41 protein-coding genes, 1 tRNA gene and 1 other annotated feature (1 of these 43 running past the window's edge) are annotated in these 57671 nt (G+C 44.7%); of the genes, 7 read left to right on the top strand and 35 right to left on the bottom strand.

All coding sequences use genetic code 11. The annotated features are described in order from the left end of the window. Window positions 1–891 carry the 5' portion of an AEC family transporter gene (locus AABI20_RS05485; protein WP_338347034.1) on the bottom strand. 66 nt of this gene lie to the left of the window's left edge, so only the first 891 of its 957 coding nucleotides appear in the window; its start codon is at window positions 889–891; its stop codon lies beyond the left edge, outside the window. Between the two features lie 176 nt (window positions 892–1067). Continuing rightward, window positions 1068–2690 carry a malolactic enzyme gene (locus tag AABI20_RS05480; RefSeq protein ID WP_047974937.1) on the bottom strand — a complete coding sequence of 541 codons (1623 nt, stop codon included), beginning with the start codon at window positions 2688–2690 and terminating at the stop codon, window positions 1068–1070. 202 nt (window positions 2691–2892) lie between these two features. Here AABI20_RS05480 and AABI20_RS05475 point away from each other — a divergent pair, with 202 nt between their 5' ends. Both AABI20_RS05475 and AABI20_RS05470 read left to right on the top strand, forming a co-directional pair. Continuing rightward, on the top strand, window positions 2893–3810 hold the full coding sequence (locus AABI20_RS05475) for a LysR substrate-binding domain-containing protein (RefSeq protein ID WP_338347031.1): 918 nt from the start codon (window positions 2893–2895) through the stop codon (window positions 3808–3810). Window positions 3811–3812: 2 nt separating this feature from the next. Further along, window positions 3813–4718: a metal ABC transporter solute-binding protein, Zn/Mn family gene (locus AABI20_RS05470; RefSeq protein WP_047974939.1), complete on the top strand. Its 906-nt coding sequence runs from the start codon at window positions 3813–3815 to the stop codon at window positions 4716–4718. A 137-nt stretch (window positions 4719–4855) separates the two neighbouring features. Here AABI20_RS05470 and argH read toward each other — a convergent pair whose 3' ends face one another. From argH to AABI20_RS05390, 16 genes are all read right to left on the bottom strand, one after another. Continuing rightward, entirely contained in the window at window positions 4856–6238 is a 1383-nt protein-coding gene (gene argH / locus AABI20_RS05465; RefSeq protein ID WP_338347027.1) for an argininosuccinate lyase, read from the bottom strand. Window positions 6239–6249: 11 nt separating this feature from the next. Continuing rightward, a complete protein-coding gene (locus tag AABI20_RS05460; RefSeq protein ID WP_338347024.1) occupies window positions 6250–7464 on the bottom strand; it encodes an argininosuccinate synthase in 1215 nt (404 codons plus the stop codon). A gap of 115 nt (window positions 7465–7579) precedes the next feature. Then, the gene (locus AABI20_RS05455; RefSeq protein WP_047974942.1) at window positions 7580–8323 is read right to left on the bottom strand and encodes an amino acid ABC transporter ATP-binding protein; all 744 of its coding nucleotides are present in this window, start codon (window positions 8321–8323) and stop codon (window positions 7580–7582) included. Next, window positions 8316–9779 carry an ABC transporter substrate-binding protein/permease gene (locus tag AABI20_RS05450; RefSeq protein ID WP_047974943.1) on the bottom strand — a complete coding sequence of 488 codons (1464 nt, stop codon included), beginning with the start codon at window positions 9777–9779 and terminating at the stop codon, window positions 8316–8318. Before AABI20_RS05450 ends, AABI20_RS05455 begins: the two co-directional genes overlap by 8 nt. Before the next feature lie 58 nt (window positions 9780–9837). Beyond that, window positions 9838–10066: a binding site (T-box leader), on the bottom strand. Between the two features lie 351 nt (window positions 10067–10417). Beyond that, window positions 10418–15904 (bottom strand): hypothetical protein, encoded by a 5487-nt coding sequence (locus tag AABI20_RS05445; protein ID WP_338347021.1) that lies wholly within the window; start codon window positions 15902–15904, stop codon window positions 10418–10420. Next, a complete protein-coding gene (locus tag AABI20_RS05440) occupies window positions 15840–19301 on the bottom strand; it encodes a beta strand repeat-containing protein (RefSeq protein WP_338347018.1) in 3462 nt (1153 codons plus the stop codon). The genes AABI20_RS05445 and AABI20_RS05440 overlap by 65 nt, the downstream gene beginning before the upstream one ends. A 991-nt stretch (window positions 19302–20292) precedes the next feature. Further along, window positions 20293–20904, bottom strand: a complete 612-nt coding sequence (locus AABI20_RS05435) for a hypothetical protein (RefSeq protein WP_047975653.1) — start codon at window positions 20902–20904, stop codon at window positions 20293–20295. Between the two features lie 118 nt (window positions 20905–21022). Next, window positions 21023–21697 (bottom strand): ABC transporter ATP-binding protein, encoded by a 675-nt coding sequence (locus AABI20_RS05430; RefSeq protein ID WP_338347014.1) that lies wholly within the window; start codon window positions 21695–21697, stop codon window positions 21023–21025. 4 nt (window positions 21698–21701) lie between these two features. Beyond that, window positions 21702–22754 (bottom strand): ABC transporter permease, encoded by a 1053-nt coding sequence (locus AABI20_RS05425; RefSeq protein WP_338347011.1) that lies wholly within the window; start codon window positions 22752–22754, stop codon window positions 21702–21704. 1 nt (window position 22755) lies between these two features. Then, window positions 22756–23271, bottom strand: a complete 516-nt coding sequence (locus tag AABI20_RS05420) for a TetR/AcrR family transcriptional regulator (protein ID WP_338347008.1) — start codon at window positions 23269–23271, stop codon at window positions 22756–22758. 118 nt (window positions 23272–23389) lie between these two features. Further along, window positions 23390–24550, bottom strand: a complete 1161-nt coding sequence (locus AABI20_RS05415; protein ID WP_053068993.1) for a PTS sugar transporter subunit IIC — start codon at window positions 24548–24550, stop codon at window positions 23390–23392. 295 nt (window positions 24551–24845) lie between these two features. Next, entirely contained in the window at window positions 24846–25898 is a 1053-nt protein-coding gene (locus AABI20_RS05410) for a PTS sugar transporter subunit IIC (protein WP_288846847.1), read from the bottom strand. Window positions 25899–26399: 501 nt separating this feature from the next. Beyond that, window positions 26400–26636 (bottom strand): IS3 family transposase, encoded by a 237-nt coding sequence (locus AABI20_RS05405; protein WP_288846791.1) that lies wholly within the window; start codon window positions 26634–26636, stop codon window positions 26400–26402. An 86-nt stretch (window positions 26637–26722) separates the two neighbouring features. Next, window positions 26723–27217 carry an IS3 family transposase gene (locus AABI20_RS05400; RefSeq protein WP_338347094.1) on the bottom strand — a complete coding sequence of 165 codons (495 nt, stop codon included), beginning with the start codon at window positions 27215–27217 and terminating at the stop codon, window positions 26723–26725. Beyond that, window positions 27211–27405 carry a hypothetical protein gene (locus AABI20_RS05395; RefSeq protein WP_288846790.1) on the bottom strand — a complete coding sequence of 65 codons (195 nt, stop codon included), beginning with the start codon at window positions 27403–27405 and terminating at the stop codon, window positions 27211–27213. The genes AABI20_RS05400 and AABI20_RS05395 overlap by 7 nt, the downstream gene beginning before the upstream one ends. A 452-nt stretch (window positions 27406–27857) precedes the next feature. Next, complete coding sequence (locus AABI20_RS05390) at window positions 27858–29960, bottom strand: mucin-binding protein (RefSeq protein ID WP_338347006.1); 2103 nt, start codon at window positions 29958–29960, stop codon at window positions 27858–27860. 1636 nt (window positions 29961–31596) lie between these two features. On the opposite strand from AABI20_RS05390, the gene AABI20_RS05385 reads away from it, so the two are divergent. Together AABI20_RS05385 and AABI20_RS05380 are read left to right on the top strand one after the other, a co-directional pair. Continuing rightward, window positions 31597–32367 (top strand): hypothetical protein, encoded by a 771-nt coding sequence (locus tag AABI20_RS05385; RefSeq protein WP_288846780.1) that lies wholly within the window; start codon window positions 31597–31599, stop codon window positions 32365–32367. Between the two features lie 178 nt (window positions 32368–32545). Beyond that, on the top strand, window positions 32546–33043 hold the full coding sequence (locus AABI20_RS05380; protein WP_053068959.1) for a helix-turn-helix domain-containing protein: 498 nt from the start codon (window positions 32546–32548) through the stop codon (window positions 33041–33043). 532 nt (window positions 33044–33575) lie between these two features. Here AABI20_RS05380 and AABI20_RS05375 read toward each other — a convergent pair. From AABI20_RS05375 to AABI20_RS05315, 13 genes are all read right to left on the bottom strand, one after another. Continuing rightward, window positions 33576–35243 carry a formate--tetrahydrofolate ligase gene (locus AABI20_RS05375; protein WP_047975405.1) on the bottom strand — a complete coding sequence of 556 codons (1668 nt, stop codon included), beginning with the start codon at window positions 35241–35243 and terminating at the stop codon, window positions 33576–33578. 10 nt (window positions 35244–35253) lie between these two features. Then, window positions 35254–36516 (bottom strand): phosphoribosylamine--glycine ligase, encoded by a 1263-nt coding sequence (purD, locus tag AABI20_RS05370; RefSeq protein WP_338347003.1) that lies wholly within the window; start codon window positions 36514–36516, stop codon window positions 35254–35256. A gap of 18 nt (window positions 36517–36534) precedes the next feature. Further along, window positions 36535–38061 (bottom strand): bifunctional phosphoribosylaminoimidazolecarboxamide formyltransferase/IMP cyclohydrolase, encoded by a 1527-nt coding sequence (purH, locus tag AABI20_RS05365; RefSeq protein WP_338346127.1) that lies wholly within the window; start codon window positions 38059–38061, stop codon window positions 36535–36537. After that, complete coding sequence (gene purN / locus AABI20_RS05360) at window positions 38058–38663, bottom strand: phosphoribosylglycinamide formyltransferase (RefSeq protein WP_047975402.1); 606 nt, start codon at window positions 38661–38663, stop codon at window positions 38058–38060. Before purN ends, purH begins: the two co-directional genes overlap by 4 nt. Further along, window positions 38648–39706 carry a phosphoribosylformylglycinamidine cyclo-ligase gene (gene purM / locus AABI20_RS05355; RefSeq protein WP_047975401.1) on the bottom strand — a complete coding sequence of 353 codons (1059 nt, stop codon included), beginning with the start codon at window positions 39704–39706 and terminating at the stop codon, window positions 38648–38650. Before purM ends, purN begins: the two co-directional genes overlap by 16 nt. Continuing rightward, a complete protein-coding gene (purF, locus tag AABI20_RS05350; RefSeq protein ID WP_338347000.1) occupies window positions 39707–41248 on the bottom strand; it encodes an amidophosphoribosyltransferase in 1542 nt (513 codons plus the stop codon). 11 nt (window positions 41249–41259) lie between these two features. Then, on the bottom strand, window positions 41260–43503 hold the full coding sequence (gene purL / locus AABI20_RS05345; RefSeq protein ID WP_338346123.1) for a phosphoribosylformylglycinamidine synthase subunit PurL: 2244 nt from the start codon (window positions 43501–43503) through the stop codon (window positions 41260–41262). Between the two features lie 30 nt (window positions 43504–43533). Further along, complete coding sequence (purQ, locus tag AABI20_RS05340) at window positions 43534–44208, bottom strand: phosphoribosylformylglycinamidine synthase subunit PurQ (RefSeq protein WP_047975399.1); 675 nt, start codon at window positions 44206–44208, stop codon at window positions 43534–43536. 14 nt (window positions 44209–44222) lie between these two features. Next, entirely contained in the window at window positions 44223–44471 is a 249-nt protein-coding gene (gene purS, locus AABI20_RS05335) for a phosphoribosylformylglycinamidine synthase subunit PurS (RefSeq protein WP_047975398.1), read from the bottom strand. A gap of 16 nt (window positions 44472–44487) precedes the next feature. Next, window positions 44488–45240 carry a phosphoribosylaminoimidazolesuccinocarboxamide synthase gene (locus AABI20_RS05330; protein ID WP_288846773.1) on the bottom strand — a complete coding sequence of 251 codons (753 nt, stop codon included), beginning with the start codon at window positions 45238–45240 and terminating at the stop codon, window positions 44488–44490. 18 nt (window positions 45241–45258) lie between these two features. Continuing rightward, entirely contained in the window at window positions 45259–46383 is a 1125-nt protein-coding gene (purK, locus tag AABI20_RS05325) for a 5-(carboxyamino)imidazole ribonucleotide synthase (RefSeq protein ID WP_047975396.1), read from the bottom strand. Further along, window positions 46380–46868, bottom strand: a complete 489-nt coding sequence (gene purE, locus AABI20_RS05320) for a 5-(carboxyamino)imidazole ribonucleotide mutase (RefSeq protein ID WP_047975395.1) — start codon at window positions 46866–46868, stop codon at window positions 46380–46382. The genes purK and purE overlap by 4 nt, the downstream gene beginning before the upstream one ends. Window positions 46869–47116: 248 nt before the next feature. After that, on the bottom strand, window positions 47117–48436 hold the full coding sequence (locus AABI20_RS05315) for a chloride channel protein (protein WP_338346997.1): 1320 nt from the start codon (window positions 48434–48436) through the stop codon (window positions 47117–47119). Window positions 48437–49137: 701 nt separating this feature from the next. Between AABI20_RS05315 and AABI20_RS05310 the strand changes: the two genes are divergently transcribed. Both AABI20_RS05310 and AABI20_RS05305 read left to right on the top strand, forming a co-directional pair. Further along, the gene (locus tag AABI20_RS05310) at window positions 49138–51174 is read left to right on the top strand and encodes a copper-translocating P-type ATPase (RefSeq protein WP_421825118.1); all 2037 of its coding nucleotides are present in this window, start codon (window positions 49138–49140) and stop codon (window positions 51172–51174) included. A gap of 86 nt (window positions 51175–51260) precedes the next feature. After that, complete coding sequence (locus AABI20_RS05305; protein ID WP_047975393.1) at window positions 51261–51998, top strand: MIP/aquaporin family protein; 738 nt, start codon at window positions 51261–51263, stop codon at window positions 51996–51998. 65 nt (window positions 51999–52063) lie between these two features. On the opposite strand, the gene AABI20_RS05300 is transcribed toward AABI20_RS05305, so the two are convergent. Next, window positions 52064–52960 carry an RluA family pseudouridine synthase gene (locus AABI20_RS05300; protein ID WP_338346121.1) on the bottom strand — a complete coding sequence of 299 codons (897 nt, stop codon included), beginning with the start codon at window positions 52958–52960 and terminating at the stop codon, window positions 52064–52066. A gap of 44 nt (window positions 52961–53004) precedes the next feature. Then, window positions 53005–55224 carry an LTA synthase family protein gene (locus AABI20_RS05295; RefSeq protein ID WP_288846768.1) on the bottom strand — a complete coding sequence of 740 codons (2220 nt, stop codon included), beginning with the start codon at window positions 55222–55224 and terminating at the stop codon, window positions 53005–53007. Between the two features lie 158 nt (window positions 55225–55382). On the opposite strand from AABI20_RS05295, the gene AABI20_RS05290 reads away from it, so the two are divergent. Further along, entirely contained in the window at window positions 55383–56156 is a 774-nt protein-coding gene (locus AABI20_RS05290) for a TIGR01457 family HAD-type hydrolase (RefSeq protein ID WP_047975391.1), read from the top strand. Window positions 56157–56228: 72 nt separating this feature from the next. Here AABI20_RS05290 and AABI20_RS05285 read toward each other — a convergent pair whose 3' ends face one another. Together AABI20_RS05285 and AABI20_RS05280 are read right to left on the bottom strand one after the other, a co-directional pair. After that, window positions 56229–57443 carry a DUF2075 domain-containing protein gene (locus AABI20_RS05285; protein ID WP_338346118.1) on the bottom strand — a complete coding sequence of 405 codons (1215 nt, stop codon included), beginning with the start codon at window positions 57441–57443 and terminating at the stop codon, window positions 56229–56231. Window positions 57444–57595: 152 nt separating this feature from the next. Continuing rightward, window positions 57596–57669: transfer RNA gene (locus AABI20_RS05280), tRNA-Ile, on the bottom strand. Window positions 57670–57671 lie beyond the last annotated feature (2 nt).

Raw genomic sequence — 57671 nt, 5'->3', positions numbered from 1 at the left:
TGTGGTGACGACGTTCGTGGCGTACTTCACGTCGCCATTAGCCTCATTGGCCAAAATTGGCAGAACAGCCAAAGCCGGCGTGGCAGCTTGCACTGCCAAAGTCTGAGCTTCAAGGTGTGGTAAATGGCCCAAGAAGCCGCCGGCAAAGACCAACAGTGTCAACATAACTGTCGGTGCAAAGATAAAGCGCCCAACTAAGGCAACAACCGTGTCCTTGTCAAAGTGAATGCTTTTTAAGCCAGCATCCGCTAGGACAATCCCAATGTAAATCAGGGACAATGGCGTGACCAAGTTACCAACGTAAGTCAGTGTTGACGTTGCAAAATCAGGAACTGGAATGGCCAGGAGTAAGAAGGCCAAGGCCACCAGGAACCCAATCAATGGAGCGGGCAAAAGTTTCTTCCAATTGAAAGCCCTTTGTCCTTTATCTGGGTTATCATTGGCAATAATCAAAGCACCAATGGCCCAGGTCGAAACCGTATTCATTACATAATAAACCAGGAAGTAAGATAAGACCTGGTTACCAAAGAGGGCCACATTTAAGGGCAAGCCAATAAAGATGGTATTGGCATTAACGACAACGTTAATAAAGGTCCCTTTGCGGCCAGGACGGACCTTGAAGACATAAGCCAAAATGTAGGCAACTAAGTAGCTAATGGCAAATGAGAGGAAGGCGTAAACCAACCCTCCAGACAAGGACACTAATTTATCACGTGTCAAAAACTTTAAGACCGACACAAAAATCGATGCCGGTAAGGCGATATTGGTAATCAAGCGGGAAATATTCCCGGAAAAACCGTCAGCAAACCAACCCCACTGGCGCAAAATAAAACCAAGGGCAATCATCAAGATGATTGTCACAACACTTTCAATCGAATTCAAAAATGCCATAAAAACTCCCTTCTACGGGTGGCGCCTGATTATCACAGCCCCATCCACTTCTCAGCGCTGATGTGGTCACTGATTTTCCATGAACTTCACTATTTTTAAAAAATTGTACATAAAAAAGGACTTTACGCCCTTTTCCATGTGTTGTTGCTTTGCTTTGTTTTTTTGTAAGTTAAATCTTAGTACTTAGGTTCCCACTTCAAGTCTTCGATGGCCTTCTTCACGTCGGCGATCTCTTCCTTCGTGATCTTCTGGTCAACAGCTGACTGAGCAGTGGCGATAGCAACTGTCTCTGAGAAGACAGTCAACTTTGAAACTGGTGGCAAAACGGCTGCCCCTGGCTTTGATGCATCAACAATACCACCCAATGAGTGAGCAGCGGCTGAAATCATTTCATCATTCAAAACCTTTGCAGTTGAGGCGATTGTTCCAAGACCAAGTCCTGGGTAAACCAAGGCGTTGTTAGCTTGACCGATTTCGTAAGTAACACCCTTGTATTCGATTGGGTCAACTGGAATTCCAGTCGCAATCAAGGCCTTACCATCAGTCCATTCAAGCAAGTCTTCAGCCTTTGCTTCAGCCAATTTCGTTGGGTTTGACAATGGGAAGATAACTGGACGCTCAGTGTGAGCAGCCATTTCTTGTACAATTTCCTTGGTAAAGGCACCTGGTTGAGTTGAAGTTCCAACCATGATTGTTGGGTGAATTTCCTTCACAACAGCTGCCAAGTTTGTCAAATCAGCAGCGTTTGCGAATTCTGAACGTGAGCGGGCGAATGGCTTTTGTTCAGGAGTCAAATCATCCATGTCGTCGAAGAGCAAACCTTGCTTGTCTACCATGTAGATGTGCTTGCGAGCTTCTTCTTCAGACAAACCTTCTTGCAACATTTCTTCGAACATCCGGTTGGCGATACCTGCACCGGCTGAACCTGCACCGAATGTCAAGTAAGTCTGGTCAGACAACTTTTCACCAGTGATAGTCATGGCACCCAAAGCAGCTGCCAAAGTGATGATTCCAGTTCCTTGGATGTCATCGTTAAATGTTGTAATCTTGTCCTTATACTTGTCCAAGATAACAGCGGCGTTTGAACGGCCAAAGTCTTCCCAGTGCAAGTACAAGTTAGGGAACAAGTTTTCAGCAGCTTCAACAAAGCTGTCAACAAATTCCGTATACTTTTCGCCGCGAACACGTTCGTGACGGTTACCCAAGTACATGTCGTTGTCCAACAATGATTGGTTGTTTGTTCCGTTATCCAAGACAACAGGCAAAACGTTTTCAGGGTTAACACCGGCAGCCGCCGTATAAACCATCAACTTACCAACGGCGATATCAACACCGTTCGTTCCCCAATCACCGATACCCAAGATTCCTTCGGCATCTGTGACAACAATCAACTTGATGTCACGACCATTGGCACCAGCCTTCAAGGCTGATTCCATAACGTCTGGTTCGTCGATTGACAAGTAAACAGCGTTTTGTGGATCAACAAACAATTCTGAGTAGTTTTCAATCGTGTCAGCAATCACTGGATCATAAACGATCGGCATAAACTCAACCACGTGTTGTCCGAACAAGTAGTAAAACAATGTGTGGTTTGTGTTGAAGATTTCCATCAAGAACAAGCGCTTTTCCAAATCAGAAGGCTTTGATTGGTATTGTGCGTATGCTTGTGCTGATTGTTCTTCCAAAGTTTGCACGCGGGGAGGCAAAAGACCGGCAACGCCGAGTTCCTTACGTTCTTCCATCGTGAACCCTGTTCCCTTGTTCAAGAAGGGATTATTTAAAATCTCAATTGGTGTCATGAGATAGGCTCCTTTTTTCTTTGTTTTCTAACCCGAATCAAAGTTCGAATTACTTAACGCTGTTATTCTATAACCCCAGGAAAATTATAGTCAAACAGGTGGCATACCCACACTTTTCCCTATAGTTCATGAAGGGGGGTTGACAGATTTTGCTATAATAGGAGGTAGGCTTGAATGTTAAGAACTGAATTTGGAGAAAACCTTGCGCATAACTGATTTACAATACTATTTAGCCCTCGCAACCTACCGAAACTTTTCTCAGGTTTCTGAAAAATTCGAGATTTCCCAGCCAACGGTGTCGCTTGCGATGCAGCGGTTGGAAAAAGAGCTTGGCGCCAAGCTCATTTTGCGACAGGCAGCGCATAAAAACGTGACACTGACCCACGCCGGCGAAGTTTTGCGACAACATGCTACCTTGATTGTGGAACAGTACCAGGTTGCCCAAACGGAGATCAAACGCGACAGTGAAGAATCACTTTTGATTGGTTTGCCACCCATTATTCAAGTTGCTTACTTTCCAGCCATTGCAACGGTCTTATCTGACGATTCACTCGCCCATTTGAAAACAGTTGAAGTCGGGGCCCAAGAGGCCATCGACCAGTTAAAAAATGGTGAGCTCGACGCTTCCTTTGTCGGCTATCTCGATGACATCGATCAAAGCGAATTCAATTTAATCGCCTTTGACGAGCAGCCCTTTGCTATTTTGGCTGCCGACGACTACCCCTTGGTTCAAACAGGGTCCGTGTCATTTGAAGACATCAAAGACGAAAGATTCATCCTATTGAAAGGTAACTTCGTTCATACCCAGGCTTTCGACCAGTTGGCCCGAGCCGCCCATTTTCATGCCAACGTTTTGTTTAATTCCTCGGAACCCTACGGAATTCTAAGCCTGATTCGACAAAATCGTGGGATTGGCTTTATGGTCCACCACCCAGCGTTAACTTTCCCGGGTGTGACCGCATTGCCAATCACAGATGACGACCAGCCCATGTTTAAGGTCGGCTTTGCTTACCGAAAAGACATTGTCTTAACGGATGCGCAACAGCAGATTTTTGATGAGCTCTTGGCCGCCACCAAAATTGGACGGCCGGATCACAGAACACCCCCACTGGAGGAATGATGATGCAAAAGAAGAAAACAACCATCGTGGTCACAATCTTAGTACTGATTTTGGCTGTCGTTGGTGGATTAGTTGCTTGGCAAAGCAACAGTCAAAAAGATGACAAAAAATCTGACAAGTTAACCATTGTCGCTTCAACAAACGTCTATGCCGAATTGGCCAAGACGGTTGCAGGCGACCATGCTGATGTTTCAGCGATTATTACCAAGCAGTCCGTTTCACCGGAAGATTATGAACCAACCAACGCAGTTGCTAAAAAGGTTGCCAAGGCGGACATCGCCTTTGGAAATGGTTTAGGCTACGATGCTTGGTTACAGAAATTAGCTAAGACATCGAAGTCAACGCAAGTGCTCTATGTTGGTAACGATATTTTGAACAAAAAGTCTGGTTCAAATCCCCACTTGTGGAATGATCCAGAAAACATGATTAAGGCCGCTCAAGGTTTGGCTGATACACTCAGCAAGAAAGATCCAAAGCACAAGGCTGATTATCAAGCCAATGCACAGGACTACGCCACAAAGCTTAAGCCAGTGACCGACAAGATTGCCGAATTGAAATCAGCAGTTGCCGGTAAGGAAGTCATGGAAACCGAGCCAGTTTACGAATACATGTTGGACGCCTTGGGTGCCAACGTGGTCGGCACTGATTTTGCCGAAGCGATTGAAGAAGGAAATGACCCTTCACCAGCCGTCTTGACGGATATCCAAAACAAGATCAAGAGCCACGAACTCGCCTTCTTGGTTTACAACACGCAAACCACAGGCGGCACTGTTGATAAGATCGTCAAGTTGGCCAAGGACAACAACATCCCAATCGTTAAGGTGACGGAAACTTCACCAGAAAAGACTTCTTACGTTGACTGGAAGCTCAGTGAATTGAAGCAAGTCCAAGAAATTGTTGCTAAGTAAAAATCAGCAAATAAAAAGAGCGAAGGACGAAATCCTTCACTCTGATGAACACCGAACAAAGCTGTTCGGTGTTTTTTATTTGCCTAAATGAGCGCAGACCCTGTAGCTAGCGGTTATTCTGAAATCATTGGCAACACTTACCGTGTTACCAGTAGCTCTTGTCCCCGGCTGATTTCCTTGAGGACGTTGGCAACGGCCGTGCCACCAAGCGACGTCCGACGATTAACGGCGGCCTTGGAAGTCAACTCTTCATAGACATCTTCTTCGATATGGCTGTCGGCGGCCTGGAGATCTACCAACGACATTTCATTGAGTGTTTGCCCCGTTTGGATGCCCTTCAAAACTAACTCACCGACAACCGCATGCGCTTGACGGAAAGGCACACCCTTCGTGGCCAAGTAGTCAGCCAATTCGGTGGCGTTCGAGAAGTCATCCTTCGTGGCAGCTTCCATCCGGTCAGCGTGGACCGTCATCGTTGATAACATCCCCGTAAAGACCTTCACGGAGGCCAAAATGGTGTCCATTACCTCGAATGTGGCTGCCTTATCTTCCTGCATATCCTTGTTGTAAGCCAATGGCAAGCCCTTCATAACCGTCAACAATCCCATCAAGCTCCCAAAGACGTGGCCGGTCTTGCCTCGCACGAGTTCGGCAAAGTCCGCATTCTTCTTTTGGGGCATAATCGATGATCCGGTTGAGAAGTTGTCTGAAAGTTCAATGTAATTGAACTCGTAGGTCCCCCATAAAATCAGTTCCTCCGCCATCCGGGACAAATGCACCATCAAAATCGAGGCATTCGAGAGAAACTCGAGGGCAAAATCCCGATCCGAAACGGCATCCAAACTATTGTGATAGATGGCATCGAAGTCCAATTCGTCAGCGACCAGTTGACGGTCAATTGGGAAGGTCGTGCCCGCCAAGGCAGCAGCGCCCAATGGCAGCATATTCGTATGCTTTTCGTTAAATTCGAATCGTTCAAAGTCACGCTGGAACATTTCGAAGTAGGCCAAAAGGTAGTGACCATAGCTAATGGGCTGGGCGTGTTGCATGTGTGTATAGCCCGGCATAATCACATCAGCGTGCTTCTTGGCTAAGTCAAGGAGAGTCTGCTGTAATTCCGTGATAGCTTCCTTGACTGCTGGTAAGCGGTGCTTCACCCACAAATGAAAGTCCGTCGCCACCTGGTCATTCCGTGATCGACCCGTATGCAGTTTGCCCGCCACTGGACCAATTTTTTTCGTCAACAAGGACTCAATATTCAAGTGGATATCCTCATTTGCAACCGAAAATTCCACCTTGCCAGTGCCCAAATCAGCCTGAATGTCGTGCAGGCCGGCACTGATTTGCTCAGCTTCTTCAACTGAAATAATGCCTTGCTGGCCTAACATTTTCACGTGGGCCAATGAGCCCTCCAGGTCTTCTTCTGCCAACCGGTAATCAAAGCCGATTGAGGCGCCAAATTCATCGACCCATTCTGCTGCTTTGCCGGTAAACCGGCCACCCCATAATTTATCGGACATTTGATTCTCTCCTATTTCTTTTGTTCTGAATGGACGTGGTTGACTTGCTCAAAGACCATGCTTGGCAATGACCACAACTTAATGAATCCACCAGCAGCGACTTGATCAAAGCTATCAGCCGCTGTATATGTGGCTAAGTTTTTGTTGTACAGTGAGTTTTCCTCAGACTTCCGTGCAACGGCAACGGCTTGTCCCTTGTACAACTTCATCTTGACTGTCCCGTTCACAACCTGTTGTGTCTGGTCCATGAAGGCCTGTAAGGCATCAAAGAGTGGCGTAATCCACAAAGCATTGTAAATCAGGTCCGTCACCTTCTGTTCCAACAAAGGCTTGTAGTGCGCAACGTCACGCTCCAACGTCAAGTCTTCCAAGTCCTTGTGAGCAGCCATAATCACAGCTGCGGCTGGTGCTTCATAAACTTCACGAGACTTAATGCCAACCAAACGATTTTCAATCTTATCAATCCGGCCAATGCCATTGGCACCGGCAATCTGATTTAGCTTGACAATCAACTGAGCCAAGGTCATCTTTTCACCATCAAGTGCAACTGGCAAGCCTTCTTCAAAGGTCAAGTCCAAGAATGTTGCTTCCTCCGGTGCATCTTCTGGTGCAACCGTCATGCCCCAAGCATCATCGGGTGCCATGTTCCAAGGATCTTCGAGAATGCCGGCTTCATTAGCACGGCCCCACAAGTTGGCATCAATTGAGTATGGTGATTGCTTACCAATTGGCACTGGAACGTTGTGGTCCTTAGCGTAATCGATTTCTTCTTCACGCGACCAGTGGAAGTCACGAATTGGGGCCTCGATAGCCAAATCAGGATCCAAGGCGTGGATGGCAGCTTCGAAACGAACCTGATCGTTTCCCTTACCAGTGGAACCGTGGGCAATAGCATCTGCCCCGTTTTCATGAGCAATCTCAACTAATTTCTTAATAATCAATGGCCGTGAAAGAGCTGAAACCAAAGGATAAGCGCCTTCATACAAGGCGTTGGCCTTGATCACTGGTGCCACGTATTCGCTGGCGAATTCTTCCTTACCATCAACAACGATTGACTGGACTGCACCAACTTGGAGGCCCTTCTTTTGGATTTCATCCAAATCCTTACCACCTTGACCAACGTCCAAGACAACGGCGATCACTTCATAACCCTTATCAATCAGCCATGGAATGGCCACAGATGTATCTAATCCACCTGAATATGCCAATACGATTTTCTTTGTCATGTTATTTCTCCTCTATTGTTCAATCAATTTCACTTGTTTATTGGGATAACAGCTTGGGCTGCGTATGAGCCGCTAAACTACTAACCCCACTTTCTCAACGGCTCAGCCAACTGATTTAATCCACCAAAACCTTACTAATAAAGTCCTGAGTCTTTGGATTTTGTGGGTGGTCAAACAGTTCATCCGGTGTATTCTTTTCCTGGATAATGCCATCGGCCATAAACCAAATTTCATCGGCGACCTGCTTAGCGAAGTGCATTTCGTGGGTTACGACCACCATGGTCATATTACCGTCGGCCAATGACTTCATGACCTTGAGAACTTCACCGACATTTTCTGGATCCAAAGCTGAGGTTGGTTCATCAAAGAACAAAACCTTAGGCTGCATTGCCAAAGCACGGGCGATGGCCACACGTTGCTTCTGCCCACCAGACAAGCTGTTTGGGAAGGCATCGGCCTTATCGGCCAAACCAACGCTTGTCAGATATTTCATGGCCACAGCAGTCGCCTCTTCGTCGGACATGCCCTTTACTCGCATTGGTGCTAATTTCAAATTGGCCAAAACCGACATATTAGGGAAGAGGTTAAAGCTTTGGAAAACCATGCCGATTTGTTCACCCAACTTGGCCAATTCCTGGTCAGACTGTTGAGCTAAATCAACACCGTTGAAATCAACAACACCGCTGGTTGGACGTTCCAGCTGGTTAATGCAGCGGAGCAAGGTACTCTTACCTGATCCAGAAGGGCCGATGATGCAGACCACCTGGCCGGCATCAATGTCGCCGTTAATGTCTTTTAAAACTTCATTGCCACCGAAGTCTTTTTTGAGATGTTTTACAGAAATTAATGGATTAGTCATGGTTCATCTTCCCTTCTAAGTAGTTCAATCCCCGTGTCAAGATAAAGGTCATCAAGAAGTAAATCACCATGACAACCACGATTGGTGCGATACCACGATAAGTGTCAGCACGGACGATGTTCAATTCGTAGACCAAATCAGTCACACCGATAATCGAAACAATGGAACTTTCCTTGATAACTGAGATAAATTCGTTGCCCAATGCTGGCCAAATGTTCTTAAAGGCCTGTGGCAAAATCACAAAACGCATCGTGTCTTTTTGGTTCAAGCCAAGACTCTTGGCAGCTTCCTTTTGTCCCTTATCCAATGACGTAATTCCACCACGGATAATTTCAGCAACATAGGCACCTGAGTTCAAGGAAACGGCAATGATACCGGCCGTCAAGGCTGGGATGTTAATCAAAGCACCAAGACCAAAGTAAACCAAGAGGATTTGAACCATCATTGGTGTTCCCCGGACAATTTCGATGTAAGAAATTGCTGGCCAACTCAAGATTTTAAACTTTGACATCTTCATCAAGGCCAAGATAATTCCTAGGATAATTCCAAAGACAACTGAAACGAAAGCAATTAAGGTGGTGTTTAAGAAACCACTGTAGAAGTAGTGCCAGTAGCGAAGCATTGACGTGTCCACCGTGTTTTCGGACATGTTCTTACCGGCGTTCTTCAAGTAAGTCTTAATCCAGCCATGGTTCTCAATCTTATCGATTGACTTGTTGACTGCTGCTACCAATTCAGGATTTCCTTTAGCAAAGGCAATCGCTGCACCGGTTTGGTTGATATCCAACTGGTAGCCGGAATCAATCATCTTCAAATTTTTGTCGTTGGCAACATAAGCCTGGGCAACTGGCTTTTCAACTCCAACGGCTGCCACCTTGTTCGTCTTCAAGGCGAAAATCAGGTTTGGCGTCTTGTCCATTCCAACAACTGTAGCTCCTGAAATCTTTTGTTGAGCCAAGTTATATTGCAAGGTTCCGGTTTGGGCACCAATCTTGGTTCCCTGCAAGTCGCTAGCATTCTTATACTTTGAAGCGTTGGTCTTACTGATCAAGAAGCTTTGACCACCGTTGTAGTAAACCTTTGAAAAATCAACGCTTTGACGACGTTCGTCGGTTGGGTTGATTCCCCCGATAGCCATGTCAACCTTGCCAGTTTGAACGGCAACCAAGACGGAACTAAAGTCCATGTTCTTGATTTCTAATTTCACGCCCAAGTCCTTAGCAATCTGCTTAACGATGTCAACGTCCATTCCAACATCCGTTGAAGTGCCGTTTTTATTCATCTGGAATTCGTATGGTGGGTAATCCGGCGAAATCGCCACCTTCATCACACCTGCTTTTTTAATTTTTTGCAAGCCGTCATCAGCGTGGGCCACTTGGGTCATGCCTAATCCGGCGACAACCAAAACAGTGATCGTGATGAATGCTTGTTGCAACCACTTTGTTATCTTCTTCATCTTCTCGTCCTCTTCCCTTTTTTCCTAACCAATAAAAAAACGCCCTTTAGTCTTTCGACTAAAGGACGTTCTGCACGCGGTACCACCTTACTTATACCCAAATAGGGTATCTCTCATTATTCGATCTAAAATTCAAATCGTCAGCTCTGTAATGGGAGCACCCAGTATGGTTTTCATCGCATACAACTATTAGGTGACGTTCATCTTCGTTTGTACGTGTTTCACACCAACCAACACTTCACTGAGCTACAAAACAGAGATTACTACTTCCTAATTAACGTTTTATTATTAGTTTTTAATAATTATAGCACTGACACCTAATCTTGCAAGTGGTTTTGCACATTTTTTTCGTTTTATTCGGACTTTTTTACTTAAAAAGGCTGATTTTAAGGGAAATGATCATCTAAAAGTTATTGGTTATTTTAATTTAAAAGAACTTTATTAGAATCCGCTACCTCAAAAATTTCTTTTTCCGACCATCCTTTTACTTTATTTGTTGCTCTCCTGATTTTTTAGCAAAGTAAAAACCTCAGAATTTGTAGAGTTCAAATTCTGAGGTTCATACCACTATGGCGTTAGCCACAGTTATTGTTTGCCTCCTTGCCAAACATTACGAAACAAGTTTGCTTTGGAAAGGATTACTTCTCATCACGCTTGTTGCGCTTTGCAGCTGCAAACAATCCGAGGAATGAAGCAGCAAGTCCAAGAATAAGTCCACTGTTGTTAGCAGCAGTCTTTTCTTCACCAGTTGCTGGCAAGACGGATGACTTCGTTGTAGGAGTAACATTATCTGTCGCAGTTGGTTCAGCTGAAGTTACTGTTCCTTGTGCTTCCTTTTCCTTCAAGAGTTGATCATAAGCAAGGTCATAAGCCAAAACATAAACAGGGTTTTGGTTGTTAGGAGCCTTTGCCCGACCATTCTTAACGTCATCTTGTGCTTGCAAGTAACCTTGGTTTGCCAAGCCATAGCTTGCTTGATCATCAACAGCCGTCTTAGTATTGTTTTGCTTGTCAGCAAGCAATGCCTTCACAGCTTGACCAGCGGCATAACCCTTCAAATAATTAGCATCATCTGGGTATGCCTTGGCTGCGCCATTAGCACCATCGTTCAAACCAGCAATTGTCCGTGCATAAGCTTGGTCATAAGCGGTCTTATCTGCATCATCAAGGTTGGCGTCTTGACGACCCTTGCCAAACAAAGCATCATCTTGCGCTGTGTTGTTTGTCGTTGTGTAGCGCTTCAAACCAGAGTTGTATCCGGCCATGTAAGCTGCATCATTTGCTTGAGCTGGCTTACCGGCATTGGCATCGTCAAATCCTGCCTTAGCACGGTCGTAACCGTACTGGCTAGCAGCAGTTGCAGTCGTCGGTGCGCTCTTGCCTTGGGCAAAGTCGGCAGCACCAGCGGTAGCTTCGGCATCGGCCTTAGCCTTCGCTGCGGCATAAGCTTGCTTGTAGATGGCACTCTTGTTCGTCAAATCAGTTGGTGTACCGCTTTGAGAACCGTCTTGGTAACCAGCCTTGGCACCAGCGGCGGCATCAGCATATGCCTTGTTGTAGGCATCTTGATAAACCTGTGACTTTGTTGAAAGGTCGCTTTCCTTTGGTGCACCAGCAGCGCCATCCTTAGCACCAGCAACACCACCATTGTAGGCATCTTGTGCTGCTTGAGGGGCATCGGCAGCTGGCTTCGTGTCAGTTCCAGCACCAGTATAACCAGTTTGGCTATCCTTATATGCTTGGTAACCCTTCATGTAAGCTGGGTCAGCCTTTTCGGCATCCGTCGGTTCGTTACCTGATTGAGCATCAGCGGCGGCACCATTGTAACCGTTCTTAGCTGCATCATAAGCTGTAGCAGCAGCCTTACCTGCGGGTGTTGAATCATCTGGTCGAGCTTGACCGTTAAGGAATGCTTGAGAGCCACTATCTGCGGCATTCTTAGCAGCGTTATAACCAGTCATGTAGTTTGGATCAGCCTTCTGGGCATCCGTAGGTGTCGTACTTGCGGTTGCATCAGCCATTCCTGCTTGTGCCTGAGTATAAGCCTTATTGTAAGCAACCTGATATGCAGGTGACTTTGCTGCCAAATCAGTTGGCTTTGCCTTACCGGCAACGGCATCGGTCGCACCTGAAGTTGCACCACTATAGGCATCCTTTGTTTGCTGTGAAGCGTCAGCCGCTGGAGTGGTCGTGCCGTTGTAACCAGTTTGACCGTCTGTGTAAGCCTTCTTACCAGCAAGATATGCCGGATCATTCTGGTCGGCATCAGTTGTCTTACCGGCAGCGGCATCAGCATAACCTTGCTTTGCCCTGTCGTAAGCAGCAGCGGCAGCCTTTCCGGCTGGTGTTGAGTCGTCTGGACGAGTTTGACCACTCAGGTATGCCTTTTCACCATTGGCAGCGCTGTTTTGAGCATCAGTCAATGCCCTCTGGTAAGCAGCCTTTGAAATAGGATTTAATGCGTTGATTGCATCGGTTGACTTTGGTGTTCCAGCAGCAACATCCTCATAAGCTTGAGCGGCAGCGACATTCGCAGCCTTTTGGACTGGGTCAGTTGCCTGGCTGTCATCAGTACCCTTTTGGGCATCCTCATAACCTTTGTTAAAGCCATTCGCAGCATCCATTCCGGCCTTTTGACCAGCAGTTGGGTTAGCAATAGTTGCACCATTACCACCGTTGAAGCCAGCGTTAAAGTCGGTAGCACCTTGCTTCTCAGCAGCACTTGCTGTGTCAGCTGGTGTCTTACCATTTGTTGCTTCATCAACACCCTTCTGGTAATCAGCCTTATTAGCAGCATCTGTCAAAGCTTGATCATAAGCTTGCTTGTAAACTGGGTCCGTATTGGTTGTTTCAGCAGGCTTAGTATTTGTCTTGGCAGCGTCTGCAGCAGCCTGTTCACCATCTTGGTAAGCTCCTTGAGCCTTCTTATAGGAATCAGGATCTGTCGACTTAGTTGAGTTATCAACGTTGTTAGCAGCATCTGCGGCACCTTGCTTTCCAGCTTGTGCAGCATCATAACCCTTCTTATAGTTAGGGTCACTGGCCTTTGTTGTATCTGCAGCTGTACCGGCTGCGGCGTTGCCACCATCAGTCAATCCTTGCTTTGCAGCATTGTAGGCATTGTTGTAAGCATCTTGGTAAGCTTGTGGCTTAGATGCCAAAGCAGCTTCCTCATCCTTACCAGCAAGGGCATCTGCAGCACCTTGTTTGTTACCATCGTAACCTTGCTTTGCAGGTCCCTCTGTTGTTGGTTCTATTGAAGTCGTTGCCCCTTGCTTTCCAGCAGCATAGGCAGCTTGACCTGCCTTGTATGCAGGATTATCGGCATCGGCTGCAGTTGGGGTATTATTCTTAGCGTCTTCATAACCCTTCTGGGCCTTGTCATAAGCAGCTTGAGCAACCTTGTCAGCTGGCGTATCACCAGTAGGACGACCAGTACCATTCGTAAAGGCATCTTGTCCATTTTGTGCTTGTGCCTTGGCTTCAGCCAATGCTGTTTGGTAAGCAAACTTTGAAACTGGATCCAAAGCGTTGATTGCATCATCTGATTTTGGTGTTCCAGCAGCTTCATCCTTATAGGCTTGAGCAGCAGCAATATAAGATGCCTTCTTGACTGGGTCAGCATCCTGACTATCATCAGAGGTACCACTCTTGGCATCATTTACAGCATTGTTGAGGGTAGCAGCGGCAGTCTTGCCTGCTTGCTCACCAGCATTTGCTGGCGTTGATGATGGGTTATTAACCGCATCAGTCAAGCCCTTGTTAAAGTCGCTAGCACCTTGCTTCTCAGCAGCACTTGCTGTGTCAGCTGGTGTCTTGCCATTTGTTGCTTCATCAACACCCTTCTGATAGTCGGCCAAAGCTTGGTTGTAAGCTTGTTGCTTAACTGGATCACTGTCTGTTGATTGTGCGGTCTGACCAGCCTTGGCATCGGTGATACCAGCAGCATAGGCCGTTTGAGCCTTCGTATAAGAAGCGGCATCTGGAGACCCGGCTGGATTATCCGTATTATTAGCCGTATCTGCTTCAGCCTTCTTTGCGGCTTGGGCAGCATTGTAACCCGTCATGTAGTTAGAGTCGCTAGACTTTGTTGAATCAGCTGTGGAACCTGCGGCAGCGTTGGCAGCGTTGGCACCATCTGCAAAACCACTCTTAGCGGCATCATAACCAGTAGCTTCTTTAGCACCGGTAACTGTCGTTGTATCTGGACGAGTCTTACCAGCCAAATACTCTTGGGCACCGTTAGCAGCAGCATTCTTAAGCGCATCTTCGGCCTTTTCATAAGCAGCCTTTGAAATTGGATCCATCGTGCTGGTATCCGCGAAGTTTGGACTATCAGCAAAGGCCTTCTTAGCAGCCGCATTAGCAAGTTTTTGAACAGGGTCATCACTAGAACTGTCATCGGTATTCTTTTCAGCATCTTCATAACCCTTGGTCAATGAATCAGCAGCTTTGTTTCCTGCCTGTTCACCAGAATTAGAGTTTGCCGCAGTTGAACCATTGCCACCGTTGAAGCCCTTCGTAAAGTCTGTAGCACCTTGCTTTTCAGCATCACTCGCTGAATTATCAGGTGTCTTACCATTTTTGGCTTCATCGACACCCTTTTGGTAATCCTTCTGGGCTTGATCAACAGCTTGTTGATAAGCATATGTTGCCAATGGATCGTTTGCTACTGAACTATCAGCAGGCGTTTGGCTCACTGACTGTGGATCCTTTCCAGCGGAAGCGGAAGCAGCAACTGCAGCCTTAGCGGCGGCAATACCTGAATCAACCGTATTCTTCTTTGCGTCTGAAGGTGCTGTTGGTGATCCACCAGCAACTACTGCATCAACATAAGCCTTATCAACAGTACCAGTAGTTGCCCCTTGCTTTTCAGCATCAGTTGCTGAAGTACCTGGTGTCTTGCCATTCAAAGCATTTGTGTAACCAGTTTGCGCGTCAGAATAAGCCTTTGTTACCAAAGTCTGAACATCTGGGTTTGCAGAGTATGTCCTTGCTGGTGCAGGGGCCTTACCGTCGTTATCCTTTGCATCCTGGATAGCTTGAGCTTGAGATGCGGCAGCATCATCCAAAGCCTTGTTGTATGCTTGTTGCTTGACTGGGTTAGCATCTGTTGAACGAGTAGTGTTTCCACCAGCGGCAGCCTTAGCACCAGCTTCATATTCTTGCTTTGCAGTATCATAAGAAGCCGTATCAGTCACAGAACTACGATGATCCGTACCGCTCTGTTCATCAGCCGCTGCCTGTTGAGCCGCCTTGGCAGCATTTTGACCAGCTTGATATCCCTTGTCATTTGCTAAAGTAGGGTCAGTTACGGCCGGAGTTTTGTTGTCATCATCAAATCCCTTTTGAGCGTTAGTCTGAGCCGTATTTGAGCTTGATGTAGCAGCATCATCTGGATCTGATGAAGTTGCTGCTGCCGTTCCATTCAAGAAGCGCTTGATTCCATCAGCTGTACCAGTTTGGGCATCATTGTAACCCTTGGTAAAGGCATTTTGAGCAGCCTTTGAACTTGTATCTGCTGTTGCCGTTGGCGTTGAACCAGCACCACTTTGATAAGCAGCTGCCCCATCCTTATAAGCTTGGGCACTAACGAGTGGATAGTAACCAACTTCTGCATACTGGTCCAAGGTACTATCTGACTGCTTATTCTGAGCAGCATAGTTACCAAACTTAACCGAACGATAGAAGGTCAAATCAGTACCTGCTTGACCATCAGTACTTGCCTTTTGGCCATCAGTACTCAACTTAGTTGGGTCAGTAGCCTTTGCTTCTGCACTACTTGTACCATTCGTTTGCGCTTGTGTAATCGCAGCCTGAGCCGTGTTATAACCGAGAATAGCAGCGGACAAATACTTAATATTGCTTGATATGGCTGTCGGAGCAGTCTTTGACAAGCCACCATTAATCAATGATTGACCGTAGTCAAATCCTTGTTGCTCAATCGTAGTAGCATTCGTATCAGGGTTAGTAGCAGTTGGTGAAACCTTTCCAGCTTGGATATAACCAGCATAAGCTTGGTTATAAGTAGTTTGCTGTGCAGGAGTTAGAGCAGCGTAGCTAGTACCTTGAATTGTGTGTGCCAGCTTCTTCGTCCTTAAAGAAAGCAGCAGCACCTTGTGCATCTGTATAAGCTTGTGCTGTAGCCTGTGATGAACCTTTTGGAGCAGCTGGTGCTGATTGACCAGGAGTAAAGTTAATTGCTTTCTTGGCATTATTGTAATCAGTTCTTGCTTGTTGGTACTGAGTATTAGTAGAACCGCTGTCCTTACCTGACTGAGCATCCTTGATACCAGCTTGGGTAGCCGCATCGTTGTAACCCTGCAAATAAGCAGATGGACTATCGGCATTTTGGTAAGCGGCAGTCTGTGTCACATCCTGATTAGCGGGTGCTTTGGCAAAGTCACTATAACCACTCTTATAACTGTTATAGTTGTTTGTATAACCCTGGTCGTTCTTAGTGTTAAAGTCTTCGCTATCCTTCTGGGCAGTATTGTTGTTTTGGGCATCAGTTTTGGCATCGGTAATCGCCTTAGCACTTGGTGATGTCGCACCCGCAGCGCCGCTATCAGTCACGATACTTCCAGTTGGGTCAGCAACGACACCACCCTTACCATCTGGCTTGTAGGCTTCCATCGTTGTTGTGTAGTTTGTTGGTGTCAAAACAGAATTAACAGAGTTAACACCATAGTGGAAGCGCATACCAACGTTAGTGGCATCAGTTCCCTTTGGAATGGTATAGCTAACTGCTAACAACCCACCATTGTAGTCTTTGGTAGACTGAGTTTCAGTATAGGTGTTTGGATCAGCAGTAGACGTTGTGTCTTTCACTGGGCTACCAATCTGTGTCAACGTATCGTAACTCGTACCAGTTCCGGAAGCAACACCAATGTATAGTGGCGTATCCTTTTGACTCAAATCACTATAATTAGTCAACTTAACATAACCAGTAACCGTTGTTGAACCATCTTGGTTAGGAGTCTTCACCAATGGACCAATCAACTGCACAGCAGGTACATTGGCGATATCCAAAGTGTTCCCAGCAACGGTACCAGTAACTGATTGACCATTCATATCAGTTCCGGTATATGTGCTAGAACCCGATGGCAACTGGAATTGATACAGGTAGGTCTTTTGACCATTGTGCGTAACCGCAACAGAATAGGCAGTGATATTGCCATTACCAGCAGTTTGGAAATACTGAGTACCATCCGGCTTGATAAAGACAACGTGGTTTTGACTAACCGAGTTAATGTTGATTGGTCCATAGTAAGGAATAATTGAACTAGAAGGAGAGTTGGTAACACCAACCTTCAAACTTCCATTAGAACCAACGTTAAATGAACCATTACCCGTATTAGCAATCAAACCGGCATTAGAACTTGAGTTTCCTGGAACATTATCCATCAAGACTTGAAGCATACCACCGTTGATAACGTTAATTTTTGTTGATCCACCAGATAGATAGATTGGCTTATTGGTAGAACCGCCTGAACCCATCGAACCATTATTTCCTTCATAGTTCAATGTACCACCATTAATGGTGATTGAAGCGCCACTGGCATAAACACCACCACCTAATGTGGTTGTTGATCCTGAATAAAAATCAGGAATAATATTAACTGTTGCATCTTTGTTAATATTCAAAGAAGCATTTGAGCCCGTCAAGTTAATAGCGTAATCCCCACTATTAGTAGAAGACTCAGCACCAGTTCCACGAGAGACCAAAGTCATCTTAGCACCTTGGGCAACAGTGAAATTACCACCGGCAACAATGTTAACACCACCAACCTTGGGAGATGATGTTCCATAGTAGTGTGATCCGGCCTGCAAAACGAAGTTTTTCACTTCCAAGTTTTGCTGGTTTCCACCACCTTCAAGTGGCACGGCTGACTGGAATGGAGAATTGTACGTAGCCGTCGAATTATTAGGAATAATAACGTTAACGTTACCAGAGAAGTAAGCATCATTACTATTTGAACTCAATAGTTGTGGGCCAACATAATTTAAGTTACTGAAATAAATACCCGCACCACTTTCAGCACGGAATGGCCCAAAGTAGTTCGCCCCATAAAGAGTTTGGAAGTTTTGAATATACAAATTTAAACTACCGGATGGATTATTAACTGTATAGTTAAGCCCATGATAATCCATGATGTGGTTCTGACCATCGATAGTGAATGTATTTGACTTAACATAAGCTGTTACATCATCTTCACCATTAGTTGCACCAGTCAAATCAACATCATTAGCAAGGCGAATTGTATTAATGTTAGTAGCAGCTGTTCCTCCACCACCAGTATATGTTGATCCCGTCAAAACAGACGCAAACTGATTTCCATTTTGGACGTAGGCGATTCCTTGGGCAGCCTGGCTAACGACGTCGTTAAATCCTTGATCGTAATAAGTATTACCAGTTGAAGAAGCTGTGACAGAGGTATTTCCTCGGTAGGCATTATTATTGAAGTAAGCCGCCATAGCAGCGACTGCACCACGATAAGCTTGGTCATAGGGGTTAGTCGTGTCAGAATTTGGATTTGTTGTTAAATACCAATCTTTAGTATTGCCAGTAGCTCCCTTTGAATCAACATAGGTTCCTTGCCACTTACCTGTTTCGGCATCTTGTTGACCGTACTTACTCAAGGCATAGGCAACAGCATTGTCAAAGCTTGTTCCCAAGTTAGCATCCTGTTGATAAGCTGCACGAGCGTCCAAAATTGATTGGGTTTGACTCGTTGGAATGCTGATTTGCTTAGTTGTGTCCCCTTTAACAGAAGTATTCGTTGCAACGTTCAACTTATTATTTAATTGGTTTTCATAATTAGTTGAACTCTTATACGCCTCAGCTGGTGTGTTAGCACCACCCTGGTTAGCATCATCCGCGCTTCCATATTGCTGTGGCGTACCGTCTGTTGGGTTTGTTGTGGTATGCGTTGTACCATCCGAATTCAACTTTGAGGCAGTATTACCATAATAGGTATAGTCTTGTGTTCCAGCACCCTTACTTTGCGTTGCAGCTGCATAAGCCGCCATAGCAGCCTTAGCACCATTATAAGCAGCAGTATAGTAATCTGCGGCACGGCCCGACAAAGAAGAAGCTGCGCTCGCATTTCCTGCATAAGCGTCTTGTTCACCTTGGCTGATCTGTGCTTGGTAATTTGCAGGAGTATCAGGCACTGTCGGCGTTGTGCTGCTAGTAGATGAATTGTTAGCTGCGTTTGCAGCACTAGTTGAAGTACTTGCTGAGGCGCTCACCGATGTACTAAGTGAAGCGCTTGCTGAAGCACTCGCACTGGCTGAAGAACTCGCTGAGGCGCTATCACCTGATGGAGTCTGGCTACCACTTTGATTATCTGAAGTAGTTTGTTGAACACTGTCGGCAGAAACCGAAACGTGTTGAACAACGCCAATTCCAGCAATCAAACCGAAACTAGCCAATGAGACGACAACCCATTGGCTTTTTACCTTCCGTAATACTTTCTTATCTTCAACTTTCCGAAGATTTTTCTTATTGTATATCATAAATACTCACCTTTCCTTCAGCCATAGTTGATAGCCTAAATTGACAGACTCGACATTAGCGAGCATTAGTACTGGCTCGGCAACCAGTATTTGATTTATAAAATAAAAGCAATTAGCTTTTTTAGAAGTGTTGGATAATCACTCGCCACTTTAGAAAAGATGAACTTTTTGCTTTATTTTGCGACCGAGCTGGTTCTACACTAGATTTGACTTCCTAAACCTAACAAGCACTCATGTTCACAAAAAACACAATCGACCTTCACAACACACTATCAATAGTATTTTTCCATTACCGTAACACAATATATCTAAAAATATCAAATATTTATATCCATTCTTTTTTAGATATTTTTTGCCATCATTTTCCATCTATCCATGTTTTTTTATTGATCATAACTACACAATTCAACTCGGTTTTCAAGCCTATTCACACCTTTTCATTAATAACATAAGTATCACAAACAAAAAGTATTCAAAAAATCAGTTTTTCTATCAATTAATATTTCAAAATGTTTCTGATTTATTGTAAAAATCTATCAATATATATCGGTATTTTTTCTAAAAAAATCCAAAACCATTAGCAAAAGCAAAGAAGTCTTGCAATCGTTTACTTCTATTTTTCTAAGTTGACAAAAAAGTTTCACTCTAAACTCCGACAAATTAACCGTTATGCTTTCACGTATCTCAAAATTTTGGCAAAAAGAAAAAGCCCAAGAAAATTATTTCTTGGACTTCCTTTTGAGTTTAAACACTAAGGCCTAAAAGCAATAGTCCCTAAAATAATTTACCAATGAAACTTACTTATCGTTGCGCTTGCGCTTTGCCATTGCAACCAATCCAAGGATTGATGAAAGCAACAAAGCAACGAGGACACTATTTTCAGTAACATTTTGCTATTCGCCTGTTTGTGGTGGTACAGGTGCTGGAGTTGGTGCACTCTCAACAGGTGCTAATGGTTCTGGCTGCGGTGTCTTCTTCTGGTTCTTTTCATTCAACAAGAAGTCGTAGCCACGGTCATAAACCAAAACATAAACAGAACTTTGATTCTTAGGACTCTTTGGACGGCCATTGGCACCGGCACTATAACCAGTCGTGTAGCTTGGGTCCGTTGATGTAGCTTCTTACCGCTTTGGCCATCAGTGTAACCTGCCTTAGCAGTGTCGGCTTCAGCCTCTTGTTCTGCCTTTTGGTAAGCGACCTGAGCCACTGGGTTCATCGTCTTAATTTCATCAGGAGTCTTGATAGTACTATTTGTGACACCCTTGAAGGTTTGACTAGCTACTTCCTGGGTTGCCTTTTGGACTGGATCCGTAGAAGTGCTGTCATCTTTGCCATCCACGGCATCTTGATAACCCTTTTTGAAGGAACCAGCTGCCGCTTCACCAGCCTTATTACCACTCGTTGGAATGGTAATGGTCTTGCCATTGACGGCTACATTCGATCCGTTCGTGTAGTCATTAGCACCTTGCTTTTCAGCATCACTGGCCGTAGTTGCTGGGCTTGTTCCTGCAGCTACGTCTTGGATTCCCGCCTTGTACTTAGTCTTCAAAGAATCCATTTCTGCCTTGTAAGCGTAGTTGGCTAATGGGTCAGCACCATTCAAACTGTCAGAAGCATCTGGGTTAGCCGTTCGACTTTTTCTATTTTCCCTTTTACTTCCTTCACAAAATCAGAACAAAGAATTCATTTTCTAAATAACACTATTTTTAACGAGACTATTTCTAATTTAACTTCTTTATTTGACCATCGACTAATTCATAAATCCGATCAGCATCTTCTTTTAACCGTACATCGTGCGTCACAACGACCACGGCCTTATTTTCATACTGGGCAATTTCTTGAAAAAGTTGGCCAACTTCCGCCACTCGCTCACTATCCAAAGCGGCTGTTGGTTCATCAGCCAAGATAAAATCAGGATTCGTGTACAAGGCCCGAGCAATCGCCACCCGCTGGGTTTGCCCACCGGACAGCTCTCCCGGATATTTGCCTAACAGTTGCGTAATTCCCAATCGTTTTAAATAATCATCCATAACTGCTGGCATCAAATTTTGTGTTTTCTTTACCTTATCCACTAAAGCGAATTGTTCTTTCACCGTCAAATAAGGTACTAAATTATAGGACTGGAGTACAAAACCAATGTGATCCAATCGGAAGCGGTCTGCCTCTTTACCGGTCAATCGACTAATATCTTGGTCGTTAATCAACACGGATCCATCGGTTGGACGTTGTAAGCCACCCAAAATCGTCAGCAGGGTACTTTTCCCAGAACCAGATGGTCCCAAAATTAATGTGAGCTCACCACGGTTGGCGACAAAGTCGACGTCCTGCAGTGCCTGAACCTGATTTAACCCATGACCGAAGGCCTTATTCACTTGTTTTAATACTAAACTTTCCATGTGCTTACCCTCCAATCACTGTTACTGGGTCAATTTTAGCAATCAACCGCATCGGAATCACAGCACCCAAAAGTCCCATGATAACTAGGGCAAATCCCGTCAAACCAATCAAGCTAAAGTTGAAGAACATCGGCACCGCTGCTGGCATAATGGCACTCGTGCCGAGAGAAAAGCCCATACTGATAACGACCGCCACAGCCATCATCAAAACCGTTTGCGATAAAGTATTCAAGACTAAATAGCTAACCGGAATTCCCTGCGCCCGCAAAACGGCAAAGTTCTCCATCTTCTGCACCGTCAAAATGTAAAGGAAAATGGCCACAATCACAACGGAAATCAGGATCAAAAAGACAATCATCAGCACAAAAGTCTTATTTTGCGCACTATAACCCGGCATCTTCTCAAACAATGCTGCCTTCGTTGCCACCTGCAAGTTGTCCCCACTCACGGTCAGCTTTTGACGGCTAACGAAACCGGATCCAACAAATTGATTCGTCGTCCCCTTAATGGCTGCCCACTGCGACTGGTCACCATAAACAATTGGCGCCATATTATATTCCGAATTTTTGGCAAAGCCGACCACCGTTAGGGGCTGACTTTGCAAGCCTAAGGTTATTTTTTGCCTCAACTTTATCCCTTGATCGGCCAACTTGCTAGAAACGACCACTTCATTTTTCGATTGCCACAAACGGCCTTTTGTCAGTGAAATGCTTTGAGCCACCTGACTATTTTTACTAAGGCCAACAAACATCGCCGATTCACGGTGAGTTCCCTGCTTTAAGATACCTGGGGTTAAGGCGAGTAAATCAGCCTGCTTTTCCCCAACTTGATTTGCATCGGATTGCGTCAGCAGGGACTGACTCAGGTCGCCATTAGCATCTTTACTCAGCACCACCGATTTCGTCTGCCAGCTATTCACCGCCGCCGTATTTTCATTGGCTAACCCAAGCGCCAAAGCACTCAAAATAAAGATTAAGTAGGCAATCATCGCGATAACCGCTACGACCAACCCATAACGCAACTTTTCTTTTTTAATTTCATGCCACGCTAAGAACATCTTAAACCTCCTGCTTGTGCCAACCGGCCAGGGCATCTAGTAATAATAGAATCTGATTCTTATCGGTCGGCGCTAAAAAGTATTCGCGAATCAAGTGGTGAACGGCCACGTCGGCCAGCCACTGTGGCAAATCATCAGTCGCCTTATCCCAATTTGTGCTACTGGTTTCCTGATGATGAGCAGCCAAAATGGCTTCATTAACAACGTAATAATTGCTCAAAAAGGCGTAATACAGATTTTGTTCGACTTGATCAATAAAAGACCTAGTCGCTTGAAACGGGTTATCCCCAATAAAGGCCTCGTGAATCGTTACCATCACCTGGCTCAGGGTGTATCGGTAGGCATCGTCTAAGTCAGCAAAGTAGGTATAAAAAGACCCGCGAGCAATCCCTGCTGCTCTGACAATGTGGTTCACGTTGGCATCTAGGAGCGAATAGGTCGAAAATTCTTCTAAAAGAACTTGGCTGATTTTTTCTTTTTTGTCTGCATTTAAGTTTAAAAATGTTGCTTTTGGCATTTTTTATCTCCTTGTAATGACACAATGTCAATTCTTCACTCCTTAGTTTACTCATTTATGACACAGTGTCAACATGTAGACAATAAAAAAATCCCAAAAGGGATTTTTAATGGCAAAATTAGATAACGTCCAAGTGTGTCTGACCACTCTTAACCAAGCCCATCTTCAAGAAAACGCGGTACATCAAGAAGGACATCAAAGCAGGCAAAGCAACTCCGAAGACCAGGAAGGTGCCCAACATTTCGGGATTCTTAGTTGCCAAATCAAGTGGCACGATCAATGAAGTCAAGCCCATTCCTGCCAAAGAGAATGGCACTGTCAAATGGAAGGCAACAGCGGCGATTGGTGCACAGACAGCTGCTGAAACAACTGGTGGCACAAAGAGCCATGGATTGCGGACCAAATTTGGGAATTGGATTTTAGGCGTCACAAAGGCTTGTGCGATAAAGGTTCCGGGCTTGTTTTCGTGGAAGGACATTGCAGGATAAGCAGCAAACATAGCAGCCGTCCCAACTAGCATAGCACCAGCACCCATTGGTGAACTAACACCGGTTGCACCGATGGCCACCGCTAAGGCAGCAGATGAAGCCGGTGTCATCAAAAAGACCGCGAACAACATGGCAACCAAGGCCGTGCCAACAACTGGGCTCCAGCTAACAGTAGCAGCGATGCCCTTTCCCATGCCAACCAAAAGTGGTGTTGTCACACGAGCCAGGTAGTAACCTGAAACAGTTCCAACTAATGTTGTTAATGCCGGCACGATAATCATATCCAACGGTGTCTTACCGGTCAGCCATTTTCCAAAGAGAACGGCCACCACACCGGCCATAACAGCTGAAATTGGTTGTCCTGTCGTTAAAACGATTGAACCTGGTGCTTGAACACTCGCAAAGCCAGTGACCGTTGATAGCTTCATCGTTGAAGTCGTGAAGAAGGCCGCGTTAGCCCCAACCGTTGAAGCGGCCATCGCTGAAAACATGACCATGGTATTGGTCTTTAACTGTGAGGCGATTGCCACACCAAAGGCTGCCGGCAACATGACCTTAGCAATCAAACCCAATTCCACTAATACTGGCCAATGGGTCAACCCACCAATTGATTGCATTAAGAATCCCATTCCCAGCGTGACCAGGATGGCATTTGAAATCGCCGCACTGACGTTATAAACCTTCTCTTTTAATGTTTCTTGATCCTTTGGAGCTGTTTCAACAGCCGTTTCTGATTTCTCAAAGTCCAAAACGTCTTCTTGAACTTTGTCTCCCGTTACTCTTGCATCCATATGCATCACTCCCCCTTTTCTTCTCTTGGCCAATCACAAATAAAAAAGGTCCTAACGCTAAGCGTTAGGACCTTCAACACTCAGTTACTAAGAACTAGTAACTGGTGCACTTAAAACCAACCTACTAGTTTAATTGTTTAGTAAGCTGACAATAATAATGACTTGTGATTGGGCCTGATTTGTTTGCATTAACTTGTACATGATCATCACCCTCTTTTCTTTCTGCTCTTCTTTATATGATAAATAAATTATAACATTAGGATTTAATTAGTCAACACTAATTTTTCTAATTTCATTAAACCATCTCCAGATGGGTCTGACCTGACTTGATCCAACCAATCTTGCGCATGATGCGATATAAGATGAAGGAAACCACAACTGGTATCACCACCCCGAAAGCCATGTATGCAGCAAAGGCTGTCATGCCCTTACCAAAAAGTGCCAAAGGAACGATGAAGGAGTTAAAGCCAATTCCTGCCATTGCAAATGGTACGCTAATATGGAAACCAATTGTTGCAATTGGTGCCGCAATCGCTGCGCCTACCATTGGAGGAATCAGCAACATTGGATTTTTAATAATATTAGGGAACTGAATCTTCGGCGTAACGATTCCCTGAGCAATCGTTGCCCCAATCTTATTTTCATGGAAAGACATTGCTGGATAAGAAACGAAGACAGCGGTCGTACCAATCAAAATGGCACCAGCAGCTTCAGGTGAGCTGACACCGGTTGCACCAATCGCTACCGCCAAAGCAGCGGCAGAAGCAGGTGTCATCGTCAAAGCACCGAAGACCATAGCAACACAGGCTGTTCCAATAACAGGGTTAACAGTAATGCTTGCAGTAATCATTTCACCCATCTTAACCAAGACTGGTGTTGTGACAATTGCTAAGTAGTAACCAGAAACAGTTCCAACAATCGTCGTCAAAGCTGGCACAATCACCATGTCTAACGGCGTTTTACCAGACAACCACTTGCCAAAGAGGACGGCAACCAAACCGGCCAAAACGGCTGAGATTGGTTGACCAGTTGTGATGACGGTTGAACCAACCGCTTGTGCACTCGAAAACCCTGTAACTGTTGCTATTTTCATGCTTGAAGTGGTGAAGAAAACAGCATTTGCACCAACTGTTGAGGCAGCCATGGCTGAAAACATAACCATCGTATTCGTCTTCAATTGTGAAGCAATCGCAGCACCAAAGGCGGCTGGCAAAATGATTTTTGTGATGGCTCCCAACTGAATCATTGGCGCCCAGTGAATGAAGCCGGCAATTGTTTGCAACAACAAGCCCATCCCCAAAGTTACCAAGATAGCGTTTGAAACCGCCGCACTAACGTTATAAACCATCTCCTTCACGGACTCTTTGTCCTGCTTACCTTCATTTTGATTAACCACTGTTGCTTCGGCCCTTTCAAAATCAGCTACGTCTTCCTCAATTTTTGCTTGACGACTAATGTCCATCTCTTCTCTCCTTTACTAAATAAAAAAGGCCCCGGCAGTGTTTTCACTGCCGGAGCCTTTTGCCCAAGCAGCTACTGGAAGTTTCCTCCCAGTAGCTGACAAACTCAAAAATCAACTTACTAGGAGTACATTAGCAAGCTGAGCAACAACGCGAATTGAGATTGAGCGATTTGACTTTGATTCATAGTATTCTTCATAAGTGAAACCGCCTTTCTTTCTTCGTCTTGTTTAATGATGATTTTATTATAACATGAAAATTTGATGAGTCAACACTAATTTTATTTTTTATTAGTCTGATGGGAAACGCTACGAACTTTTCGCTCATCTCAAGAGCAAAAAAAGATTTCTGATGACCTGTACCCCAAAAGTTGAACTAAATATTTAGACCTAACTGGCCAGTTGCCGATATTCTATCGGTGACTGGCCTTTTCGTTTGATCTGAATGCATTCTGTGTTGTAATAATGAATCCAGTTTTCAATGGCGGTCTTAAGCTCTGCTACACCATTAAATTGGCTTAATTCACCCAATTCTGTTTTCAATTTATTGAAAAAACTTTCCATCGGTTCATTATCTAGTGCTGTTGCCTTTCGTGACATGCTGGGCTCAATTCCGTTTTGAAGCAATATTTTTCGCCATGAATGATGTCGATACTGCCAACCTTGGTCGGTATGCAAATAGGTTTAGTAGCCTCGTCGTGGTAATTGGCTAACTAACTGTTCCACTGGTTCAATGGCAAAAGCCAGACTTGGTTTCGTATACTCAGTGCATAGGTAACAATTTCTTTGTTATATAAATCTAAAATGGACTCAAGATAAAGCTTTTCACCGGTGGTAGGTACTTTAAATTCGGTTATATCACTCGATAATTTTTGCAATGGCCGATCGGTTTGAAAGCGACGGCGGAACCGGTTGTGAGTAGTTTGTCCATCTGGTCCCGGATAAGAATTATATTTAACCCGCTTCCTGCGATAACCAGCGCCTTGAATATTCATGTTATGCATTAATCGTTGGACCTTTTTGTGATTAATACGGCTGTAGTCACTGGTTTTCCGAAGCATTGCCCAGATTCTTCGAACACCATAATAAGGATATTTGGCTGCCAAAGAGCGAATTGTATCCTTTAATTTTTGATTAGGGTCGTCAGTGAGAAATTGACGTTTCCAATAATGGTAAGTCGTTAAGCTTAAATGAAGTGCCTTTAAAATGGCGATTTGTTTGAATTGCGCCTCGAGTTGGAAAGTGACTTGGGCGATTTGTCGCTTGTTTCGTCTTCTTCCATCGAGGCGAGTAATTTTGACGCTTCAAGGCGAATACGCAACATTAGGTTTTCCTCTTCTAATTCAGCGATTCGTTTTGCTTGTGCATCTTGGTTTTGTTTTTTGGGTTTTGCCATTGTCTTACGTCCTATCTTCAACGACTGTAACCCATCTGCACCCTTTTATATATAGATTTTGTTCCATTTCCAGATGGAAGAAATATTAGTATAACCAAATTTACGAGCCACCTGAACATAAGACGCATCATGCTTGATAGCCCAAAGTGTCAATCGTAACCGAAATTCGGGTGTTACTTGTGGTGGCTCGTAAATGATCTTTGATCCATAGGCTTCGTATGCAGCAATGAGCATCAAACGTTCATAAGTTTGTCAGCCGTATTCATGAGCAACTTGATTAGCAGACAAGTCATATTTGATAGTCTTTTTAACGGCTTGTAGTTTATATTCTTTAGAAAATTTAGTCATAAGAAAAACCCTGAAAGTTATGCAACTTTCAGGGCACAGGTCAACACTCAGGGACTGAGTTTTTTTACTTTGGTTAACGGGCATTATGTTAACTAGCAACAAGATTAGTTTTTCTTGTCACGATAATGGCTGAACCCCAAGAATCCAAGTGCAGCAGTAAGACCGATAAGACTTGCAATACTGTTGTGTTGCTCTTTTTTACTTGTATCTGGCAGGGGATTGTATTTTGATACGCGAGTCTCGTTATGCTGTTTAGATGTTAGTGACGGCATAAAGACATCAGGACTAGTATTTCCTGATATAGCTGGATGAGTACCATTTGATTCAGGAAGTGATGGCGTTGCCGTTTTATCGTGATTAACAGGGGTAGTTGTTGCATCTCTTGTATAAGTGACTGTGAAGTCCAAGTCCTTTGAATCGCCATTCACTGTTTGAGCAGCGATTTCAGACTTGTCTGCCGTGTAACCCTTCAAAACTGGACTTTGTACAGCAGCAAAGTCTTGGTTAGCACTCCATGCACCGTAGGTTACTTCACCAGTGACAGCATCAGTGTATACAGGACGACTAAAGGTAACGTTCTTTTCATACGTGTCTGCGGCTTGCTGGCCATCTGCGTACTGATAGTGAATATTTTCCTTAACAGTCTTTGTTTCAGTAGCTTCGGCTGGAGCGTTCTTCGTATAAGTTACCGTGAAGTCCAAGTCCTTTGAATCGCCATTAACTGTTTGAGCAGCGATTTCAGACTTGTCTGCCGTGTAACCCTTCAAAACTGGACTTTGTACAGCAGCAAAGTCTTGGTTAGCACTCCATGCACCGTAGGTTACTTCACCAGTGACAGCATCAGTGTATACAGGACGACTAAAGGTAACGTTCTTTTCATACGTGTCTGCGGCTTGCTGGCCATCTGCGTACTGATAGTGAATATTTTCCTTAACAGTCTTTGTGTCTGTTGTAATAGTAGGGGAAGAGTAAGTATTCCATTGCCATACGCCAGCATGGATAGTATCATCCATTAATTGTGTGGACGTTTTAACATCATTGTTGTCACTACGCCAATTAGCATAGGTGACCTTTTTAGAGTCCGTTGTTCGCAAATCACCCACTACGGGATCTAAAAGACCAACAGTTGAATTCAGAATGGTACTATCACCAAGTGTGATTTTGCTTGTACCATATGTAGTATTACCGTACTCATAGTAAAGGTTTGACAACATATCTTTTATATTCCGGTTACGCGTATCAAAATTTGTTAAGTTTAATTCATTGTTTGAAATTGTCCAACTAAACATATTTTGGTATGTTTCAGCTGATTTTGTGCTGAAACCTGAAACATCAATGCCTGAGAGTGAAGAGTCCCCATTAAACATGTAAGAAAAATCTTTGACAGATTCCGTTATCAATTGATCAATCCCTTTAATTTGAACCAAGTTAACAGAACCACAAAACATATAACTCATATCAGTTACATTTCTCGTAGTTTGAGAAAATGTTCCAGAAATATCTAGGGTTTTGTCAGTTCCTCCATCAATACCCCCATATTCCCAAAACATTTTATTCATGTTTTTTACGTTTGAAACATTCCATTTTGCTACAGATAAATTATTCAGACTGTGTGTATGTGTAAACATTAGAGCCATGTTATCAACGTTTTGGACGTTCCAATCTCCAATTCCTTTGATGCTAACTAATGAGTAATTTCTGTAAAACAATGCCTGCATATTTGTTACGTTACTTGTGTCAAAAGTACTTACATCTGCTGTAACCAAATCAGTATCATTTAAGAAGAAATTATCCATTGTTATGGTGTGAGTTGTATCAAATTTTGCACCATTATCAAGACTAAAATTTGTAAGATTTACTAAATTAGCAAAAAGACCAGAAGAAATTTTAGGCGCAACAACATTTCCATTAATATGGATTTCTTTAATATCATCAGCGTTCAATTTTCCATTTGATCCCCAAGGGTTATTATCTGTTGTAATAGTTCCATTACTTACTGTTAGAACACCAGTAATGTTATTAAAAGTAAAGGTTGCTGTTCCCCATGTCCCAGTTGTTTGGTTAGTTACTTGTTGAGGAGTTCCTGATTCTGTTAGATCACTGGCGCTTGCTTGGTATCCAGTTACCAATAGAGTAACGGAAAACATTATGGCACCAGTGATTAAAAATTTTCCAGATTTGTATATTTTATATTTTTTTACTTCCATAGCACCCCTCATTTGTATCGTAAATTTAATTTATCTGTCTAATTATACACGTATTTGACATTTTTTGTAGGGAAGATTACAAGTTTGACAATTTTAATTCGAACGAATCCGCAAATATTTCCAATGTGTTCGATAATAATGTAATTTCAATGGCCGCTTGTTAATAAGTTCAACGGCTTCATATAAACGCTGCTCTGATACGTTCCTAAAATAACTTTTCTTTGGTAAGAAATAACGAAGCTTACGATTAACTAATTCATTGGTGGTTCGGCCCCCAGGGAGAATAAGCATAGATACTTTTGAACAAAGAAATAACTTGTTTAAAATGCCGAACACTTTTCAAATAGGTGTCAATTTTTTGTAAATGATATACTGTCAATATGGGCAATAAGAAACTTGATAGTTTACAATCGTTTGACAGCTTAACAGCTCCTTCAAAAGAGCTTAAAATAAGCCGACAAACACTATATGAAAGGCTCAAAATAAACAATCTTAAAGGATGATTATCTTTTACAAAAGAAGGACTGTCGCTGTTAAAAAAACGTCCAAATAAAAGTGTCAAGGTTGACAGTCAAGTGGACACTTCAAAACGTGACACTGTCAGTGTGCTTAGGGAAGAGTTGCGAGCTAAAAATCATACAATTAACCAATTGAATGAACAGTTAATCAATAATCAAAAATTACAACTTATGAGTCAACCAATATCCGAGCAGTTAACAAATGAATTGCATGAGTTAAAAAAATTGAACCACCAAAACAAGGTTTTTGGGCAAAGGATATTTGGAAAAAAATAGACCGGAATACAATTCGACCTATTTTTTTGTTTGGATATGCTATGATTGGATTATCAGCGAAAGCTAAAACATTTGAATACGAAAAAGACCGCTAATTACTTTGGCGAGTAACTAACGGTCTGCACAGTAACTGAAAGCACCAGTCGCCATGTATTTTATTCTTCACTTTTGGGGTTTCCCTATGTAGATTATTTTACAGTCAAAAAAGTAATAAATCAACCAAAAAAGACATTGAGAGATCGCATAGCAATTGCTAAGCGGTCTCCTTTTTAGTTACTGTGACGGCTTTTGCTTTTCTTAGGGCCGTTACCCTATAAGGCTGATACGGGACAGGCATGTACCCGTAAGGAGGGAGGCAGTTGTTCCGTCCAAAGGTTAACGTAGTGTTTAACTGGGCAATGAATAATTGAACATGGGTTAACTCGCCCTGCAAGTAATTAGCAAAAGTAATGGTTCCTAGATTAGCCCCTAGGATGCTCTGAGAAACGTTTAAAGCTCAGAGCGGAAGTGTCCTACAACAAATTACCCATAATAACACGGGAGAGTGGGCAGAATGCTCTTTAAACGATACATGCGACTTGACCAAAGCGATGGCTCTTGGCTATACCTTGGGAAGCCCTTATGAATTCTTAAATATTGAGATTTTACCTAAAGGTTATCTCTGCTCAAAAACTAAAAAATAAGGTACGTTATGTTAAGTAGCGGTGATTACGAAGGGAGACGACTTTGTCTCAGATAGATAAGTCGTAGTGTTGGCTTTTCTTGCATATCCATTCTCAATCCGATAGACTGTCATTAAAGTTTTTTAGAATAAGTATCATTTTAATATGGATGGAGATGTGATGAAAAAGGTAGTCACAATTGTTGTTATTTTTTTAGTTCTTGTTTCAGGAACTTTCCTAGTTTTAAGAACTAGTTCTTCTCAGTCCGGACATTATGTTGGAAAAAAATTCGATGCATCTTCAAGAAATGGTCGAACATTACAAGATAGCGATACTATGACTAGTATTGGTGATCAAAGTTCTGCATCAGCAGAGACTGGGAGTGATGCAAATATGATTTCGAATTTGCCTAGTCCAAATACCAACTCAACAGTACCTCTATCACAACAACGAGAAGAGCTAGGTCGTAGTCATCCAGTTGCTAATGGTCAGGAAGCAATTCGTATGGTACAGAGTCTCCCAGGTCAAAATAAGAACGATAGCTATCAAGGGGTAACTGATAAATTATTTGGCAATAGCAATGAAAATATTTTTGACGTTGAAGTTTTGTCTAATAATAATGAGCCAAGTGAAGTTTATCGAGTATATAAGGATGGTTATTATGAGCTATTGCAGCCTTATGCTTACGCTAATTTTGCAGCAAGTGCTGATAAAGTTGGACAGGGATCCGCAGTTAGTAATGGTCAAGAGGCGATTGATTTAATTTCTAGTATCGATTATGATTCAGATCACAACTACCGCCTGGTTTATGACCCTCTTTTCTTAGCAAGTAATCCGGATATATTTGATGTTCAAGTGCTTTCAAAATATTATCAAGCACTTGGTAAGCCAGGTATTGAGGGAGTTTATCGAGTATATAAGGATGGTCATTATGAATTTCTAAGACCTTAATATAGATCTTAGTAACAAATCATTTTAACCAATACCAATCTTTTAAAATGAGATATTTTCTACTTTTTAGTGTTGTAAAGTAAAAAAGGAACCGATACTAAAAAGTAAAAGGTTCCGTCTAAATATTTTTTTGATATGAACCCCGAAATTTGGAAAACCAAATTTCGAGGTTTTTATTATGTCCAAATTATTAAAAAAAGATAAAATTAATATTTATTATCTTTGGAAAAATCAGCATCATAGTTCGAAACGAATTGCTCAAAAATACAAAATTAATTACAGCCATGTTAGTTACTTAATTGCTTTGATTGAAGAACACGGTTTATCCGTTTTAGATCATTCCTATCAGTTCCATTCGAATGATTTGAAACTTGAAATTATGCGAAAGGCTCTCAACTCCAATCGGTCAATACAATCCGTCTCACTTGAGTACGTCCTACCAAGTAACGGACGTCTTTACAACTGGCTTCGCTCTTTTCGCGAAAGCGGTTATACTATCGTTACTAAGAAAAAAGGACGGAATCCAAATGATCAATCAGGAGAAAGAACGGTTCGAAGCGGAAAATCGCAAGCTCAAGAAAGAAAACCAAGCCTTATAAGAGAAGAAGTTGGATTACTGCTTGGGTTATTTCTTCCGCTTGTCCTGTTTTTCGCGTTCGATTCGTTCGTCCAATAGGGCATCTAATTTTATATATATTCGTTGATGGTGCACATCCTCAAGTTCTTTTCTTATAAGGCTTGGTTTTCTTTCTTGAATTCTCGAACTTGTTGCTTTAACTGTTCGGTTGTTTTGCCGGCTATGACTCTTTCTCTCTCGTTTCTTAGTAACGATAGTATAATCATTTTTTGTATTTGTGCACCCATTTCTTTAATAACGAACGATCAGCAAGGGCGTACTTAACTGCCACTTCATGTACAGAAAGGTCTTCTTGAATCACTTCTTTAACAGCAAGAAACTTTTTTATTCGTATACTTTGTGTAAGATTTTTTTAAGACATCAACACCATGAGTTTCTGCAAGCCTGATGATATAATAAACAGTCGATAGATCAATACCATCTTTTTTCGTGAATTTCACGCGGGCTTAGATGGCTTTTCCCCCACATAAAATACATATTAACTTTATCTTGATTCGTAAATTGACTCATAAAAAAACCTCAGAATTTTGTCTCAATTCTGAGGTTCATATTACTTTTATCATTCAGATCATTAGAACAAGCCGATAATCTGCCCGTTTTCATCAATATCGATGTCCAAGGCAGCCGGATGCTTTGGCAAGCCAGGCATGGTCAAAATTGACCCAGTCAGGGCAACTAAGAACCCTGCACCTAGCTTGGGCACGAACTCACGGATATGAACCGTAAAGTCCTTCGGTGCACCTAATTTCTTCGGATCATCAGAAAGCGAATATTGCGTCTTCGCCATCACGATTGGCAACTTGTCCCAACCGTACTGCGCAAAGTCCTTCAATTGCTTTTCCGCTTTAGCAGATAGTTCGACAGCTGCGCCGCCATAAATCTTTTCAACAATGGCCTGCAACTTCTCTAATGCAGGCGCATCTTCTTGGTACAGTGGGGTAAAATCAGCATCCGCCTGGTCAATGGTTTCAACCACGGCCTGGGCAAGATTCTTGGCACCAGCACCACCTTGGGCCCAAACATCAGCCAAGAAGACCTGGGCACCCAGTGTCGCCACAAAGTCTTCAATCATACTAATTTCAGCGTCGGTATCAGCCGTGAACCGGTTCACCGCCACCAAAACTGGACGACCATAGCGTTGCATGGCCTTGATGTTTTGACCAAGGTTTTCCAAACCAGCCTTTAAGGCTGTTAGGTCTTCCTGGTTCAAATCAGCTAGCGCGGCGCCCCCGTGGTGCTTCAAAGCACGAACGGTCGCAACAACCACGACCGCATCGGGTGCCTTGCCGAGCTTTGGCACCTTGATGTCCATAAACTTTTCGCCACCAAGGTCTGCACCGAAACCAGCTTCCGTAACAACGTAGTCCGCCAGTTGCAAGGCCGTCTTTGTTGCCAAAACGGAGTTCGTTCCCTGAGCAATATTGGCAAAGGGACCGCCGTGAATAATAGCTGGTGTGTGGGCCAACGTCTGAACTAAGTTGGGCTTAATCGCGTCCTTCAAGAGAACGGTCAAGGCACCAGCCACACCTAAGTCAGCAACAGTGACCGGTTTTTTATCATAGTTGTAGGCCACGACAATCTTTTCAATTCGCTTCTTCAAGTCTTGCAAATCAGTTGAGAGGGTTAAGACGGCCATCAATTCCGAAGCGACCGTGATATCAAAGCCGTCTTCGCGTGGCACACCTGAAGTCGGTCCACCAAGACCAATCGTCGTGTGACGCAAGGCACGGTCATTAATATCCAAAACCCGTTTCCACAAAACGCGACGTGAATCAATCTTTAATGGGTTACCCTGGTAAATACTATTATCCAGCGCTGCCGCCAGTGTATTGTGAGCACTCGTCAAAGCGTGGAAATCACCAGTAAAATGCAGGTTAATATCAGCCATTGGAATCACTTGCGAGTAACCACCACCAGTTGCCCCACCCTTGAGACCCATCACTGGGCCAAGGGAAGGTTCCCGCAAGGCAATCATAGTCTTTTTTCCAGCCAAACTTAAAGCATCCGCCAAACCAACCGTCACAGTTGACTTTCCTTCACCAGCCGGTGTTGGATTAATCGACGTTACCAAAATCAGCTTACCTAACTCTGATTTACGATCAACACTTTTATCCAGGTTAATCTTGGCCTTATCATAGCCGTAAGGCTCTATTTCATGCGCCTGCAAGCCTGCTTTTTCGGCAATCTCGCTAATTGGCTGAACAACCGCTTCTTGTGCAATTTCGATATCTGTTTTCACTGGCACATCCTCATTCTTTCGCTAAGTCAACCGCCCAATGACCGATGTCATGACGGTAAACTAAGTCACCATGGATCTTATCCAAAACATCATATACTAAGGCTTGCGCACTTACCGTGTCCTTGGCATGACCAACAACTGTGGCCACGCGACCACCGCTAGCGATCAAGCCATTTTCAGCAAGTTTAGCACCAGCGTAATTAACCGTCAATGGTGACAAATCAGCTGCCGTTGGCACCACGCCACCCTTCTCGGGTGCCTGTGGATAGCCCGGCGCTGCCAATACAACCCCTAAGTAGACATCGTCTTCTTGCCACTGTACTTCTGGCTCTTTTCCTGCTAACAAATCCAAAATTAATTGATAAAAATCAGATTGGAGCTGAGGCAAGACCACCTGGGCCTCTGGATCACCAAAGCGAACGTTGAACTCAATCACCTTTGGTCCTGCTGCGGTGAGCATTACTCCGGTATATAAGACACCGGTAAAGGGTGTGCCCCGGTCAGCCATAGCGGCTAACATTGGTGTTACTAACTCATCAACTGCCTGCTTGACATCTGCTGGACGCAACCAAGAAAGTGGGCTATAAGCGCCCATTCCACCGGTATTTGGTCCACGATCATGGTCGTAGCGACGCTTATGATCCTGTGCCATTGGCGCATGGACAACCTGTCCATCTTGACCAACCAAAGAGAAGATGGAAAATTCAACACCGTTTAAGAATTCCTCAATCACTAATTTAGCGGTTGGGTCCTTCTTATACAGGCTTTGCAGATATTCATCAGCACTCGACTGGTCTTCAATAATCGTGACACCCTTACCGAGTGCCAAACCATCAAGCTTAAAGACCATTGGCCAATCAAAGCGAGCAATCGCTGTCTTTGCTTCGTCTTGGCTTGTCACTGTGACGGCCTTGGCCGTTGGAATTTGGTTAGCAGTTAAAATTTCCTTGGCAAAGGTCTTTGACCCTTCCAACTGTGCGGCAACAGCCTTTGGACCAAAAATCTTCAAGCCGGCGGCTTCAAAGCGGTCGACAATCCCTAAAATCAAAGGATCTTCGTTGCCGACAAAGGTCAAATCGACCTGTTGATCTTGAGCAGCCTGCACCAAGGCGTCTAAGTCGTTTGCCCCAATGGGTAAGCGAGTCAAGTTTTCTTCCTGCATGCCATCGTTCCCAGGAGCCACGAAGACTTCATCAACCTTGGGACTTCTCAAAAATGTTTGGGCGAGCGCATGTTCACGCGCACCTGAACCAATTACTAATACCTTTGCCATAGCGAATGTTCCTCTTGCTTAATGCTTGAAGTGACGACGACCTGAGAAGACCAAAACCAAGCCCAATTCATCAGCCTTATCAATTGAATCTTGATCCTTGATAGAGCCACCAGGTTCTACCACTGCCTTGATGCCGTTTTCAGCGGCATACGCCACTGAATCATCCATTGGGAAGAAGGCATCAGATGCCAAAACAGCATCTTCAAAGCCAGGCTTTGCCTTGGCCTTTTCGATTGACATCTTTACTGAGTCAATTCGGTTTGGTTGACCGGCTCCAACACCCAACGTTTGGCCATCACGGGCCACCACAATGGCGTTGGACTTCGTGTGCTTGACAGCCTTTTGTGCAAAGACCATTGCCTTCCACTGTTCGGCAGTTGGTTGTGCCTTTGAGACGACCTTAAAATCAGCTTCCGTTTCGGACAACAAGTCACGGTCCTGGGCAACAAAGCCACCCAAGACAGAAGTTACTTCAGTGTGGTTTGGCACATCCGTTGTGAATGGCAAAGTCAAAAGACGCAAGTTCTTCTTCTTGGCCAAGACTTCATAAGCTTCCTTGGTAAAGCTTGGGGCAATAATGATTTCTAAGAAAATTGCGTGCATCTTTTCGGCAGTTGCCAAATCAACTTCGCGGTTCAAGGCAACGATACCACCAAAGATTGAAATATCATCGGCAGCAAAAGCTTGGTCCCAAGCTTCTTCAATTGTTACGCCCTGGCCAATCCCGGCTGGGTTCATGTGCTTAACCGTTACGACTGTTGTTTCATCATATTCAGCAATAATGCGCAAGGCTGCATCAGTGTCGCGAATATTGTTGTAGGACAATTGCTTACCATGCAAGATATCAGCATTCAAGATTGAATACTTTTCAGGCAATGCACTTGTATAAACGGCAGCGTTTTGGTCTGGGTTTTCCCCGTAACGCATGTCATCAAACTTTTCACCAGAAATCGTCAACTGTTCTGGGAATTCCTTGTCAGTCAAGTATGAAGCAATCAAGGCATCATAGGCAGCAGTGTGTTGGAAGACCTTCGTTGCCAACTGACGGCGGAACTTTTGGTCATCTTCGCCACTCTTCAAGTGGGCAATCACTGCTGCGTAATCCGTTGGATCAACGACTGGCAAAACAGCAGCAAAGTTCTTGGCTGCTGAACGCAACATTGATGGGCCACCGATATCAATGTTTTCAATGGCATCCGCATCGGTGACGTCAGGCTTCAAAATCGTTTCCTTGAATGGGTACAAGTTAACAACCACCATGTCGATTGGTGTAATGTCATGTTCCTTCAAAGTTGCCATGTGTTCAGGCAAGTCACGACGGGCCAACAAAGCTCCGTGCACGCGGGGGTGCAACGTCTTGACACGGCCATCCAACATTTCTGGGAAGTTCGTAACATCTTCAATCCCAATGACATCCAAACCGGCATCGGCCAATGCCTTGTGTGTGCCACCAGTTGAAACCAATTCAAAGTCTAATGCTACTAATTGCTTGGCAAAGTCTACCAAACCTGTCTTATCGGAAACGCTTAACAAGGCCCGTTTCATTGTAAAAATACCCCTTTTTCTAGTAAATCAGCTAATACTGCTGGATAAAGTTCATGTTCAACTGCGTGAATTCGTTCAGTCAAATCTTCCAGTGAATCTTCTGGCAATCGTGGCACTGCCTGCTGGGCAATTGCTGGTCCAGTATCAATACCGTTGTCGATGAAGTGAACAGTCACACCCGTTTGCCGAACGCCGGCCTCATAAGCATCTAGGATACTATGGCGACCAGGGAACTTTGGCAACAAAGCCGGGTGCAGGTTGACAATTTTTTGTGGAAAGGCAAAAAGCAGTGTTTCCGTCAAAATGCGCATATAGCCGGCAAGCAAGATACCATCAACTTGGTGTGCCTGTAATTCGGCCACAATCGCTTGTTCGGCTGCCGCCTTATTTTCATAGCTTGGATACCACACCTTGAAAACCGGAATGTTCCACTTTGCTGCGCGCTCGATAACCGGCGCATCTTGGTGATCAACAACAACCAAAACGATTTCTGCCGGTAAGTCTTTGTCAACAATTGCCTCTTGCAAGGCAGAAAAATTAGTTCCTGTTCCAGAAGCAAAAACGGCCAACCGGGCCTTTCGTTGCTTTACTTGGCTGGCCATGGCGCATCCCCCTCAAAGAAGACCTCTTCACGATCTGCTTCAGCTGGCACAATTTCACCAATCCGATAAGCTGGTTCATCGCGTTCTGCTAACTGGTCTAAAATAGCATCTGCCTTGTCAGCAGGCACCATCAAGACCATGCCCAAGCCATTGTTAAAGGTCAACAACATATCATCGAGGGATAAGTTACCAGCCTCTTGCAACTTCTTAAAGATTGGCAAAATTGGCCATGTGCCCCAGCTGATTTTTGCTTGGACGTTCTTTGGTAAGGCTCGTGGCAAGTTTTCGACCAGGCCACCACCCGTAATGTGGGCGGCTGAATGAACCAAGCCCTGTTCAACCAATGGCCACAAAGCGTTGGTATACAGCTTCGTTGGTGCCAAAATTTCTTCTTGCAAGTAATCTGGCAAGTCGTTGAAGGCGTTGGCATCATCATGGATACCCAAGACCTGGCGAACCAAGGAGTAACCGTTGGAATGAACACCAGAGGATGGCAAACCGATCAAAACATCGCCAACCTGGACATTCTCATTTTGTAGCAACCGACTTTTTTCGGCCACACCAACCGCAAAAGCGGCTAGGTCATAGTGATGAGGTTGGTACAAGCCTGGCAATTCGGCGCTTTCACCCCCAACAAGGGCAATCTGCGCTTCCTTGGCCGCCTTAGCAATGCCAGTTACGATTTCGGCGGCAACCGCTGGTCGCATCTTGTCGACGGCCAGATAGTCCAGCATAAAAGCTGGCTTGGCACCCTGAGCTAAGATGTCATTCACGACCATCCCAACCAAGTCCTGACCAATCGTGTTATGCCGGTTAGCGGCAATTGCTAAGAGAAGCTTCGTTCCAACCCCATCAGTGCCGGAAATCAGGACCGGTTCCTTCAAGCCCGCATCAAGGGCGTAAACAGAACCAAAACCACCTAGTCCGGAGACAACGTTTGGTGTGTAGGTATCTTGCACGGCGTCAGCCATTAAGTCAACAGCCTGGTTACCCGCTTCAATATCAACCCCGGCAGCCTCATAAGCGTTGTGCTTTTTTGCCATTTAATTTGCTCCTTCTACTCGCTGATCTTCTGCTGGATTCTGCGGAACATACAAGCTGGTTGGCTCTTCATCAAAAGTTACCTCACCGCTTGCCTTAGCTTCAGCCATTTCTGGGCTGTAGTCATAAATTGGGCTTGGGTAATGACCACTAAAGTAGGCAGTCGTTAAGCCGGTTTCACCATCTGGCATCTGCAAACCAATTGATGCCACCAAGGCATCATTACTCAAGAATTCCAGTGAGTCCGCTTCAATTAATTCGGTCATTTCGGCCAAAGTATGGTTGTTTCCCATCAATTCGGCCCGGGTTTGAACGTCAATCCCGTAAAAGGCTGGGTACTTAAAGATTGGGCTCGCAATTCGAACGTGGACTGATTTTGCCCCAGCTTCTTTCAGCATCCGGACAATGTAGCGGCAAGTTGTACCTCGAACCAAGGAGTCATCAACGAGGACAACATTCTTGTCCCGAACGACGGCTTCAACTGCTGACAGTTTCATCCGTACGGCGCGTTCACGCTTGTCTTGGGTAGCCTCGATAAATGTCCGAGCAATATACTGATTTTTGACCAAGCCCATTTCGTTTGGTAGTCCGGCGCCTTCGGCATACCCGCTAGCTGCAGACAAACTCGAATTTGGCACCCCAACAACGATATCGGCACCAGGAACTGGTTGTTCCTTAGCCAATGCAGCCCCCATTCGCTTCCGCGCTTGGTGAACATTGATTCCGTGAATATCAGAATCGGGACGGGCGAAGTAAACGTATTCCATCACGTCGACGTTCAACGTCGTCTTGTCCGTGTAATGAGTGATGTTCATGCCATCCTTATCGATTCGAATCAATTCACCAGGTTGCACATCACGCACGTACTTTGCTCCAACAACGTGGAGGGCAGCCGTTTCAGACGTGACCACGTAAGAACCGTTATCAGGCATTTGACCGATAACAAAAGGTCGGAAGCCGTGTGGGTCCAACATGGCATACAAGGCGTGTGGTGTTAGCAATAAGAAAGCAAAGCCACCACGCAATTGATTCAAGGCATCTTTGATTTTTTCATCAAAGGTCTCGGCCTGTGACCGACGAATCAAGTGCAAAATAATTTCAGAGTCAGATGAGGATTGGAAAATCGCCCCATCTTCTTCCAACTGGTTGCGCAAAGTCTGCGCATTAGTCAAGTTTCCGTTATGGGCCAAGGCCAATTGCATATCATGAAAATTAGCCATCAAGGGTTGGATATTTTCAATTCCATGCGCCCCGGCAGTTGCATAACGCAAGTGACCAATCGCTGCCCGCCCCTTCAGGGCTTCCAAGCGACGTGGGTCAGCAAAAACTTCGGCAACAAGGCCGATACCACGTTCCTGCCAAAGGTGACCCTTGTTGTTGGCAACAATCCCGGCGCCTTCTTGACCACGGTGCTGCAACGCATGCAGACCATAGTAGGTCAAATTGGCCGCATCATCACGACCCCAGACACCAAAGATGCCACATTCTTCATTTAATGATGAGTAAGCCGCTTGTTCGGTCACTTCATTCACATATTGATTCATTGGTGTGCTCCTTATTCAGCCATCAATTGCGGGATCGCGTTTTGATAGCTTGCCTTGGCGGCCTTTTGGTCAACCGTTACTTGGCCATCCTTTGTTTGGATAGCGATGACTGTATCCTTCGTGACTTGACCCAACTTAGCAACCACTGCCTTTGTTTCGGTCATCTTTTGTTCAAATGCGGTTGCTTGTTTGCTTGGTACGGACAAAACAAAGCGTCCTGGCACTTCTGCGAACAATTGTGCAGTCGTTCCTGCAAAATCAGCTTGCAAACCAAAGTCATTTGGGAAGGTTGCTTCAGCCAAAGCAACGCCCAAACCACCTTCGCTAAAATCATGTGCACTGGTAACCAGACCGGCGTCAATTGCCTGCAAAACAAAGTCCTGATTTGCCTGAGCAGCGTCAACGTCAAAATCAGCCAATTGACCGGCGATTTCACCAGTCTGCATCTTTTGAATTTCGCTACCGTTAAAGGTATCCCCGATAGTACCAACCAGGTAAACCTGGTCGCCATCGTTTTGGAATTCGGCGCGAGTAATGTTTTTGTTATCAGCAATCAAACCAACCATTCCAACCATGGCTGTTGGCAAGATGGCCTTGTTGTCAGTTTCGTTGTAAAGACTAACGTTTCCAGAAATCACAGGAGTATTCAAGCGCTTGGCCATATCCGTAATTCCTTCAACTGACTGGTGTAATTCATAATAAACTTCTGGATTATCAGGTGAACCAAAGTTCAAACAATCGGTCATCCCGATTGGCAAGGCACCGGTTGCGACCAAGTTTGAGGCAGCTTCGGTCACGGCCATTTGACCACCAACAAAGGGGTTCAAGTAGGCGTAACGACTGTTAACATCGGTCGTCATGGCCAAGGCCTTCTTCGTGCCACGGATCCGTGTAACACCGGCATCCCCACCCGGCTTGACAACCGTATCGGCGCGGACTTGGGAATCAAAGTGACGGAAAAGGCTTGCCTTTGAGGCAATCGTTGGCTGTGCCAAAAGATCAAGCAAGACCTGGTTGGCATCTGCGACGTTTGGCTGGTATTGGCTAGCACTAGCTTCCTTCAAACGAGCAGGTTCTTCCTGGGCCAACTTTGGTTCAGGTGCGTTCGTCAAGAAGTCAATATCCACATCAGCGACTGTTTCACCGTGGAAGTTCAAGCGGTAACGACCATCGTCTGTCACCGTTCCAACTGCAACGGCATCCAAACCGGCCTTTTCAAAGAGGTCGATCACTGGTTGTTCCTCGCCCTTTTGGACAACAAGCAACATCCGTTCTTGTGATTCAGACAACATCAATTCGTATGGCGTCAAGGCAGCTTCACGTTGTGGAACCAAATCAAGGTTCAATTCGATTCCAGTGCCAGCCTTTGAAGCCATTTCAGAACTTGATGACAGTAAGCCAGCAGCCCCCATGTCTTGGATGCCAATGATGCTCTTACCGTACTTCTTAATGGCATCAATCGTTGCATCCATGACCAACTTTTCCAAGAAAGGATCCCCAACCTGAACAGCTGAACGGTCGGATTCTTCTGTTGATGAAAATTCGGCTGAGGCAAAGCTGGCACCGTTGATGCCGTCTCGACCAGTCTTGGCACCGACGTAGATAATCGTGTTTCCTGATCCCTTAGCCTGACCAACTTGCATTTCATTTTGGTTAACCAAACCAACTGACATCACGTTTACCAGTGGGTTTCCTGCATAAGATTCATCAAAGGCAATTTCCCCACCCAAGTTTGGAATCCCAATGGCATTGCCATAACCAGCAATGCCGGCGATGACACCATCAACGATTTGACGTGTCTTGGCATTGTCCAATTGACCAAAGCGCAAAGAATCCAAAACGGCGATTGGTTGGGCACCCATCGAGAAGATATCGCGCAAAATACCACCAACACCAGTCGCAGCCCCTTCATAAGGCTCGACAAAGGAAGGGTGGTTGTGACTCTCGGCCTTAAAGACCACGGCCTGGCCGTCACCAATATCTAAGATACCGGCACCTTCACCAGGTCCTTGTAAGACACGTTCGTTTTTCGACCAAAACTTACGCAAAGCAGGCTTTGACTTCTTGTAAGAACAGTGTTCTGACCACATTCCGGAAAAAATACCGGCTTCGGTATAATTTGGGCGGCGACCAAGGTGGTCAACAATCAAATCGTATTCATGGTCTGTTAGACCCCAATCGGCATAAATCCGCTTTTCAGCGATCATATCTGGGCTTGGCTCATTTGCCATTGGGTTAGTTTGTTGGGTACTCATCCAAATTCTCCTTTAAAACGGATGTGTTGATTAGGCGCGGGCTTTTTGATCGACTGCGTGTAAAAGACTTTCAAAGAAAGCACGACCGCTGTCGTTACCGGTTAAGGCGTCCACTGCTCGTTCGGGGTGAGGCATCATGCCATAAACGTTACCGGCCTTGTTCGTGATACCGGCAATTTTATTCATAGAGCCGTTAACATTTTCTTGGTAGCGGAAAATGACTTGATGGTTGTCTTCCAACTCCTTGAGAGTGACTTCATCAGTAACATAGTTTCCTTCACCGTGAGCGATTGGGACCTTCAAGACATCACCCTTGCTCATGGTGTTGGTAAAGTTACTATCAGGATTTTCAACAACTAAGTTGACTTCATCGCAGATAAAGCCAGGTTGTTCATTGACCAAGAGTTGACCAGGCAATAAACCGGCTTCCGTCAAAATCTGGAAACCATTGCAGATACCAACAACCAACTGACCATTTTCGGCAGCAACCTTAACGGCGTCCATCGCTGGTGAAAACTTAGCAACGGCACCTGATCGGAGGTAATCACCGTAAGAAAAGCCGCCTGGAATAAAGATGGCATCGTATGCTGACAGGTCACTGGCCTGGTCGTCTAATAAGTCAACATCAACATCAAACGATTCCAAAGCGTGATACATATCCATATCACAGTTAGAACCCGGAAAAGTAATAACAGCTGCTTTCATGGGTGGTCTCCTTCTTAAATTTCTTCCAAATCGTAAGTATACGTTTCGGTATTATGATTAATTAATAACTCTTCAACCAAAGATTCAACTTCCTTGGCAACAGCGGCCTTATCAGCACCAGTTAACTTCACTTGGAAGTATTTTCCTTGGCTAACGTCTTCGATTCCTTGGTATTCCAAGCGCTCCAAGGCTGATTTAATAACGACCCCCTGTGGGTCCAAAATTGAGGGCTTGTAGGTTACGTAAATTTTTGCCAAATACATTTTTTCTGTACTCCTTTTACTTCAACGCGTCTTGTAAGCGTTGCAATACATCCTGGTAGCCAACACGCAAGTCCCCTTGCTTCTGGCGGAAAACGTCTTTATCGAGGGACTTCCCCGTCTTTTGATCAACCAAACGCATGTTATCTGGTGAAAGTTCATCGGCTAAGATGATTTGTCCATCAACTAACCGACCAAATTCTAATTTGTAATCAATCAAAGTAATATCAATCTTGTTAAACAAAGCAACCAAAAGTTCGTTGACTTGGTCAGCCAATCCGTAGATTGTCTTCAAATCAGCTTCGCTGGCGAAGTGCAAAGACACCGCCTGTGAATCATTCATAAAGGGATCATCAAGCTCATCGGACTTGTAATACAGTTCTTGCACGCGGGGTGACAACTTTTGCATTGGCTCTACCCCAAAGCGAGAAACAAAGTGCCCCGCTGTATAGTTGCGCGTAACGACTTCCAAAGGAATGATATCAACCTTCTTCACCAATTCATCGGTTGCAGAAATTGATCCCAACCAGTGGTGTTGCAAGCCCTGGTCAGACAAGTAAGTAAAGAGGAGGTTTGAGATACTTGAATTCAGCTCACCCTTACCACTGTATTCTTCCTTTACCTTCCCGTTCAAAGCAGTTACCTGGTCCATGTAGTGCATCCAGATAATGGAAGGATCGTTGGTTGCAAAGACCTGCTTGGCCTTTCCCTCATAAAGCAAGTCACCACGGGTAAGTTGCTGTCCGTCAAATTCAACTGTATTTTCTGTCATTTTTCCTTACTCTCCTGATTAAATGGTTTGGAAATATGTGCTTAAATCTTCGATCGCCGGTTGACCCACCACCGTAAGGTGGCCCATCTTCCGACCGGGCTTGACAGCTGCCTTTCCATAATCATGGAAATGCCAGTCGGCATGGTCAGGGAAGGCCTGACGCGCCTTTAACAATTCATCCCCCAACAAATTGACCATCATCGCGCGGTCATGGAGCTTAATTGCTGGAATTGGTAAGCCGACGATACTGCGAATATGCCCTTCAAACTGAGAAATATTGCAGGCTTCAATCGTGTAATGACCTGAGTTATGTGGCCGTGGGGCTAACTCGTTGACCCAGACCTGGTTGCTGTTCTGGTCGACAAAGAGTTCAATGCCCAAGACACCACGCAAATCAAGCTTGTCGGCAATCGTCTTGGCGATTTCATGGACTTGGCTATCCAGGTCTTTGGTAATCGCTGCTGGAATCATGCAGGTTTTCAAAATATGATTTTGGTGAACGTTTTCAGAAATTGGCCACGTTACCAATTGCCCCTGCTTCGTCCGAGTTACCATCACGCTGATTTCTTTGGTAAAGGCAATCTTTTGCTCTAAAATTAGTACACCACCCGGCCAGTTGGCCTTAAGCTTTTCAACATCAGCGGCAGTGTTTAAATCAAATTGGCCATGGCCATCGTAACCACCACTGACCGTTTTCAAAATCCCGGGCAAACCAACTTCAGTGACCGCCTGATCTAAATCCGCTGGGCTTTCAACCCGGGCAAACTTAGCAACCGGCACCTGGGCTTCATCGCGAATAAAGGCTTTTTCCGCTAAGCGGTTACTGGTAATTTCTAAGAGGCGGACACCCTGTGGTACATAAGCATCCTTCAAGTCCTTTAGGGCCTCTTGACTGACGTTTTCAAATTCATAAGTCAAAACATCTGACCGGTTCGCCAGTTCCTGGAGGGCCTTTTGGTCGTCATATTCGGCCACAATTTGATCATCACAAACCTGAGCAGTTGGGCAGGCTGGCGTTGGGTCTAAAACAATCACCTTAAAACCCATTTCCTTAGCCGAAAGGGCCATCATTTGCCCTAGCTGACCGCCACCGATAATTCCGATGGTCTTCCCTGGTTCGAGGTAACGATTAGCCTCTGTCATTGCAACTCCCCCTCGCTTTCGATTGAACTAGACGTTTGCTTAGCGCGGAAATCAGCCAAATTAGCGGCAATCTTTTCATCTTGTAATGACAAAATCGAAGCGGCATAAAGGGCTGCGTTCTTGGCACCGGAATTACCGATAGCCATTGTGCCGACTGGCACTCCTCCGGGCATTTGAACAATACTCAAAAGTGAATCAAGACCGTTTAAGTTGCTTGACTTAACTGGCACCCCGATAACGGGGATTGTTGTGCTGGCGGCTAACATCCCAGGCAAATGAGCTGCCCCACCTGCTCCGGCAATAATAACGTCCAAGCCATTCTCTCTGGCCTGTGAACCAAACTCCTGTAGTTGAACCGGCATTCGGTGAGCTGAAATTACGTGCTTCTCTGCTGCAATTCCTAAGTCTTGCAACAAATCAAAGGCCAGCTTCATTGTTGGCCAATCACTTTTAGAACCCATCACCACTGCTACGCGCGCTGTCATGCGGTACGCCTCCTGTATTGTTCGTGTTTTATCGATATAGAGCCACTTTCAAAAAGTGGAGTTCGCTTTAAACACATGATAACAAAACTAACGCGACTTGTGTTCGCTCTTTAATAATAATTTTCTCATATAAAAAGGGTTTTCTAGACTAAAGGCGAACAATGGGAAGAAACCCGCATTTTTCCTATGTATTATCTGTAATAAAAAATGCCAGAATGTTGAAAAACATTCTGACATTTCTAGTGAAATTAACTTAATTTAGATTTTGCTGCAGCACGACGGTCGCACCAGTTCAAATAAATCTTAGCAGTTGACGATGACAAGGCCACTGCAAGGGCAAAGATAATCAAAGCTGAATAGTCCAAATGACTGATTTCAAAGACCATAAACATGGCCATCAGTGGCGCTTGCTGGGAGGCTGCCAACAAAGCAACGGCCCCAATCAAAGCGAACTGCCAAGGTGAGATGCCCGGAAACAGCGGTGCCAAAGGCACGGAAGCAACCAAGCCCAAGACACTTCCCAAGGCAATCGAGGGTGTCAATGTACCTCCGGTACCACCGGCATACAAGCTCAAGAAGGTCATCACAAATTTAGCTAAACCAAGGGCGATGAAGAAGTATAGCAAGTGATGGTCCGTTTGCAAAAAGGCATACTGGGCAGTGGCACGGCCATTCCCCATCACGTAAGGGAAGGCCCAGGCAGTTAACCCAGTAACAACTCCGACCAAAGGCATCGTCAACCAAAGCCACTTTCCCTTCGCCTGATATTTCTGCGCCCAGGCAAAAGCCTGCTTTGCCCATGCCCCAAAGATGCCGGCAATTGGGCCGATGATGAGAGAAACAACCAGTAAAATCAGCGAGAAGTGATCAACCTTTGATAAGGCATAGTAAGGATCAAAGCCCTTCACAATCGCCCCCATCAAGGCAGCAATCGTCGACATAATCAAAGACACCGAAATCGTTTTCACGGATGCCTTCTTCAATAGCAATTCGACGGCAAACAGCATCCCCGTAATTGGCGAGATATAAACGCCAGCAAATCCGGCCCCAGCGGCGGCGGCCAAGAGTAATTTTTGATCCTCCTGGCTCAACTTCAAGAACCGCCATTTGGCAGTCTTCTTTTGATAAACCTGGGCTAGCATGACCCCGGCCTGTCGAGGTGCTAATTCACGACCAACGGACCCACCCGTTCCAACAAAGAACATCTGAGCTAAAACGTTTAAGGCCGTCTTAATCGGTGGCATTTTGTCACCTTTCAAAGCAGCATTAATGCCAACAATTTTGCGTCCACGGGAACGAATTGCCCACCAAACAAAGCCAGCAATGGTCGAGCCGATCACAACCGATAGAAAACGTCGCAGTGGACTGGCGCTGTTTGGGCTATAGTGGCGGAACGATTCATGGAAGTGCAAGAACAAAACTTCCACATGTTCCAAAAAGAGTGACAACAAGAGTGCGGCAAAGCCGATAACCACCGCCAACACGATTGTTGCAATCCCCAGTGACCAGAAGGCGCTTTCCTCTTCTTTAAATTCAGCCGCTAGCGACTGTTCATTTTGATTAGCCATAATTTCCCCTTTTAGATAGGTAATTGGATTATTTGAAAATAGTTAAATTCTGACAATTTTATTGGGCAAATCAGGGTCTCCTTTTTGGCCGAAAATGGCTCAACCATGCGCAGAATAAGCGATAAATAACCGCATACTAATGTACATAATTTGGCCAAAAAATGCAAGAAGCTGGTTAAAAGTCATTACTGTTAGATGCTACCTTGATGACATCCTGATTCGCACCTGAATGAAACTTCTTTGTTATCTCAATCAAAAAGGAACTATACCAATCATGTAAAAATAAGTGTCATTTTCTTACTTAATTAAAGTGATTTTTTTGCTTCAAAACCCTTTCTATCCCCGTTTTAACAGCTTTTTTATTAAAAATCGATCTTGCTGATTTTTTTAATGCAAGGTCAAGAACTTGCATAATATTAGAATTTGTTTTAAGTTAGACCAGTAAAGGAATAAATTCGTTTTTAGAAAGGAAGTTTTTTATGGCAGACGACTTTGACAAGAACGGTCACATGAATCACAAAAACCATGAAGAAAACAAGAAAAAAGACATGGGGCACATGGACATGAGCCACGACCATCAAGGTCACGACGGCCACATGAATATGGACCATGGTCAAATGAAGATGGGCCACTCTCACGATGACCACGGTGACATGGGCAACATGGATATGGGTCACAATCATCAGGGCCATGACAACCACATGCAAATGGACCACGGCCAAATGAAGATGGACCACCAAAACCACGACATGTCAAACATGGGTAGCATGCCCGGAATGGACCACGATATGTCTGGCATGGGGGACATGGGCGGTATGCCAATGAACCACAGCAATATGAAGCAGCGGTTTTGGTGGTCTTTCGCCCTCTTGATTCCACTTCTTTTCGTCGCCCCTTTTATGGGCGTTGACCTACCGATCACATTGACATTCCCCGGTTCTAACTGGGTAATGCTGATTTTGGCAGTCGCCATGTATGCTGTTGGTACCCAACCCTTCTTTTCGAGCGCGAAAATCGAGTTGAAGCAAAAGAAACCAGCGATGATGTCGCTGATTTCTATGGGACTTTTAGTGACTTTCTGGGTCTCCGTCTATGCCTTTATCGCCAAGACCTTCTTTAAGGTCGATGCCATGGACTACTTCCTTGAATTCGGTACCCTGGTCGTCATCATGCTCTTGGGGCACCTGATCGAAATGCAAGCCACTATGAAGGCCGGCAACGCAACCTCCGAACTTTCAAAGCTTACTCCAGCAACGGCCCATGTTAAGGAAGGCGATTCCTTCACCGACAAGCCCGTCAGTGACCTCACGAATGGTGCTGTCGTTCAGGTCTTGGCCGGTGAATCTTTCCCCGCCGATGGAACCGTCCTTTCAGGTTCATCCCAAGTGGACGAGTCCCTCATGACCGGTGAATCAAAGCCTGTCAAAAAGGCTGAAAATTCCTCCGTCATTGGTGGAACAATTAACGGCGAAGGCACTTTGCTCGTTCAGGTTTCAGCCGTCGGTGATGATTCCTTTATCGGCCACCTCAAAAAGACTTTGAACCAAACGGAAGCCAGCTCCTCCAAGGCCGAATCGCTAGCCAATAAGGTTGCCGGCTGGCTTTTCTGGGTTGGCTTAACGGCTGCCATCTTGGCACTCCTTATTTGGACCGCTATTAGCGGCCTAACAACCGCCTTTAATATCGCCGTAACAACACTCATCATTGCCTGCCCCCATGCTTTAGGTTTGGCCATTCCATTGGTTATCCAGCGAACCAAGGCACTGGCAGCCAAGGATGGTATTTTAATTAAGAAGCACGGCGCAGTGCTGTCAGCTAAGCACTTGGATTATGCCCTAATGGATAAGACCGGTACTTTGACTAACGGTCATTTTCAAGTGCAGAAATTAGTCACGAACAAAATCAGCGATCACGACGCCCTTGCCATCATGGCCGCCCTTGAACAGCAGTCTTCCCATCCTCTGGCTAAGGCTATCGTCCAAAAAGCAAAAGACGATGGTGTAACCGTTACGGCCGGCCAGGATGTCCAAACCATTGCTGGAGCTGGGATTAGTGGTACCGTCAACAGTCAGCATTACTTCCTGGTTTCAGCACGTTACCTAACGGAACAACACATCGACTTCGAACCACTGGATGCCGATGGTTCCATTTCCTACCTAACCGACGGCCATCAAGTCTTGGCCGCTGTCTCCCTTGGTGATAGCATTAAAGATTCAGCCAAAGACTTTGTTGCCCAACTTAAGGCCCATCAAATTACCCCTGTCCTTGTCACGGGTGATGCCAAAAAGACGGCCAATAAGGTCGCCCAAGAATTGGGAATCAATGTTGTCCAGGCAGAAGTCTCACCAGAAGACAAAATCAACTTGGTCAAGCAGTACCAACAAAAGGGTAAGACGATGATGATCGGCGATGGGATTAACGATTCTCCAGCCCTGGCTCAAGCTGATTTGTCAGTGGCCATTGGTGCGGGAACCGACGTAGCCCAGGCTTCAGCCGATGCCGTGTTAATTTCGCAATCGCTACCAAAGATTATCGATTTAATTAACTTAGCCCATAACGCTAACCGCAAAGAAGTTGAAAACCTCTGGTGGGGAGCTGGCTATAACATCCTAGCCATTCCAACCGCCGCCGGCCTCTTCGCCTTTGCCGGCATCATGTTAAACCCATTGATTGGGGCCATCGTGATGTCGCTTTCAACGGTTGTTGTGGCCATCAATGCGCTGCTCTTACACAAGTAAGCGAGAAAAGATTAGAATTTTTAAAGTTTCTTTTATGTCAAAGCTGTATAATGAGCAGTTGAGTACAAATAAAAGGAGCTTTTTTTATGCGCAAATATTTTGCAGAATTCTTTGGGACGATGCTGTTGGTGATCTTCGCGACCACTGCCTTGATTTACGTCACGACCTTCCAAACGGGTCAGCTCTTTGATGCCATGGCGATTTTTGGCCTAGCATTAGCAGCCTTGATGTTTATCTTTGGCCCCATGGCTAACGGTGGTCACTTTAACCCCGCCATTTCCTTAGGAGCAGCCATCAACAAAGACATCTCTTGGAAAACCTTTGGCGGTTATTTCCTCGCCCAATTCCTTGGTGCCTTTGCCGGATTGACCCTTTCGGTTTATACGTTAATCCCAATCATTAATGCACAACAAAGCTCCTCATCCTCTTCATCAACGTCTTCTGTTAAGGCGAGCCAATTGTTCTCCTTGTTAGAACCATCAGCAGCCAGTGCCATTTCCGTTTGGTTAGCAGTGGCCATTGAATTGTTCTTTACCTTTGTCCTAGTCTTTATCACCCTAGTGGCATTGAAAAAGCACGTCAAGCAAAGCGCCGCTATCACCGGGATTAGCTTCACCCTGATTTCCTTTGTAACTTATCCCCTTACAAACGGCCTGGTTAACCCCGCTCGCGTCCTTGCTCCAGCTCTTTACAAGGGATTGGCCTCCTCTGCCCATCTCTGGTACTTCTTAATTGCCGAGATTTTGGGTGGTCTCTTAGCCGGCTTGGTCGTTAAATATTTCATGAACGAAGATGACGCCGTTGTTAAATCAGTTGCCGAATAATCATCTTTTATAACACAACAAAGGTCCTGACTAGAAAGTCAGGACCTTTTTAATTACTAATTTTTTTAAATCAGACCCTCTCGCCTTTCTAACAAAACTTGTTCACCAGTAAAAGGTAAGACCAATAAAAGAGCCGTTGAATGCAGGGCTAGTCGCTTACCAGCCTTGCCCTGATACAAATCATCCCCATTAATAGGATGATCATTGCCGGCCAAATGGACCCGAAGCTGGTGCATCCTACCCGTTTCCAATTCAAGGCGGACAAGGCTCTCGTCGCGTTCGCTATCTTCTTCTAAGACCCGATAGTGGGTTGTGGCGTTTTGGCCAGAAGGCGTAAGCCAACGCAAGCGATCATCACTTGGATGATTGCCTATTTTTTGGTCAAAAATTCCGGTCTTTTGGTCAAAGAGACCAGTAACCCGTGCCAGATAGGTGCGTTGAATAATTTTTTCTTTGATCAACCGGTTTAAAATCGGTACAGCAATTGGATTTTTAGCCACGATGACTAGTCCAGAGGTCGCCCGATCCAAGCGGTGGACCATAAAGGCCTGAGCCGATTGACCAGCTGACTTTTGCGGATTTTTTTGAAGATAACCATTCACATAATTGAGCAGCGTATCCGTTTCCGTCGGCGAATGCGGGTGCATCTTCATCTCAGCGGGCTTGTTCACCACCATCAGGTCCTCGTTTTCATAGACTATGGCAAGGGAGACCGCCATGTTGGCCGGATAAGGGCCCTGATGGTCCAAGAAGACCTCTTCTCGGAAGGTCAGGGTTAAATGCTCACCAGTCCGTAAAACGTATGCTGTCGAGACCTGTTGGCCATTAACCTGTAAACCCCTTGATTGTCGTAAATTCCCCCGCAAATGCTTTGGCAAAAAAATCTGTTTCAAGTAATCTTTCACCGCCAAGCCGGCAAAGCGATCCATAATGGTAATTTCTCGTTGATATTTTGCAACCATTTCTTTTCCCTAGTAAAAAAATCAGGGTTTCCCCTGATTTCGTGTTAGTTACTACTACTTACACTGCTGCTACTGCTTGCACTACTTGGCGCAAAAGCGACTGAAGCACCTGGATAGTCCGATAGCAATGAATCTGGGCTATCATTAATTTCCGGCGCATTCGTGAGATAGTCACCAACAGTACTCTGATCGCCATGCTGAGTGTACAAGGACGTTGAACTCTGATTTTCATTGGCCTTTTTGAAGCGAGCCAATGTCTTCGATTTCGAATAATCATAGGCTGCTGCATCAACCGCCTTAAAGCCGTCTGGATGGTAGAAACGCAGCAAATTCTTCTGGTTCAGCGTGTCAGACATGGCAAGCTTTTCATTTGCTTCTGTCTGATACTTGTTAAACAATTTTTCCTGGTCGGGCGTTGGATCAATGACCCTTTCACCCGTCTTAGTATCCCAGATTGTACCAGAAATAGAAGCATACTCTGGCGTCATCCAATCCTTGTTACGCATCACAACCAATTGGCTTCGATTCGTCGACAAAAGGTCCTGGCCAAACTGAATATAACGTTTACTTGAAATCCCCAAAAGATGCTCGATTGTTGGAGCCACATCAACTTCACCACCATAGGTGTGGTTAATGCCCCCATTTTTTAATCCTGGAATATGAATAATCAATGGTGTCCGTTGCAAGTTTTCGTTATCCAGGTCCGTCCAGTTGCTTGGATCCTTACCCAAAAGTGGGGCCAAATACTTCGTATCCGTGTTATTGATACCGTAGTGGTCACCATAAAGCACAACCATCGTATTGTCGTACAAACCTGATTTCTTCAAATAATCGAAAAATTCTTTAATGGCCTGATCCAAATAATGGTTAGTAATAAAGTAATTATCAATATACTTAGAACCGGAATTAGACGTTTGGAAATTAGGATCCTGGTCATCCTTATCAATTTCGTATGGAATATGGTTGGAAACCGTGATGTACTTCGCATAAAACGGCTGTTGCAATCGTTCCAGGTATGGAACTGAATCCTTAAAGAGTAACTTATCTTTCAAGCCCCAAGCGGTTGATTTTTTGCCACTCGTATCAAAGTACTCACCCGAAATCCAATTCTGATAACCCATATTCTTATAGACGTTCGTTCGGTTCCAGAACGACCCGGTATTACCATGGAAAACAGCTGATGAATAGCCCGCTCGTTGGTTCAAAATTGACGGCATGGCCTGGAAAGTCTGGTCATTACCCAACTTGGCAAAGAGCGAACCTTGTGGCAGACCATAAGTCGATGTCTCTAATAGATTTTCAGCATCGGACGTTTTTCCTTGGCCAACCTGGTGGAAGAAATTATCGAAGGCAATCGTATCCTTGCTGTGATACAAAGAATTTAAGAACGGTGTTACTTCTTGTCCGTTGACCTTCCGATCAATCGAAAACTGTTGGAATGACTCCAAATGAATCACAATAACGTTCTTACCCTTCGCCTTGCCAGCATAGGTTGGATTCATGCCAACATAGTGGTCTTGAACGTACTTTTTCACCTTTTGCAGTTCTTCAGGTTTCGCTGATTTTCGCACCTGACTGGTCTTAAAGGTGTTATAGGCATCAAGGATTGTAAAGGGACCAATACCCAAATACTTAACCAAATATTCCCGGTCGAATTGCCGCGTCAACAACTGGGGCCGATCAACATCAGCCAGTGCCAAATTGGCCATGATCATTAACCAGCCAATGGCTATCAAGGTTGAGGTTTTGCCAGGACGCACCTCTTTTCGATCACGTTTAATCTTTTTAAACAACAAAAAACCTAAAAGAATCACAACGTCAATCCAAAATAAAAAGTCGTGGGCGCTAAAACTAATCGCACCAGCCGCCTTACCACCCTGGTTAACTGACGAGTAGTTCAAAATCACGTTAACACTCAAATAGTCAGTAAATTCACGATAATAAGTCACACTAATATAAAGGTAGGTTGTCAGCGCTGTATATAAAACCATCATCCCACCGTAATACAGGTTACGATTTTTAAAGAATAACGGCAACGCAAAAATCAGCATCGTAAACCCGATTGGGTTAATCAACATCAAGAAAACTTGATACAATGACGACACGTGCATCCAGTTAAAATCCATCCCGTAAGCCAAAAAAGTTTTCAAGATGAATAGCGAAACTAATAATGTATAAAAACCTAAGCGGGTCTGGATTTTTGTTCGACCTGCTTCTTCAACCGCCTTTAAACGATGCGGCTTTTTTTGTACGTCTTTTTCCATAATAAGGCCATTATACGCCTATTTGTGAGGGCTTTCAGTTAAAAATCATTTCAAGCACGTATCTTTTTTCTGTTTTTAAAACCCGCTCTTTTTCCCTTGCTAATTTTAAATAAATACGTGACAATAGAATCAATCGAACCGCTAAAGAGGATATTTTTATGCCAAAGTATAATGCTTATTTAATTGACCTTGATGGAACCATCTACCATGGCAAGCAACCCATTCCAGCCGCTAAACGATTTATTGAACGGTTGCAGACTGCCAAGATTCCTTACCTGTTTGTCACCAATAATTCAACAAAAACAGCCAAGGACGTCGCTGACAACCTAACAATCAACCATGGTATCAAAACAACGGTTGACCAAGTTTATACCTCAGCCATGGCGACCGCTGACTATGTTAAAGGTTTGACTGATGGTGGCCAAAAGGTCTATCTAATTGGCGAAGCTGGCCTAAAAGATGCCTTAGCAAATGCCGGCATCGACCTAGTTTCAGCTGATGAAGCCAACGTTGTTGTGATGGGCCTCGACCGTAACTTCACCTACCAGAAGCTCAAGGAAGCAACCTTCGCCATTGCTCGTGGAGCAAAGTTTATCGCGACAAATGCTGATACAAACCTGCCAAGTGAAGAGGGTATGTTGCCTGGTGCCGGTTCTCTTGTCGCTGCTCTCAAAACGGCAACCGGAGTAGAACCCACTATTATTGCTAAACCAGAAGCCCCAATTATGGAAGGTGCGCTGGCCAAACTCAACCATCCCGACCGTCCCGTCATGGTTGGTGACAACTACAACACCGACATCCTGGCTGGTATCAAAAACGGCCTCGATACCCTCTTGGTTTACACCGGCGTTTCCAAACCGGCCGAAGTGGCCAAAGAAGTTAACCAACCAACTGATTTTATCGCTAACTTTGATGAATGGTCTGTCGAATAATTTAATTGAATAAAAAAACCGAATAACCGGTTTTTCTAGTTGAAGCCACCCGATTAAGGGCTTTGGCTTCTTTTATTTTGCTTGAGCTTGCAATTCAAGCAAGCGGTTATTAAGGTCAGGGTCAGCTGCCTTTAAATACAGCCCTTTTTTACCACGCTTAGCTAAGATATTTAAAGCATTGTACATAAAATCAGTCTTGGCCTGGGCGATGGCATCAGCATCCGTCAAATTAGGGTTCTTTTTATAAATCTCTTTGTGAGTCACCTTTGTCGGATTAACAATCATCCGGTCGGTCTTAACATCATACTCAAATGCTGGGCTCAGCAAGACACCCGCATAATTCAGATCAAAGCCTTGAACCGTGTAGATGGAACCAACCTGGTTAATTGATTCCGGTCTGTTCGGCCATGTCTTAACCTGCGCATCAAATTCATCCCATGGTAAGTCAAACCCATCCAATACCACATGGTGGGCACCATCGGCCCGCCGCTGAAAGCCGGTTGTTGCCAGCACACGTGCTAGACCACCCTGCTGGTTGCGCGCCTTAATTGTTTCAAAGAGCGCATCTGCTCGTTCAAAGATGCCCAGGTCGTAATCACCCTGATCAGCTGGCAAAGGGGACAGTTTGCCAGTGACAAAGTTATCAATCCAGGTCGACACTGAAGCATTAGCTTCCATTCGATATTGAAAGTTCATTGGGAAAATTCGATGGTCATAGGGAGTTAAAACCTGATTTAACAGCTTTTCATTCCAAAACATCTTGCCCTGAATGACTTGCTGAAAATCAAAAACAACGACCACAACCTTCGCTAACTTGATAATCTCAGTTAATTGATTGTCCTGGAAAAAACGAATATAGGGCTCTCGCTTACTAAGTAAGAGATGACCCTCATCGATTAAAACGACATCATAGTGACTATCCGTCTTAAGCGCACTATTAATCAGTGATGTTGGCCGAACATAATCTTTTTTATAAAGATCTCGATAGCGCGCGCCCATTTCCTGGTAAACCTTTAACAGCTCTGGATGGTTAACGGTAAAAACCGTTTTTAACCCCTGATAGGGACTGTCAGGGTCTTTCATACCTCGTCGAATATTCTTGAACAGCTTTGTTAGTAAAACGCTTTTACCTGTTCCTGCAGCGCCTTCAATCACCGCTACGTGATGGCCGGGTGTCTTCAAACCCTCACTTATGTACCCTTGTAAATCAGCAAAAATACCACTTTGATCTGCACTCAGATGATCAATATCAAAGGGCTTTAAATTGTCATTTTCCAGTTTCTCCATAATCTGATTATACAATTTCTGGATAGGTTAGACAAAGTTGTTCTAAAACCAATATGCTGATAAAAGCTATCTGAAAACACAAAAAAGAAGCCAAAACCCGTAACTATCTTAACTTCTTGCACAAAAAAAGAAGACCGGAGTCTTCTTTGTTATGGGCCATCCAGGACTCGAACCTGGGACCTCTGCGTTATCAACACAGCGCTCTAACCAACTGAGCTAATGGCCCAT

Origin of the sequence: Fructobacillus cardui (assembly GCF_963580785.1) — a bacterium.
In the GTDB taxonomy this organism is placed as follows: domain Bacteria; phylum Bacillota; class Bacilli; order Lactobacillales; family Lactobacillaceae; genus Fructobacillus; species Fructobacillus cardui.
This window is presented reverse-complemented; position numbering and strand designations above follow the sequence as displayed.

Coding starts and splice junctions, on each gene's coding strand:
- AABI20_RS05480 (WP_047974937.1), bottom strand. CDS start 2,690: ATGACACCAATTGAGATTTTAAATAATCCCTTCTTGAACAAGGGAACA.
- AABI20_RS05470 (WP_047974939.1), top strand. CDS start 3,813: ATGCAAAAGAAGAAAACAACCATCGTGGTCACAATCTTAGTACTGATT.
- argH (WP_338347027.1), bottom strand. CDS start 6,238: ATGTCCGATAAATTATGGGGTGGCCGGTTTACCGGCAAAGCAGCAGAA.
- AABI20_RS05460 (WP_338347024.1), bottom strand. CDS start 7,464: ATGACAAAGAAAATCGTATTGGCATATTCAGGTGGATTAGATACATCT.
- AABI20_RS05455 (WP_047974942.1), bottom strand. CDS start 8,323: ATGACTAATCCATTAATTTCTGTAAAACATCTCAAAAAAGACTTCGGT.
- AABI20_RS05450 (WP_047974943.1), bottom strand. CDS start 9,779: ATGAAGAAGATAACAAAGTGGTTGCAACAAGCATTCATCACGATCACT.
- AABI20_RS05445 (WP_338347021.1), bottom strand. CDS start 15,904: ATGCACAAGGTGCTGCTGCTTTCTTTAAGGACGAAGAAGCTGGCACAC.
- AABI20_RS05440 (WP_338347018.1), bottom strand. CDS start 19,301: ATGATATACAATAAGAAAAATCTTCGGAAAGTTGAAGATAAGAAAGTA.
- AABI20_RS05430 (WP_338347014.1), bottom strand. CDS start 21,697: ATGGAAAGTTTAGTATTAAAACAAGTGAATAAGGCCTTCGGTCATGGG.
- AABI20_RS05425 (WP_338347011.1), bottom strand. CDS start 22,754: ATGTTCTTAGCGTGGCATGAAATTAAAAAAGAAAAGTTGCGTTATGGG.
- AABI20_RS05420 (WP_338347008.1), bottom strand. CDS start 23,271: ATGCCAAAAGCAACATTTTTAAACTTAAATGCAGACAAAAAAGAAAAA.
- AABI20_RS05415 (WP_053068993.1), bottom strand. CDS start 24,550: ATGGATGCAAGAGTAACGGGAGACAAAGTTCAAGAAGACGTTTTGGAC.
- AABI20_RS05410 (WP_288846847.1), bottom strand. CDS start 25,898: ATGGTTTATAACGTTAGTGCGGCGGTTTCAAACGCTATCTTGGTAACT.
- AABI20_RS05395 (WP_288846790.1), bottom strand. CDS start 27,405: ATGGCAAAACCCAAAAAACAAAACCAAGATGCACAAGCAAAACGAATC.
- AABI20_RS05390 (WP_338347006.1), bottom strand. CDS start 29,960: ATGGAAGTAAAAAAATATAAAATATACAAATCTGGAAAATTTTTAATC.
- AABI20_RS05385 (WP_288846780.1), top strand. CDS start 31,597: ATGAAAAAGGTAGTCACAATTGTTGTTATTTTTTTAGTTCTTGTTTCA.
- AABI20_RS05380 (WP_053068959.1), top strand. CDS start 32,546: ATGTCCAAATTATTAAAAAAAGATAAAATTAATATTTATTATCTTTGG.
- purD (WP_338347003.1), bottom strand. CDS start 36,516: ATGGCAAAGGTATTAGTAATTGGTTCAGGTGCGCGTGAACATGCGCTC.
- purH (WP_338346127.1), bottom strand. CDS start 38,061: ATGAAACGGGCCTTGTTAAGCGTTTCCGATAAGACAGGTTTGGTAGAC.
- purN (WP_047975402.1), bottom strand. CDS start 38,663: ATGGCCAGCCAAGTAAAGCAACGAAAGGCCCGGTTGGCCGTTTTTGCT.
- purM (WP_047975401.1), bottom strand. CDS start 39,706: ATGGCAAAAAAGCACAACGCTTATGAGGCTGCCGGGGTTGATATTGAA.
- purF (WP_338347000.1), bottom strand. CDS start 41,248: ATGAATCAATATGTGAATGAAGTGACCGAACAAGCGGCTTACTCATCA.
- purL (WP_338346123.1), bottom strand. CDS start 43,503: ATGAGTACCCAACAAACTAACCCAATGGCAAATGAGCCAAGCCCAGAT.
- purQ (WP_047975399.1), bottom strand. CDS start 44,208: ATGAAAGCAGCTGTTATTACTTTTCCGGGTTCTAACTGTGATATGGAT.
- purS (WP_047975398.1), bottom strand. CDS start 44,471: ATGTATTTGGCAAAAATTTACGTAACCTACAAGCCCTCAATTTTGGAC.
- AABI20_RS05330 (WP_288846773.1), bottom strand. CDS start 45,240: ATGACAGAAAATACAGTTGAATTTGACGGACAGCAACTTACCCGTGGT.
- purK (WP_047975396.1), bottom strand. CDS start 46,383: ATGACAGAGGCTAATCGTTACCTCGAACCAGGGAAGACCATCGGAATT.
- purE (WP_047975395.1), bottom strand. CDS start 46,868: ATGACAGCGCGCGTAGCAGTGGTGATGGGTTCTAAAAGTGATTGGCCA.
- AABI20_RS05315 (WP_338346997.1), bottom strand. CDS start 48,436: ATGGCTAATCAAAATGAACAGTCGCTAGCGGCTGAATTTAAAGAAGAG.
- AABI20_RS05310 (WP_421825118.1), top strand. CDS start 49,138: ATGCAAATGGACCACGGCCAAATGAAGATGGACCACCAAAACCACGAC.
- AABI20_RS05305 (WP_047975393.1), top strand. CDS start 51,261: ATGCGCAAATATTTTGCAGAATTCTTTGGGACGATGCTGTTGGTGATC.
- AABI20_RS05300 (WP_338346121.1), bottom strand. CDS start 52,960: ATGGTTGCAAAATATCAACGAGAAATTACCATTATGGATCGCTTTGCC.
- AABI20_RS05295 (WP_288846768.1), bottom strand. CDS start 55,224: ATGGAAAAAGACGTACAAAAAAAGCCGCATCGTTTAAAGGCGGTTGAA.
- AABI20_RS05290 (WP_047975391.1), top strand. CDS start 55,383: ATGCCAAAGTATAATGCTTATTTAATTGACCTTGATGGAACCATCTAC.
- AABI20_RS05285 (WP_338346118.1), bottom strand. CDS start 57,443: ATGGAGAAACTGGAAAATGACAATTTAAAGCCCTTTGATATTGATCAT.